Source organism: Chryseobacterium sp. HNCC26DJ241, assembly GCF_057180505.1.
This window is the reverse complement of sequence record NZ_JBXUGL010000022.1, coordinates 1-55969: the sequence shown is the minus strand read 5'-3', so window position 1 is coordinate 55969 and position 55969 is coordinate 1. Positions and strand designations below refer to the sequence as shown.

Genomic DNA, 55969 nt, shown 5'->3' with positions numbered 1-55969 from the left:
ATTATTAATAATTTTTTAAACTTTGAAAATTATTTTTATTGATTTTTTTAATAAAATATGCTTTGAGTGGCAATGTGTGAAATTCACCTGTTAATGTTTTTATTCAATTAATATCAATTAGTATGCATTTAAGACTTTTAAAAATCTTAAGAAATTGTATATTTATGCCTTTAAAATTTACAACATTGAAAAATTATTTTCTATTATTTCTAATTTTATTTCCCATAGCTGCGTTTTCGCAGATCAATCTGAAAATTCTTGATGAAAATGGAAAGCCCGTTGCCAATGCCAATGTTTCCTATGATAATCAAACTTTTACTACCAATAATGATGGTGTTGTTAAAGTGCCTATTGCCGGTACACAGCAGACACTTTCTGTAGAAAAGGAAAATTATAAAGGATTTTCTAAAACTATAAAAACAACTCCTAAAGTTCAGAATGTATTCGTTCAAATGTTCAGTATTGAACGTGAGACTGAAATTCAGGAAGTCGTTTTCCAGAAAAAAGGGAGACCAAAAAATAACGATCTTACATCTATTGAACTTTCTCCAAAAGAAGCACAGCAAGTTGCCTCTCTTGCTGGTGGAATTGAAACTTTGATAAAATCTCTTCCTTCTGTAAATTCCAATGCAGAACTTTCTTCACAATACATGGTTCGTGGTGGAAATTATGATGAGAATTTAATTTACATCAATGATATTGAAATTTACCGTCCGTTTTTGGTACGGAATTCTTTACAGGAAGGGATGAGTATCATCAATCCGGATATGGTTTCTGCCGTTAATTTTTCGGCAGGTGGTTTTGAAGCACGATATGGAGATAAAATGTCTTCTGCACTGAATGTATACTACAAGCAGCCTACAAAATTTGAAATTTCCGGAGAAGCAAGTTTAATAGGAGGTAGACTTTCTACAGGCTTTGCTTCTAAGAATAAAAAACTTTCTGCAATGTTTTCAGGACGTTATAGAAATACAAATCTTGTTCTCAATACTTTAAATGAAGATACGGATTTTAATCCGCAGTATATGGATTTTCAATCGTACATCAACTATAATATCAATGATAAATGGAGTGTTTCCTTTATCGGTTTTTTGAGCAAGAATGATTACGAAATGATCCCAAGACAAAAAGATGTAGATTTCGGAACTGTACAACAACCTATAAAGCTGACAGTTTTCTATGATGGAAAAGAAGATGATCAATACAAAAATATAATGGGTACTGCTTCTGTGAATTTCAAACCGAATAAAAAATGGACATTCACTTTAGATAATTTTGCTTATCAGAATCGTGAAAAGGAATATTACTCTATAGCATCGGCTTATATATTGCAGGCATTTGATCCGATTACAGGTGATCCGATTACTTCTTATGATGTAGGTGGACAGATAGATCATGCGAGAAATGATCTATTGGTAAAAACGTATGGTTCGCAATTCAGAACACGTTTTTCTCCTGATGCCAATACGGATTATGAAATCGGTGTAAAATTTGAAAAAGAAGATTTAAAAGATCTGACGAATGAATGGCAATTGGTAGATTCTTTAGGATATAGTACTCCGAGAGATTTTGTACTTCCCGGAAATTTGGATGCTTCTGATCTTTCTTTAAAATATTTGATTTCTGGAAATAATCATATTCAGCCAACCCGTTTTTCAGGATATGCTCAATATTCTAAGAAATTCTTTTGGGGAACGAATAGAGTTTTTGTAAATGCCGGAGTTCGTGCTGCACATTGGTCTTTTAATGATGAAACTATTGTTTCTCCAAGAGTTCAATTTGCCATAAAACCGGATTGGGATGCGGATATGCTCTTCAAACTTTCGGGAGGTGTGTATTATCAGGCTCCTTTTTATAAGGAAATTAAAGATTTGGACGGAAACTTTAATCCGAATATTAAATCACAACGTTCTATTCAGGTTATTTTGGCGAATGATTATGAATTCAAATGGTCTGATCGTCCTTTCAAACTAACGACAGAAGCGTATTACAAAAAAATGGATAATTTAATTCCGTATTATCTGGATAATGTAAGAATTCGCTATACAGGAAAAAATAATTCCAAAGGATATGCTTATGGTGTTGATGCACGATTGTTCGGAGAGTTTGTTCCGGGTGTAGATTCGTGGATTTCCGCAAGTTATGCCCGTGTTTTTGAAGATATTGATGGAAAAGGAAAAATTGAAAGACCAACAGATCAGCGTTTCCGTTTTTCATTATTCTATCAGGATTACATGCCAAAATTCCCAAGCATGAGAGTAAATCTTACTTTAACGTATGCAAACGGACTTCCAAATGGAGCGCCATTGTTTTCAGATCCTTATCTTTTCAGAAGAACTTTACCTTCGTATAAAAGAGTGGATATCGGGCTTTCCAAAATTTTCATTGACCAGAAAGACAATAAAGTGAATGGCGGTTTCTGGAGTAATTTCAAAGAACTTACTTTGGGAGTTCAGGTTTTCAATGCTTTTAATATCAACAATACTGTTGCAAACCAGTGGATCACAGATGTTTCTTCGAGCTATTTATATCCGGTTCCGGTACGATTGACAGGAAGATTCTTTAATGTAAAATTAGAATTTAAATTATAAAATATAATAAGGATTAAACTTACAAACATAATTTAAGAATTCGCTAAATAAGCAAAAGGCTATTTTACACATTGTAAAATAGCCTTTTTTATGGTACAAAAATTTAATAAAATTCTATAAAAGGTGTTTTCACTTGAAAAAACGGGCGTTTTTCGTTTAAAAATTGAATTTATATAAATGTAAATTTATTCAGTAAAAATTAATGATCACAATTTGAGAAAATTATTTTCAAAATTTTTGTGTCTAATTAATGATATTCTATATGTCTTTAGAATATCTACTAAATCAGAACTTGATCGGAAAAAAAATTAGAATTAAATATTGTATGCAATTGAAGATTAAGCATCATTTAAAATTAAATCTATGTTTTTTAATAAAAAATCTAAATATATGAATTCTGCCCGATCACCTTAACTTTCAATCAAATTTTATTAGCAACAAAGGCGAAAACCGAAAAGCCTAAAAAAGAGTAGGTAAAAATAAAAACTAATTAATCATGAAACAATGTAAAATATTTACAGGATTATTATTACTATCAATGCTTCCTGGTTTTGCTCAAGACAAGAAAACTAGTTTTGAAGAAGTGTTTATTCAAAATATTTCAGATATAGCCATGTCAAAGTCTTTAGCACCAACTACTATTTTTAATCAAAAACTAAATTTAAATAATGATTATAGCTATATTCTTATAGATAAAAGCGAATTAAAGGATGAATTGGGTTTTTTGCATTACAAAACTCAGCAATACTATAAAGGAATAAAAGTAGAGCATGCTGTTTTAAATCTGCATAGTAAAAATGGTACTATTACTTCTATTAATGGAGCTTTAGCTAATTTTTCAAATATAGAAATTAAACCAAGATTATCAGAAAAAGAAGCATTGGATAATGCTCTGAGCGATATAAAGGCAAAAAAATATATTTGGCAGGATGCAGCACAATTAGAACTTTTGAATAAAACTCAAAATACTCAAAATTCTTTACCAAAAGGAGAGTTGGTGATTTGTAAAAACTATTTGAATACTAAAGAAGAAGAATTCAAGCTAGCGTATAAATTTGATGTTTATGCTTTAGAACCATTAAGCAGAGATTATGTCTACGTTGATGCCAATACTGGAGAAGTTATTTATAAAGATGCTATTATAAAAGAAGCTCATTTACAAAAAAATAATCCTATCAAAATAAATGTACCTAGTTTAGTAGCAGGTACTGCACAAACTCGATATTCCGGAACCCGCACTATAGAAACTACAGCAGGAGGTGGAGGTTATCAACTAAGAGATTACATTAGAGGTTTGGGCGTTGAAACCTATAATTTAAATCATGGTACTACTTATGTAAATACAAATTTTACGGATAATAATAATAACTGGACTGCAGCAGAATGGCATAATGCTAATAAAGATGATGCAGCATTGGATGCACATTTTGGTGCAGAAAAAACCTACGATTATTTTTTGCAAAAGCATGGTAGAAATAGTTTTAACAATGCAGGTGCTAAAATTTTGAACTACGTGCATTATTCTACAAATTATCTTAATGCGTTTTGGGATGGTATCAGAATGACTTATGGAGATGGAAATGCAAGCAATAGCTATAATCCACTAACTTCTTTAGACATTGCAGGACATGAGATTGGACATGGAGTATGTTCTTATTCTGCTAACCTTGTGTATAATAAAGAACCTGGAGCTTTGAATGAGAGTTTTTCCGATATTTGGGGTGCTTCTGTAGAATATTTTACAGATCCTACCAAACAGACTTGGGCTTTGGGCGAAGATATTGGACTTGTTATACGATCCATGTCTAATCCTAACGCATATTCCCAACCGGATACTTACTTAGGAACATATTGGTACAATGTAGTAGGTTGTACACCAAGTGGTTTCAATGACAATTGCGGAGTTCACACCAATAGTGGAGTTCAAAATTTTTGGTTTTATTTATTGTCCAAAGGAGGAAGCGGCACAAATGATTTTGGTACGTCATATTATGTAGCACCTATTGGTATAGATAAGGCAGCAAAAATAGCATATAGAACAGAGACTGTTTATTTGACATCTGGTTCCAATTATGCAAATGCAAGAACGTATAGCATACAATCTGCCATAGATTTATACGGTGCAAATTCTGCCGAAGCTGTAAATACTGAAAGAGCTTGGTGTGCAGTAGGTGTTGGTACTTGTACTGCTCCTGCACCAATCAATTTATATGTAGGAGACAGAACTTATGATAATGGTACTGAGCCAAATCCTGATACTGGACCAATGTGGATAAGTGAAAATATTTGGGTTTCTTATCCGACAGCAAACGGACCTTCTGTAAATCCTGAATACACTACAATCAATCCAAATTATGTAAATGTAAGAGTAACTAATAAAGGTACTACTACAAGTTCTTTTGCTACACTTGCTGTATATTATGCAAAAGCATCTACTGGTCTTACTTGGCCAACACATTTTAATAATTATTATCAAATGGTTGGTTCCAATAATGTTTTGCATGGAGATTTTATAGGTAGTGTAGCAATACCTGCAATACCTGCAAACAGTAGTACGATTGTATCTGTACCTTGGTTTCCACCAAATCCGGCAAACTACACCAGTGATGTTCATCATTTTTGTTTAGTAGCAAGAATCCTTGCTCCAAATGATCCAATGTACAATGAACAAAACAATGTAAATGTTGGAGTAAATGCTAAAAATAATAACAATGTAGCATGGAAAAATGTTCAGGTTTATGATACAAATCCTGCTAATTTCGCTCCACCAACCAATGTATTTGTACGTGGTATAAACGAAAAATATCCTTATACAAATATTCGTTTTATAGATACCGGATTCAAAGATGATGTTAGAAGAAAATTCTTCGAGTTAGGAGGTCAAATAAAATTAGAATTGCAGCCTGAATTATTTGAATTAGCCATTAAGAATAACTCATTTGGAGAAGGAATCAAAGTATTGGATAAAAATCAGATTTTAGTGTATTCACCAGTTGCTCAGATTAGAAATTTACCTCTTCAATTTGGAAAGACATATTCTATTAAATATTCATTTACTACAAATGTTCAATTTGAAACGGGAGAACAAATTTTATTAGATGTTGTACAAGAGAATGTGGTGACTAAAGAATTGGAAGGAGGTGAAAGATTTACGCTTACATATAATAAGAAACAAGGTAAGCAGCCTTTCGTTACCAATAATGATTTGGCAGATGAAAGTAAAATCAATATAACACCTAATCCAAACAATGGTATTTTTAAAATTTCAGCAAAAGATTTGATGACTGCAAATGTTCAGGTTGTTGATGTAAATGGAAGTGTTATTGCTGAGAAAATTTTTAGAAATCAAAAAGAAACAGACATTAATATTTCTAATGCTCTTCCAGGTGTATATTATGTACGCATTATAAACGGAGGTAAAACAATTACCAAAACGATAATTAAAAAATAATTTATTAATTGACTTATGGAAAACCAGCTTCAGAAGCTGGTTTTCTTTTTATTTAGATGTAATATGGGCAATTTTTTTGGAACTCAATCTCAAGAAACGAATCACCAATAAAATAGCCGAAACACTCAGTCCTAATCCAAGCGCAATCCACATTCCGAAAGCGCCCATTTTCATTTTATAGCAAAGAAAATATCCAAGTGGAATGGTAATAACCCAATACGCAACAAATGTCAGAATACTTGGGATTTTCACATCCTGAATTCCGCGAAGACAGCCTAAAGCCACTACCTGAACTCCATCCGAAAGCTGGAACAATGCTGCAATTATTAAAAGTTTGGAAGCGAGTTCTATTACCTCAACATCTTCTTTTTTAGTAAAAAAAGTAGGGAAAATATTTCTTCCGATAATGAATGTAATTCCGCAGAAAAACATGAAAAGGAATACGATTTTTAAATTATTGATTCCCTGTTTTTTTAATTCTATAAAATTCTTTTCTCCAAGTCGATTTCCGATCATTACGGTAGAAGCTACACTAAATCCAATACACAGATTGAAAGTGAAAGAAGCCATGCTCAAAGCAATTTGGTGCGAAGCAATATCATGCGCAGAAACCAACCCGCAAATAAAAGCGGCTGCTGCAAAAGCTGTAACTTCAAAAAACATTTGCAAAGCAGTGGGAATTCCCAGTTTGATCATTTTTGTAAATAATTCTTTGGAAAAAAGGTTCAGTTTCAGACTAAAATCATGGATGTATCTTTTGGTCTTTTTTTCGTATTTCAAAACAAAATAAAGAAAAAGCATCATAAAAACTCTTGAAATCAAAGTGGCCAAAGCCGAACCTTTCACTCCCATTGGCGGAATTCCGAATAGACCTTTGATGAAAATATAATTCAGAGCAACATTCAGAATATTGGCAATGATAGTAGCTTTTGTCACTCCGATAGTATAGGAAAGTCCTTCGGAAGTTTCCCTCAAAGTTTGGAAAATCATAAACGGAATCATGCTATACGCCATAATTTCTAAAAAAGCCATGGTATTCGGAATGATTTTCGGAGGCTGATCCATGTGATAAAGTAGGGGAGTTCCTAATAAGACCAGAAGCATCAATACAATTCCTACAGAAATATTAATAATGAATCCGTGTCGAAAAACCCGATTGATTTCTTCATGGTTTTCCTGTGCATGAGCCTCTGAAACCAAAGGTGGAATTGCGAAAGACATGCCTAAAGCAAAAACAAAAACACTAAAAAAAATAGCATTTCCCAATGAAACGGAAGCTAAAGCATCGGAGCCCAAAAGATTTCCTACAATAATGGTATCAAAAAGATTTACAGATACTTGTCCAAGCTGCGTAAGCATCACAGGAATAGCAAGTTCCAGAGTTTTTTTGGTGTATTGCGGATTCAGGAGTTTCATTAAAAAAAGTTTGCGACAAAATTACCGCAAACTTTTATAGAAATCCGTTTTTATTTAAAAAATTATTTTCTTACAAAACTCATAACATCATCATCCGTTACAGGATTTCCCCCTAAAATTACAAGTCTTTCTACTACATTTCTTAGCTCTCGGATATTACCAGTCCAAGAAAATTTCTGTAGAGCTTCAATAGCACTTTTATCAAATTCTTTTGGAGAGTTTCCGTATTCATCAGCAATTAATTTTGTGAAATAATCCACTAAAAGTGGAATATCTTCTTTTCTTTCGTCTAAAGAAGGAACATAAATTTCGATAACGGAAAGTCTGTGATACAAATCTTCTCGGAATCTTCCTGCTTCTATTTCCTTCTGCATATTTTTATTAGTAGCGGCAATAACTCTTACATCTACTTTTATTTCTTTGTCGCTTCCCACCGGAGAAACTTTACTTTCTTGCAAAGCTCGCAAAACTTTTGCTTGTGCAATAAGGCTCATATCGCCAATTTCGTCAAGAAAAATTGTTCCGCTATTTGCTTGTTCAAATTTTCCTTGCTTATCTTTTATAGCTCCTGTAAATGAACCTTTTACATGTCCGAAAAGTTCAGATTCAATAAGTTCGGAAGGAATAGCAGCACAGTTTACTTCCACCATTGGACCTTTGGAGCGTTCACTTTGTGCATGAATTGCATGTGCTACCAATTCTTTTCCGGCTCCGTTTGGTCCGGTTATTAAAACTCTTGCATCGGACAATGCAACCTTGTCAATCATTTCTTGGATTTTCTTCAAGGCAGCACTTTCGCCAATCATTTGATACTTTTTATTGACCTTCTTTTTAAGGGTTTTATTCTCATTCTGAAGGCTCTTGTTTTCTTTTTTCAGATTGCCTTTGTCTAAAGCGTTTTTTACACTGGTAATCAATCGGTTAATATCAATTGGTTTAGAAATAAAATCATAAGCACCATCTTTTAAAGTAGAAACGGCAGTATCTATATCTGCATGTCCGGAAATCATTACAAATGTTATTTCAGGTTTTAGCAAGAGGCTTTGTTTTAAGAGTTCGGTTCCGGAAAGTTTTGGCATTTTGATGTCCGAAAGTACCAACGCAAAGTCTTCTTTTTCAATGTACTTATAGCCTTCAAGTCCGTCATTTGCAACTACAAATTCATAGTCGGGCAATTCTTCCGTTAAAATATTTTCCAACACTCCGGAAATCGCTTTTTCGTCTTCTACGATTAAAATTTTCTGCATATTATTTCTATTAATTAGCGTTTGTCATAGTTTGACTTATGTAAACTTTTGTTCAAATTTTTGTTACAATAATTATACCTAAAAGATTTAAATAATATAATTCCTGTTGCCAAAAATAGCTGAACCTACACGTATAGAATTAGCTCCACATTCAATGGCAATGGGGAAATCATCGCTCATTCCCATAGAAAGGGTTTCAAGTCTTTTCTGTACGGAAAGTTCATCGAATAAATTTTTTAGGTTTTGAAATTCTTTTCTAATTTGGTTTTTGTCTTCCGTGTACGTTGCCATTCCCATAAGTCCTGTAATTTCAATATTAGGGAAATCTCCATTCAGATATTTTTGAAATAGATTTTTGGCTTCTTCTATTTCCAAACCGGATTTTGTATCTTCTTCTGCAATTTTTACTTGCAGAAAAATTTTAATTTTTCTTGCATATTTTTCGGCTTGCTTATTAATTTCCGCTAGAATTTTTTCAGAATCCACACTTTGAATGGTATCAATGAATTCTGCAATGTATTTTACTTTATTGGTCTGAAGATGACCAATTAAATGCCATTGAATATCTTTTGGAAGTTTTGGGTATTTTTCTACCAATTCCTGAACCTTATTTTCTCCAAAAACTCTCTGCCCCAAATCATAGACTTCTTTAATTTTTTCTATAGGATGAGTTTTGGATACTGCAACTAATTGTACATGTTGAGGAATGTGTTCTTTTACCTTTGAATAATTAGATTTGATATATTGATTTTCCATAAGTATTTTCTGCTTAAAAAAAGGTGTTTTTCCCATATTACAATTCCAAATATATAGTATTTTTGATGAAACCTAAAAAATAGATTTTATGAAAACAAAAATTTTACAAAAAAACAACCTGCTTATTTTGTTTGCTATGACAACTTTAGCAGCATGTACGAAGGGAAATGCCCAATCTTCAGACAGTTATAAGGAACATCTTATTTCAAGAGAGCAAACAAAGATTCTTTATAATGAGTATGAGAATAACAATTACAAATTAATTAATTCTCAACGTGAAGCTGATAAACCGGATGCAAGAGAAGTATATTACGATCTTGAAGTTTTGCAAGGTTATATCGATTATGTGAAAAAAGAAGCTGCAGCAAAAGGAGTGACAAACCCTGGAATTAAAATTGTTTTTGGGCAGTATCCGAAAGATCAGGTAATTGATCCCAAACAAGATCCAAAATATTTAGGATATCAAACAGTTTATCTGATACCTGTTGAAAATCAGAGGGTTAAAAAAGCACAGGCAAGTAAAGATGGAGATGCTCTACAAGGAGTTTCAGGTATGGATTTTGGACATATGACTCCACCATATGGAACAGGAACAGGAGGTAATTAATTGACCTTTCAATATAATTTTAATTTTTTAACGTCATATCTAAAGAAAAAATAATAAGATTTTTAATTTTTTATCATTCTAACTTACAATGCAATTTGTTTTATAATTAATCTAGTATATAGTTATTATAAATGATAGTTTCATTTGTTTTTAAATAGATTTTGACCAACAATTATATTTGTAGCAAAATATATGGATAGTGATTATATAATTTACATTGTTAATTTAATGCAACTTTTATTGTTATTATTATTAATATTTAAACAAAAAAAGTTAGGAAAAAATATTATTTTTTTTACAGGTTCAGTTTTTTTGATACTTGCATGTGAAATCATTGGTAAATGTTTTAAATATTATTATGAGATTAATAATATTCAGAGGGGCAGTGTAATTGTTTATATAGTTGGAACTCTTTTTTTAGTTTTTTTGTCTTTTTTTATTTATTATTATAAATTATTTGAGAATAAAAAAGTAAGAAAAATCCAACTATGTATTATCATAATTTTTTTGATTAATTATTTATTATCAATGTTTTTGATAAAAGATTTTTTTTCAATATTTCCTGATTATACATATTTTGTAAACTGTGTTTTATTATTAATAACATTTATGTTGTTTGTTTATGAAACATTTAATTCAGATAGAATATTGAAAATTTTTAATTATTATCCATTTTGGATCACTGCAGGATTATTTATTATCTTTATTTGTTTAATTCCTTTGTTACTGATTAGTTCAGTTGCAGATAAAATGATGAATATCAGTATTTATAAAGCAATATTAAATTTTATAAATATTATAGGTTATGGAACTTTATTAGCCGGAGTTTTTTTTGCGAAGAAGTTAGATTGAAATGAATTTATCAAACACTGATTTTTTTATCATTTATTCCACAATTATTCTACTTTTGGTAGTGCTAATGGTAATTTTGGTATATGTATTTTTCATCAAAAAAAAGGGGGAATTACTTCTAAAACAACAGCAAGATGCTTTAGAGTTTCAAAAGCAGCTTTCATTATCGGAAATAGAAATAAAAGAGCAGATTCTTAATTATATAGGGCAGGAATTGCATGATGACCTCGGACAGAAACTTTCTGTTGCCAGAATGATTTCCAATAAAAAAATGTCGAGTGAAGAAGATCAGAAACTTATTATTGAAATTAACCAGCTTTTGGGAGAATGCATCCAAGATATCAGAAACCTTTCCAAAACTTTTATTACAGATAGTATTTTGCATTTCGGACTTATTGATTCTTTGGAAAAAGAGATAAATAGAATTAAGAGACTGAATCTGATTAATGTTGATTTTATGACGAACAAGCATGATATTGATATTAATTCAAATCACGGATTAATCTTATTTAGAATAATACAGGAATCTATAAATAATGTTCTGAAACATTCTAATGCAAAAAATATGAATGTCAGAATACATGATAGTGAAAATTATTTGAAAATAAATGTGGATGATGATGGTAAAGGTTTTTCTGAAAATCAAAGTAAGAGTGGAAGTGGATTAAAGAATATATCCAACAGAGCACGACTTATAGATGCAGAATATTTGATAAATTCAAAACCTGACTTTGGAACTAAAATAACAATCAACTATAAAAAATAACAAATAATGAAAAATGTAAAGATTGCAATTGTAGATGATCATCAAATGGTTTCCAAAGCATTGGAAAATATGATTTCTTCAAATAAAAATTTTAAAGTTGTATTGAATTCTAATAATGGAGAAAACTTTCTGCATGAACTTGAAAATGCAGCTGAGGTTCCGGATGTGGTACTTATGGATATTAATATGCCGGTTAAAAACGGAATAGAAACTACTCATGTTTTGACCAAGTTATATCCCAATATAAGAGTAATTGCTCTTACAATGGAAGATAACGAGCATACAATTATCCAAATGTTAAAAGCCGGAGCTAAAGGTTATTTGCTAAAGGATATGTCTCCGGAAATTTTGTTCAATGCAATTGATATTGTGAGTAAAGATGGAACATTTTATACAGATATTGTTACCCAAAGTTTGCTTAAAGTAAAATCTGAAGAAGCTGAACTCCAAAAAATAATGAAAGAATTGAAGGATACAGAAATTGAATTTATGAAACTGGCCTGTTCAGAACTTACCTATAAAGAAATTGCAGATAAAATGAATCTTAGCCCACGAACAATTGATGGATATCGAGATTCTGTATTTGTAAAACTGAATGTGAAGAGCAGAGTAGGAATCGTTCTTTTTGTTCTGAAAAACAATCTTATGTAAAAAGGGTGAAAACACCCTTTTGCAATTTTGATTATTTTCTCACATTTGCCATAGAAAAACACAAGTAATAAGAAGAATACGGACGATGGGAAAATAATAGTTTTCGTGAACTGATAACCGCATCTTCATATTTTTTTCAAATGTAAAAAAACCATCCTTTAACGGATGGTTTTTGTATTAATGTTCTACTCGGAATGATACCTTACAAATACAGCCGTAGGAATTGATATTCCCATCTTTTACATGTACTTTCATGTCTTTTACAAAGACGCTGTCTATATTTTTAATCGTTTTGGAAACTTCGCTTACTGCATTTTTTACAGCATCATCAAAACTTTTTTCAGAAGTGGCAATCACTTCAATTACTTTTACAATATGCATGATCGTGTTTTTTAAGGTTGCATATCAAATATAGTAACTATTTGGTTATCAATGATAAATTTAACAAACCTTGTGACGGTGTTAATTTAATATATCATTAATTCCCGGATATTCTGATATTTTCCTAAACTCAAATTTTTCCGATTTTTCAAGACTTTTAATAAAGAGATTCAGTTCTTTTACAGAATTTTCATCATTAAGATATTGGTCATGAGTAAGAAATACCAAATGTCTTGATGTTTTTTCCAAATTGTTAAAAAATATACTGTCTACTTTTTTCAGCATTTCTTTATGTGTTCCTTTCAGTTTCATGGTGTCATCAGGTTTCCATTCCAGATCCCAGCCAATAAGTTTAAAACCGGATTTTTCGAGTTCGTCTGCTGCTTTTGCAGAGCTTTTTATGTCGGTTGAATGTATCTTTGTTGTTCTCCAGATATTTCTTCCGGGAGTTCTTGCATAATTATTTCTAAGTTTCATGCTGTCTTTTGCACGGTTAAAATCTGCTATTACAATTTCTGGATTTTCATAAAATCTGGAATATTGACTTCCGGCATGGCTAAAACTATGATTGGCTAATTCTACCAGTGTATCGTTTCGCAGGATTTCAAATTCTTTTTCTTGCGTTTTGGTTCCGTATATGTGTTTTGCCACCGTAAAAGCAGTTATCGGAACGTTTCTTTCATGAATTATTTTTAATAAATTTTTTGTTCCTCTATTAGGACCATCATCAAAGGTTAGATATATAACTCTTTTGTTACTTTGCGTTTTATCTTTATTCTCTTTTGCCACTTGGTTTTCAGGAAGTTTGGGTCGAATTTTTTCAGGAGATTCTGATGTTTTCTTTTCTTCCTTTTTGTTGCAGGAATTCAATAAAAAAGCTGTTGTACTCACCAAAACAACAGCACCAAGAAAAATCAAACTTTTTGATTTTTCGGCAAAAGTTTTTTTCATAAAAAATTAGATGTTTTTAAAAGTTAAAAAATGTTAATTATTGTTAAATTTTGTATCAATATTGATGCCAAATTTGATAAAAAATGCTTTTATTTAAATAATTTTATTTCATTGATTATAAATACTTTAAATGATTTTAATAGCTTTCTTGAGATTGAAAAATTATTATGTTAAATTAATTGTTAAAATTTTGAATGAATAGTAGCATTTATATGTTTCTTTACCTGAACTTTCAAGTTTAAATAAAGCCGAAGTATATTGTAAAACCACAAGTTTATACTAATTTTAAAAATATTTTCAAAAACTTTAAAGTAAAATCCAAAAGTCGATCGTCATAGCAATATGGAGATTGCAGAAAAACTTCCGATGTCCGAAAGGGAAAAACAAAATATCATTAATACAGCCGTGAAAAGTTACGGAGGAAAACTGATGTCTTACATTCGCCCAAAAGTGAATAATACGGAAGATGCGGAAGATATTCTTCAGGAAGTTTGGTATCAGTTCAGTAATCTGTCTAATATCTCAGAAATTGTGAATGTAGGAAGCTGGCTGTATCGTGTTACAGCAAATAAAATTACGGACAGCTATCGGAAAAAGAAAACAGACAATCTGGAAGATTATGTCTATGAAGATGAAGATGGAAGTTTTTCCATAAAAGATATTTTGCTGATGGATACTTCAGAAAGTCCGGAATTGAAACTTTTTCAGGATGAAATCTGGAATCAATTTCAGGCAGCGATTGAAGAATTGCCGGAAAAACAGAGAGTTGTTTTTGTAGACAATGAGATTAATGATAAAACATTGCAGGAAATAGCCGATGAACAAGGCGAAAATCTTAAAACCATTATCAGCAGAAAACAATATGCGGTAAAATATTTGAGAAAGAAACTCAATACTTTGTACAAAGATTTATTAGACTAAATTTTTATTAAGAATTATGAACAGACACAGAAATAAAAAAGGAAAAGGATTTTTAATTTTTATTGCAATAATAGCAATGTTTTTCCTTGTCACTGCTATTGTAATGTGGCTTTGGAATATGCTTCTTCCAGAAATTGTAGGCGTAAAAGCTATTACTTATTGGCAAGCTATGGGAATTTTAGTTTTGAGCAAGATTCTTTTTGGTGGATTTCATGGTGGAAAAGGAAAATTTAGCCAGTGGAAAGAAAAGCAATGGAAGGATAGGATGGAAAACATGACCTCCGAAGAAAGAGAAAAATTCAAGGAAAAGCTAAAAGAAAGATTTGGGAATCATCCTTTTTGTAAAAAATAAAAATTTTACATCATTTCCATTAGTACGCGATGTGGCATTGTCTTTGTCATTTTGTAGAAATCTAAAAAGTATTTGAATATCCGCAATTAGAAAATTTCGATTTTTTTTGTTAAATGAAATCGAAGATTCAATGACGTGAAATCCCTTTGCGAATGGTAGAAGTATGTAATAGCTTGAAAAGAGTTTGCACTTCTTAACAAATAGTGAGCAATCAAAAAAAAAAATAAAAAATAGTAAAGTAAAAATAAAAGATAAACGTCTTAAAAATTGTAGAACACGCTTCTGAATATTCAAACTTAAAAATTGTAGAAGCAATGGTGTTTTCAAAAAAAGTAGTAAAATTTAAAATTTAAGAAAAAATGAAAAATTCAAGTTTAAAAGGTGCATTAGGAGCACTTGCTGTAGTGGGCGGAGTTTTAGTGGCTAAAAAAATAGCAGAAAGAAGAAAATTTATGAAAGGGATTTTTGACGAATACGATATCAAAGAAAGAACACCTTTCGGATTAGCAGACAAAATCAGACAAATGAGTGATGAACAGTATGAAGAACTAAAAGGAAAAATGAAAGCTAAATTTGCAAACAAATGCTGTAGATCTCATAAAAATGCGGAAGCATAACATTTCCCAATTATCAATTATTAACTCGGGCGGAACTTCGGTTCCGCTTTTTTATTTTTCATTATTTTTGCGCAACAATTTCTTTTCAGTTGAAAGACTATTATTATTTTTTGGGCTTAAAACACAATGCTTCTTCGGAAGACATCAAAAAAGCCTATCGTAAACTTTCTTTAAAATATCATCCTGATAAAAATGAAAACGATACTTTTTTTGAAGATCGGTTTCGTGAAATTCAGGAAGCATACGATACATTGATGGATACGGAAAAAAGAAGGATTTATGATCAGAATTTTGGTCATCAGCAAAGAAGTTCCAGATCCAATCTTCCGCCTCATATCAAAACGTTTTCTGCCAATAAAATTCGTGTAAAAAAAGGTGAAGAAATCATTCTGAACTGGCAAACTAATAACGCAGATGTTGTAAAAATCCTGCCTTTTGGTTTAGAAAAAATGTATGGAGAAAGAACGTTTAAAATTACGGAATTCAAAGATGGTAAATTTCATGTTGTGCTTCAGGCAATGAATACGCTCATTAATAAAACTGTAGTTCAGGGAATTACATTCACGGAAATTTCGGAAAACGAATCAGAAAGAATTCGTAAAAACATGGAGGAAATTTTAAAACCTCAACCAAATCAAGACAAAAATTCTCAACAGAGTTCAAAAATTTTTAAAATCGTAATTGCCATTATTTTTATTGTAATAGCAATATATTTCCTAATGAAAGGATTTTAGAGACTCTTCGCCAAAAAGTATGGAAATTAAATTATTATCCATTGGATGTATCTCGACATAGGAAACGGAGGCGTTAAAAAATTTTGAAGAATTTCCGTTAAAAAATCTCCACTGTTTGAGTGGCGTCACTATTCTTTTTATGAAAGACAAACCTTGCTTCCGCCCGAGTTTTGGAGATTTTAGGAAATTCTTCAAAATTTTAGCCGAGTTTTCAAGTCTTGAACTTTTGGTTCTTTTGTTTCAAGACAAAAGAACAGAGCATTGAAGATTATGAAAAACATTTGAAACTCAATTCCACAGTTTTTGACGAAGAACCATTTTAGAAATGGAATTGGTAAAAAATTAGGCCATTTTTAATCTTCCCGGACATTTTTTGCAACGTTTCCCTTTTTTGAATTTTTTGCAACATTTCTTTTTGCCACAATACATTTCTTCTGAATATGAAGAAGCCGGCATTAAAGGAGTAATTTTGAAAGGAATTACAGATGATGCATTCATGCTGCAAATATAAAATTAATTTAGAATAATTCCAAACAGAAAGTTATTCCATGACAAAAATTGGATTGTAGAATTTTCTAAAAAATTGTACTTTTACGAATCCCATTTTTTCATACAAAAATCTAATAAAATTTATGAATACTACACAGTTTGTGAACCGCCACATTTCTCTTAATGAAGATGATAAGAAGGAGATGTTGGCAAAAATTGGTGTTTCAGATATTGAAGAGCTTATTTCCCAAACTATTCCAAATACCATTCGCTTGGAGCGTGATTTGGAAATTTCGGAACCACTTTCGGAATATGAAATGCTACAACATTCCAAAGAACTTTCTTCTAAAAATGTACTGTATGACAATTATATAGGTTTCGGATATTTTGGAACCATTGTTCCTTCTCCTATCCAGAGAAATATTTTGGAAAATCCAAGTTGGTACACCGCTTATACTCCGTATCAGGCAGAAATTGCACAAGGAAGATTGGAAGCACTTTTGAATTTCCAAACGGTAGTTTCGGATTTATCGGGTTTTCCTTTAGCAAATGCATCACTTTTAGACGAAGGAACTGCAGCTGCGGAAGCCATGCACATGTTTTTTGAAAGCAGAACCAAAGATCAGAAAAAAGCAAATGCACAAAAATTTTTCGTTTCAGATCTTGTTCTTCCGCAAACTATTGCTGTACTAAAAACCAAAGCAGAAGGTTTGGGAATTGATATTATTGTTGGAAATCACAGAACACATCAGTTTAATGATTCATATTTTGGAATTCTTCTTCAATATCCCGGAAAAAATGGAATTGTTCTCGATTATTCTGAAAATATTAGTTATTATAAAGAATTTTCGCTACAAGTTGCCGTTGCTTGTGATATTTTGGCTTTAGTAAAATTGAAATCTCCTGCAGAAATGGGCGCTGATTGTGCAGTTGGAACTTCCCAAAGATTCGGAATTCCGATGGGTTATGGTGGTCCTCATGCTGCGTTTTTCGCTTGTAAAGAAAGCTACAAAAGAGATATACCTGGAAGAATTATCGGTGTTTCTCAGGATATGTACGGAAAGCGTGCTTTGAGAATGGCACTTCAGACAAGAGAGCAACACATTAAAAGAGAAAAAGCAACTTCCAATATTTGTACAGCTCAGGTTCTTTTGGCTGTAATGGCGGGAATGTATGCGGTTTATCACGGGCCAAAAGGTCTGAATTTTATAGCAGATCAGATTCATTATAAAACGAATGCTTTGCATGATGCTTTAAAAATTTTAGGATTTGATGTAGTGGAAGAACCGGTTTTTGATACGGTGAAAATCAGAATTCATGAAAATGATAAACCATCACTAATGCGTTTGATGAGAGATCATAAAATCAACCTGAATTATTTCTCGGACGGAATTGTAAGTATTTCGATTGATGAAACCACAACTCTTGAAAAAATCCAACAATTACTGGATACTTTTGCCCATTTCTTGAACAAACAAAGTTTTAGGCTTTCTATAAAAGAAGAATATTCTATACCACAATCATTATTGAGAAAAGATGAAATTCTGAAGGAAGAAGTTTTCAACAAATATCATACGGAAACAGAACTGATGCGATACATCAAGCGTTTGGAAAGAAAAGATCTATCGCTTACACATTCCATGATTTCATTGGGTTCTTGTACAATGAAACTGAATGCTGCAACTCAAATGCTGCCTTTGTCTTGGGCAGAATGGGGAAATGTTCATCCTTTTGTTCCGACGGAGCAAGCAGGAGGTTATCAGGAAATGATAAAAGAACTGGAAAAAGATTTGGCAGAAATTACAGGTTTTGCAGGAACTTCGCTTCAGCCAAATTCCGGAGCTCAAGGCGAATATGCTGGATTGATGGTGATTCGCGAATATCATAAATCAAGAGGAGATAAGCATAGAAATATTGTGCTAATTCCTCAATCTGCTCATGGAACTAATCCTGCTTCCGCAGTTTTAGCAGGAATGAAAGTGGTAGTAGTGAAAAATCTTGAAAACGGAGAAATTGATTTTGAAGATTTAAAAGCAAAAGCTGAGGAACATAAAAATGATCTTGCTGCGGTAATGATTACCTATCCATCCACTTACGGATTTTTTGATGCCAACATCAAAGAAATTACAAAACTGATTCACGAAAATGGCGGTCAGGTTTATATGGATGGAGCAAATATGAATGCACAAGTTGGATTTACAAGTCCGGGAAATATTGGTGCGGATGTTTGTCACCTGAATCTTCATAAAACTTTTGCCATTCCGCATGGAGGTGGCGGTCCCGGAGTTGGGCCGATTTGTGTAGCAGAACATTTAGTTCCGTTTTTACCAACCAATCCGAATATAAAAATTGGAGGAAAAGAATCTATTGATGCCATTTCTTCTGCACCTTATGGTTCATCGCTTGTTCTGAATATTTCGTATGCTTACATCAAAATGTTGGGAACATCTGGCCTTAAAAAATCTACGGAATATGCTATTTTAAATGCCAATTATTTAAAAGAAATTTTAGCAGAACATTTCCCAATTTTGTATGCCAATGAAAACGGAAGGGTAGCGCATGAATGTATTGTAGATTTTAGACAATTCAAAACGTTGGGAATTGAAGTGGCTGATGTTGCAAAAAGATTGATGGATTATGGTTTTCATGCTCCTACAGTTTCTTTTCCTGTTGCCGGAACTTTAATGATCGAACCAACAGAATCCGAAAGTAAAGAAGAAATCGACCGTTTTGCAGAAGCATTGATTGCCATTAAAAAAGAAATTGAAGAAATTGCAAGTGGTGATGCGGATAAAGATAACAATGTTCTGAAAAACGCCCCTCATACAGAACAAGTGGTAATTTCTGATTCTTGGGATAAACCATACAGCCGCGAAAAAGCAGCCTATCCTTTGAATTGGGTTAGAACTCACAAATTTTTTGCTTCCGTTTCCAGAGTGGATGAAGCATATGGAGATAGGAATCTGGTTTGTACGTGTGAACCGATTGAAAGTTATATGAATTAATTTGTAGGAACGCGCCATAAAGGCGCGTTCAACTTTTGATTTGTAAGATAAACCCAATATCGCGTTTAATTTTTGAAGATCATGTTCATCAATACAATTTTGTTTAGTTTTTTATATTTTCCAATAAATTTTGCAGTTTTTCTTTCATTAATACTATAAAATAATCTTTTATCAAGTTTGTTTTTCAGTAAAAACTTCAAATATTATTCTGCTAAAAATAAAATAAGACTTATTTTTGAAGCTATTATGGATTTGAATTCAATTTTCACTAATCAACGTACAGGAAATCACCAGCAAAATGTTGTTTCGCGAACAGATTTTCAGAGGGATTTTGACAGGATTATTTTTTCTTCGGCATTCAGAAGATTACAGAATAAAACTCAGGTTTTTCCGCTTCCGGGAAGTGTTTTTGTCCATAATCGTTTGACGCATTCTTTGGAGGTAGCTTCTGTTGGTCGTAGTTTAGGAAGTCTTGCCGGAGAATTTATTTTCAAAAATTATGAAAATGATCTCAATGAAATTTCTAAAAATTTTTATCAGCATCAGTTGAATAATGTAATTGCAGCAGCGTGTCTTTGTCATGATGTTGGAAATCCTGCTTTCGGACATTCCGGTGAAGATGCGGTTGCCAGTTATTTTGAAAGAAATGAATCGTCCCTAAAATCGGAATTTAATGAAAAAGAATGGGCAGATCTTGTAAATTTTGAAGGAAATGCCAATGCAATCAGAGTTTTGACGCATCAACAGCAAGGTAAGGACGAAGGTGGTTTGCAATTGACCTACACTACTTTAGCAAGTATTGCAAAATATCCTTGCGAATCTGTGGCAAAGAAGAAAGGAATAATTAATCGGAAAAAATTCGGATTTTTTCAAAATGAAAAAGCTACTTTTCTGCAATTGGCGGGAGAAACCCAAATGCAATTGGAATGGGAAGAACCTATAATTTTTAAAAGACATCCTTTTGTGTGGCTAGTAGAAGCTGCCGATGATATTTGCTACAATATTATTGATATGGAAGATGCTCACAGATTAGGAATCGTGAATTCTGATGATTGCGAAAACCTCTTTATTGATCTTATAAAATCTGTAAATCCGGACGATCTGAAAAGAGTAGGAGATAAGCTGACTTTGGTCACCAATAAAAATGAAAGAATTTCATATCTGAGAGCAAAAGTTATTAATTCGTTGATTAATAAAACTATAGAAATTTATCTGAAAAATTTTGATAAAATCTTGAACGGAACTTTAGATAAGGCTTTACTGGATATTTTTAAAACTGAAAGTTCTTCTTTAGCAGAAATTGAAAGGTTTTCCATTGAAAAAATTTATAATCACAAAGCTGTTATAGAGATTGAAAATGCGGGTTATAATGTAATGTACGAATTGCTCAATCATTTTGTACCGCCTATTTTAAAAGACAAGGACGAAAGAAAATCGTACGATAAAATGGCTTTGAAATTAATTCCCCAACAATTCATTTACGAAAATGCGAGTGTCTATGGAAAAGTGTTAGGTGTTCTGGATTTTGTTTCAGGAATGACGGATAATTTTGCAACGGATCTTTACCGAAAAATAAAAGGAATTGATATTGGAATGACGATGTGATTCCGTATCTTTATTCTATTAATTAAAAAAATTAAACGATGTCATTTGTATTAGCACCACTTATTTTCTTTGGACTTATTATTTTGTTTGCTTCATTTTTTGTCGTGAAACAGGAAACGGCAGCTATTATTGAGCGTTTTGGAAAATTCCAATCTGTAAAACATTCCGGGCTTCATCTTAAGTTGCCGATTATTGATCAGATTGCAAAAAGACTCAACCTCAGAATTCAGCAATTGGATGTGTTGATTGATACCAAAACATTGGACAATGTTTTTATTAAAATGAAGGTTTCAGTACAGTATCAGGTAATCCGAACTCAAGTTGGAGATGCATATTATCGTTTGGAAAATCCTGAAAATCAAATTACTTCGTATGTTTTTGATGTTGTTCGTGCAGAAGTTCCGAAGTTGAAACTTGATGATGTTTTTGTACGAAAAGATGATATTGCAATTGCGGTAAAAGGCGAACTTCAGGAAGCGATGCAAAGTTACGGATATGATATTGTGAAAGCATTGGTTACGGATATTGATCCTGATGAACAGGTGAAACATGCCATGAACAGAATCAACGCAGCTGAGCGTGAAAAAACGGCCGCAGAATATGAATCGGAAGCACAAAGAATCCGAATTGTAGCTGTTGCAAAAGCAGAAGCCGAATCCAAAAAATTACAAGGACAAGGTATTGCCGACCAAAGGCGCGAAATAGCGAAAGGTCTGGAAGAATCCGTAAGAATGTTGAACAATGTAAATATTGGTTCTCAGGAAGCATCAGCTTTGATTGTCGTTACTCAGCATTACGATACACTTCATTCCATTGGAGCAAATAATAGAAGCAATTTGGTTCTTCTACCAAATTCTCCTACTGCTGCAAGCAATATGCTGAATGATATGCTTACGGCCATGACAGCCGCTTCAAAAATTGAAGAAGCAGACAGTGGAAAATATCCACAACCTCCAAAAGATCATTCTCATTCATGAGAAAAATGTGAAGGTGTTTTCCCAAAAAATTTGACAAAGTAAACCTATTTTCAAATAAAAGAGTTCGGAATTGTGCCGAACTCTTTTATTTTGTTTTTGAGTACAAGAACTACAATTTCTTTCGACAAAATAGGATAACATCTTTTTAAGTGGATTAGCAAATTGAGATTTTGCCTTTCAAATCCAAATAGCAGGACGAAATTATAATGTCTGTTTTATTTCGTTAAAGATCAATTTTTTGTAATATTTTCTCAATTTTCGTTTTAATTTACTCTAAAGCAAATCATAAATTATTACACTAAAAACATTAAAGATAGAGCTGTTTTACAGTTTTTCCAAATTAGTTAAAAATTAGCATCCAAAAAATTTAAGAATCCGTAAATTCGCAATACATAAAAAGTAAATAAATGTTCAAGAAAATCACTATTGCAGCTTTCGCTTGTTTATCTGTAATTTCTGTTAATGCTCAAAAAAATAAAAACTCCCAACCAGAAAGACCAAAATTAGTAGTTGGTTTGGTAGTAGACCAGATGCGTTGGGATTATTTGTACCGATATTATGGAAAATATGGTAAAGATGGCTTTAAAAGGCTTCTGAATAATGGCTATTCACTTAATAATGTTCATATTAATTATGTTCCTACTATTACAGCTTTGGGACATACTTGTATTTATACAGGTTCGGTTCCTGCCATTCATGGAATTGCTGGAAATGACTGGATGGATAAAGAAACAGGGAAAAATGTTTATTGTACAGATGATGCCAATGTACAATCCATTGGTACTGTCAATGAAAAGGTAGGAAAACACTCGCCACGAAATCTTTGGTCTACAACAGTTACCGATGAACTGCGATTGGCTACAAATTTTCAAGGAAAAGTGATAGGAATTTCTCTTAAAGACAGAGCTTCCATTCTACCAGCTGGACATACTCCGACAGGTGCTTTTTGGTTTGATGACAGTTCAGGAGATTTCATCACAAGTACTTATTATATGAATGATCTTCCACAATGGCTGAAAGATTTTAATTCACAAAATTTACCGGATCAATTGGTCGCAAACGGATGGAATACACTATTGCCAATAGATCAATATACAGAGAGTTCTCCAGATAATTCTTCTTGGGAAGGACTTTTGGGAAGCGCAAAGGCACCCACATTTCCGTACAATAATTTGGCAGCAGATTATCAAGCTAAAAAGGATAATATCCGTTTTACACCTTTCGGGAATACTTTAACCTTAAAATTGGCAGAGGCTTCCATGAACGGTGAAAATTTAGGAGGAGATGCTGTTACCGATTTTTTAGCTATTAATTTGGCATCAACAGATTATGCAGGACATAAATTTGGCCCAAATTCTATAGAGGTAGAAGATGTTTATCTTAGATTGGATAAAGATCTGGCTGAATTTTTCAAATATTTGGATTCCAAAGTAGGAAAGGGGGAGTATACTGTTTTTCTTACGGCAGATCATGGTGGTGCTCACTCCGAAGGTTTTCTGGAAGCTCATAAAATTCCGACAGGTTTCTTCGGAGAAAATTTCATGAAAAATTTAAATGAAAAACTGAAAGAAAAATTTGGAGCTGACAAACTGATTAACGCTTCTGAAAATTATCAGATTTATTTTGACAGAAAGGTTTTAGCAGAAAATAAACTTTTGCTAGATGATGTTCGTAATTTTACTTTAGAAGAATTGAAAAAAGACCCTACTGTTTTATATGCCGTTTCTTCGGATAAAGTACAAGAGGCCACTATTCCGGAGCCTATCAAAACGAGAATAATAAATGGACTAAACCGACAGAGAAGTGGTGATATTCAGTTGATATCTCATGATTCTATGTTGGATTCTTATGCTAAAAAGGGGACGACTCACAGTGTTTGGAATTCTTATGATTCTCATATTCCACTTATTTTTATGGGTTGGGGAATTAAAAAAGGAGAGAGTAGTAAGAGTTATAATATGACCGATATTGCGCCTACGGTTTCTGCATTGCTCAGAATACAATTTCCAAGCGGAAATATTGGAGATCCGATTACAGAGGTTTTAGGAAAATAAAAATAAAAAAACTGCTTTTCGAAAAGCAGTTTTTTTATTATAAAGTCAAAAGTAATTATCTTCCTTTTTGTGGTGGATAATTGGCCATAATTTCGGCAACTATTTCAGGAATTTGTCTTTTTTTCGTTCTTGGTGCATCTACAGCAATTCCGTTTCCAACTCCTTGCCACACCAATTTTTGAGTTTTTGCATCTACAAGATCTATGATGAGACCTCCTTCATTATAGTTGTTAGTCCAGGTTCTGTTCATTCCAAAACCCCAACCAAAACCACCACCCCAACCCCACATTCCATAAGGTCTGGAAGTTTGGATATCCGTCACTTTTTTGTGATTGGCTTTCACATTTACAATAAGATCCGGATTTTCTCCAGAATTTAAACCTTTCATCTGGAGTTGTTTGGAAAGTTCATTCAAAACCCTGTCTTTGTCAATATCATTGAGTTTCAGATCATCAATTCTCAGTTTATAGGTTTTATAATTAGAAAAATTGGCAGTCTCAGCATAATCAGAACGTACCTGAAATGGACTACATGACGAAAATGTAAGCATAACAGAAGCTAACGCTAAGAAAAGATATTTTTTACTCATGGCTTTTATATTTATTTTTTCAAAAATTTTTGATTTCATTTTATTTTTGGTTTTTAATATTTTTTTTTAAAGTATTGGTTTTTTTATCATAGCCATAAGGGCAATGTTTGCAACCGCTTTTGCAGCAGTATCCACGTTTTAAATGAAATTTTTCTGTGAAAACTTTATATCCTAATTCTGAATAATAAAAGTCTTCATTTTCTTTGATATCATAGTTAAGCATAAGTTAAATTCTCAATCAAAAGTTTTTATATTTTTGTTGAATGATAATAGTGTGCCAAAAGCTGCTCAAAAATACAAAAATAAATGGCATTGCACTTTTTCCTTTTATATTGCTAAAAAAAAGCGAATATAAAGATGATGAAGTGATGATAAATCATGAAAAAATACATCTTCGGCAACAATTAGAATTGCTGATCATTTTCTTTTATATTTGGTATGTAATAGAGTATTATTACTGGTTTTTTAAACTAAAAAATAAACATTTGGCATATCGTTGCATTTCCTTTGAAAAAGAAGCCTATGAAAACGAAGATAATCTTGGCTACTTAAAATCAAAAAAAGTGTGGAGTTTTTGTAATTATCTTGGAAATTAATACTGCAAATGAAACTTCCCGAAAAAAATATTCCCATTACTGAAATTCCCTTTAAAGAGAATATAAAATTATTCATAAAAAGAGAAGATCTCATCCATCCCGAAATTTCAGGGAATAAATACTGGAAGTTGTTTTATAATGTTCAGAACTATCTTGAGAAAAATCCTGAAAATCCTTTTATTATTACTTTTGGAGGTGCTTTTTCCAATCATATTGCTGCGGTTTCTGCGTTAGGAAAAGAGTTCGGGATCAAAACTTTGGGAATTATCCGAGGAGAAGAACTTACCAATAATTTCAGTAAAAACCCGACTTTAAGACTTGCATCAGAAAATGGAATGAGTTTTCATTTTGTTACCAGAAATGAATATAAAGACAAAGAAATTTTGAAAGATAAATTTCTGAAAAAATACCCACAATCACTACTAATTGAAGAGGGTGGAACTAATATTCTTGCCGTAAAAGGTATCCAAAATATGCTTGGAAGTGGTACAAAAGATTTTCATTATCTTTGCACGGCAGTTGGAACTGGAGGAACAATAGCTGGAATTTCAAAATATTGTGAAGATAATCAGAAAGTTATTGGAATTAAAGTTGTAAAAGATGACTCTTTAGAGGAAACAATTTTTCAGTTTTCTGGCAAGAAAAATTTTACTTTGATTGAACCTCAAGAGAAGTATGGTAAAATATCAGACGAAAATATCCGTTTTATAAACTGGTTTTATGAAAAATACGGAATTCCGTTAGAACCAATTTATACAGGAAAAATGATGATGAAGGTTTTTGAAATGATAGATAATGGTTTTTTTCCTGATCATAGTAAGATTTTAGTTTTTCATACCGGTGGTTTACAGGGAATTGAAGGAGCAAACCAAATGCTGGAAAAACAAAACAGAATGCTTATCAATTTTAAAAATTAAAAAAGATTTAAAATGAAAAGACTTTTCGCTTTTGCAAGCCTTTTATTTTTAATTAAAATTTCTGCGCAGACTTGGACTACAGAAGATCAGTATATCCAAAAATTTGCGATGTATGCTGTGGAAGAAATGGAAAAATATAAAATTCCGGCTTCTATTACCCTTGCACAAGGACTTTTAGAAACTGCAGGCGGACAAAGCAGACTGGCAAAAGAAGGCAACAATCATTTCGGAATCAAATGTAAAGAAGATTGGACAGGAAAAACCATGAAGCATACCGATGATGCTCCTAATGAATGTTTCCGAGTTTATGATGATCCAAGACAATCTTATGAAGATCATTCTAAATTTTTGGCTAACCGAAAATATTATGTAAATCTTTTTAAGCTGGATGCCAATGATTATCAAGGTTGGGCTCATGGTTTGAAAAAAGCCGGATATGCAACAAATCCGCGTTATGCTTATATATTGATTGATAAAATTAATAAATATAAGTTATACGAATTCGACAAAGCCAATTCCAAGGAAGTTCTTTACACAGTTCTGAAACTTTATCCTGAATTGCAGAGTGATAATGTTTTTATGGCTCAAATGGATCAGAATAAGAACAAAACAAAATCCGTAACATTCACAGCTCCTCAAGAACAGCCTACTTACAAAAAGCAAAAGGAAAATTCTGAAACAACCAAAACAGATAAAGAATTATTGAATTCTATTCTGGTAAAAAATCATCCAAACGGAGGTAAAAAATTTTTTGTAGTTCCGGCTGACACCAATATTGCATTCCTTTCTCAAAAATTTGGAGTCAGTGAAAGAAAAATGATAAAGTGGAATGAATTGAATAATGGAAATATCAGAAAGAATGATATCTTATTTCTGGAATCTAAATCTTCCAAAGGAAATGTAGCGACTTATAAAACCCAAGCTGGTGAAACCATGCACGATATTTCTCAAAAATTTGGAATAAAACTTTCAAAATTGTATTCCAAAAACAGAATGGATGAAGGAGAACAACCTAAAACCGGACAGTTGATCTATCTTCAGCAAAAGAAGCCAAGATCATAACAAAATACTTGTAGGAATGCGCCAAAAAGGCGCATTCAAAATTTAAAACCATGAACAATTCCGAATTCTTTGAAGAAGCCAAAAAATATATCTCAGGAGGTATAAATTCTCCTGCACACTCATTCGGGACAGTTGGAAAAAATCCTGTTTTTATAAAATCTGCAAAAGGAGCATATCTTATGGATGTAGAGAATAAAAAGTATATAGATATTAGTACTTCCTCGGCTGTTTTAGGACATAATCATCCCATAATTTTAGAAGCCTTTCAGAAACAATTGGAAAATGGATTTTCTACCGGAACTCCGTCCGAACTGGAAACGGAACTGGCAAAACAAATTGTAGAAAATATTTCCAACATCCATCAGGTAAAATTTTTGACTTCAGAATCAGAAGCGTGTTTGAATGCTGTAAAATTGGCAAGAGCATTTACAAAAAGAACAAAAATTCTGAAATTTTCCGGTTGCTATCATGGAGATTCAGAATCGCTATTGAAAGATTCCGGTGCAGGAAATTCTTTGAATTTGAATCTCAATTCTTTAGGAATTCCAACAGAGTTTTCAGACGAAACCTTGATCTCAAAATTCAACGATAGTGAACAACTCGAAGATATTTTTAGAATTCATTCCGGGGAAATAGCAGCCGTTATTGTAGAGCCAGTTGCCGCAAATATGGGATGCATTGTTGCCGAAACATTTTTTCTTCAAAAAATTCGTCAGTTGTGTGATGAGCACAAAACCTTATTGATATTCGATGAAACCAAAACAGGTTTTCGTCTGGCTTTAGGTGGAGCTCAGGAAGTTTTTGCTATAAAAGCGGATATAGTAATTTTCGGAAGCATAATTGGTGGAGGTTTTTCGATGGGTGCTATTGGTGGAAATGAAGAATTGATGAGCTATTTTGCTCCATTTGGTGATGTTTTTGCGGAAGGAATTCCGAATGGAAATTCACTGGCATTTGCAGCTGGAATTGCTACTTTGAATTTGCTGAAAAACACGCCCAATTTTTACAATAATTTGAATAAAAAAGCAGAAATTTTAGATTTTGAAATTGGTAAAATTTTGAATTCAAAAAATATTTCTCACAGAATTAATCGGAAAGGTTCTATTTTATCATTGTTTTTCCATACGAACCAGATTTCAAATTTTGAAGATACGATGAATTCTAATGTTTCCCTATTCAATACATTTTTTCATTTTCTATTGCAGAATGGGATTTTCCTTCCGCCTCATGCTTTAAAATCTTGGTTTGTTTCCGATGCTATTGGTAATGAAGAAATTGAAATTATATTGGAAGCTGTAAGAAAGTTTCAATATTCTTAAAAAAATACTTCGACTGCATTCTTTTTATTTAAACTGAAAAAAATCATCAAATGTTTTTTTAGCCTTTTTGTCTGAATGTAGCCGAAGATTAAAAAAATTAGTTTTTTGTTGTTTTTTTGGTTGGTGTTTTAGTCGTTTTTTTAGGAACTTTAAGACCTTTTTCTCTTGCCTCGGAAATTCCGATTGCTATTGCCTGATCTCTGTTAGTTACTTTTTTTCCGGAAGAAGATTTTAATTTTCCTTCTTTGAATTCGTGCATCACTTTTCCCACTTTATCTTGGGCTTTGTCTGAATACTTCTTTGTAGCCATAATATTTGTTTATTTAAGATTTCTTCAATAAGCCGACCAAAAGAAAAAATATAGGTTTTAAAATTTTTAGAAATAATTACACTTTTCAAATAAGATAAAATTTGAAATCCTCTTTCATATCTGTTTCTTTTTTGCCTAAAGTTTTTATCTTTGGAAATCTCAATACTTTCTACATGAAAAAAACAGTTTTTACGATCGGAATTGCAGTACTATTCACTCAAAGTATTTTTGCACAGGAAATCACATTGGACAAGATCTATTCCGGATATTACAAGGGAAAAGGAATTGCCGGTATTTCTTCATTAAAAAATGGTGAAAATTATGCTGTGATAGAGAAAGATGGAATCGCTAAATATTCTTATAAAACATCACAAAAAGAAGGAAATTTGATAGACGGAACTTTTGAAAGCTACGAACTTTCTGAGGATGAATCAAAAATCCTTTTACTGAAAGAAAGCGAACCAATTTATCGTCATTCTTTTTTCGGAAAATTTGATGTAAAAGATTTGAAATCCGGAAATGTGATGAGTCTCAATAATGGGAATTTTATTCAGGAACCAAGATTTTCTCCTGATGCTACAAAAGTAGCTTTTATTTCAGAAAATAACTTATTTTATCAGGATTTAAGTTCAGGAAAAATGACTCAGATTACTACTGATGGAAAGAAAAATTCTATTCTGAATGGTTTGGCAGATTGGGTGTATGAAGAAGAATTCGGACACGCAAGACAATACGAATGGACAAAAAATTCCGATGCTATTGTTTTTGTAAAATCGGATGAATCTGAAGTTCCTGAAATTTACATTCCGATCTATGGAAAAAATCTTTATCCGCAGGAAATGCGCTACAAATATCCGAAAGCCGGAGAAAAAAACTCTATAGTTTCTGCACATTTGTATCGTTTGGATAACGGAAAAACCACTGCTCTCAATCTTTCTTCTTTCAAAAATTATTACATTCCAAATGTCATTCAGACAGCAAAACCGGATGAAATAGTTTTAATCACTTCACAAAGAACACAAAATGCATCAGATGTTCTGAAAGTGAATACCAAAATTGGTGAAGTAAAAAAACTTTTTACGGAAACGGATGAAAAATGGGTCGAAACGGATAATATAACGATAGAATTTTTGGAAGACGATAGTTTTCTTTGGGCATCAGAGCGTGATGGATTTCGCCATTTATATTGGTATGATAAAGACGGAAATTTGAAAAAACAAGTAACAAAAGGAAATTGGGAAGTGACGGATTATTATGGTTTTAATCCGAAATCTAAGGAAGTTTACATCCAGACTACACAAAACGGAAGTATTAACAAAGTGGTTTCCAAACTGAATATAGAAAATGGAAAAACTGCTGTTATTTCTGAATCAGAAGGGAATAATTCTGCCAATTTTAGTAAGAATTATCAGTACTTTATTGAAACATCTTCCAGTGCAAAGAAACCATTTACTTATACATTAAAAGATGGAAGTGGAAAATCTTTGAAAGAATTGCAAAACAATAATGAGCAACTGCAAAAGCTGCAAAATGATAATTTTGTGGTGAAAGAATACTTTACCATTACAAACGAAACGGGCGATCAGATGAATGCATGGATTTTGAAACCTAAAAATTTCGATCCAAATAAAAAATATCCGTTATTCATGTATCAATATTCGGGTCCGGGTTCTCAGCAAGTTTCCAATACTTGGGATCAGGGAAATGGAATTTGGTTCAATATGCTGGTTCAGAAAGGATATATTGTGGCTTGTGTAGATGGAAGAGGAACAGGTTTTAAAGGTGCAAAATTTAAAAAAGTAACTTACAAAAATTTAGGAAAATACGAAATTGAAGACCAAATTGCTGCTGCAAAATGGTTCGGAAATCAATCGTATATTGACAAGTCCAGAATTGGAATTTTCGGGTGGAGTTATGGTGGATATATGTCAAGTTTGGCCATGACAAAAGGAGCGGATGTTTTCAAAATGGGAATTGCGGTAGCTCCGGTTACCAATTGGAGATATTACGATTCGGTTTATACGGAAAGATTTTTATTGACACCTCAGGAAAATCCGTCCGGATATGATGATAATTCTCCAACTACTTATGCAAAACTATTGAAAGGAAAATTTTTAATGATGCACGGAACAGCTGATGATAATGTACATTTCCAAAATTCAATGGAATTTTCCGAAGCCTTGATTCAAAATAAAAAGCAATTTGATTTCATGGCTTATCCGGATAAAAATCACGGAATCTATGGAGGGCAAACTCGAGCCCAACTTTACCAGAAAATGACAGATTTTATTTTGGAAAATTTGTAAAAGTATAACTACTAATATTTTGAAAAGCGTTGACAGAACTTAAAGTTTTATCAACGCTTTTTCTTTCCGGAGTTTTTAAGAGATTTTTCCCCATTTATTTTTTCCTTTATACTGTTTCAGATAATAATTTTTCATGATCTGATTATCAGGATGGGAGAGAAGTGGATCTTTTTCAAGGATGTATTCTACCGTTTCTTTGGATGCTTTTATGATTTTTCCATCCGTTACCAAATCCAGTTTTTTGAAATCGACAACGCCACTTTGTTGCGTTCCCAAAATATCTCCTGGGCCACGAAGTTGCATATCGACTTCAGAAATTTTAAAACCATCATTGGTTTCGGTCATGGTTTTAATTCTTTTTCGGCTTTCATTGCTGAGTTTATCGGAAGTTAGGAGAATGCAATAGCTTTGTTCCGCACCACGTCCAACTCTTCCTCGCAATTGGTGAAGTTGCGAAAGCCCGAAACGTTCTGCACTTTCGATGATCATTACACTTGCATTCGGGACGTTTACACCAACTTCTATTACGGTAGTGGCAACCATAATATTTGCTTTTCCCGAAGCAAAATACTGCATATTGGTATCTTTTTCATCCGGTCGCATTCTTCCATGAAGCATAGTTGTAGTATAATCTTTGAAAAATTCTAAAATATGATCAAAACCTTCCATTAGATTTTTATAATCCAAAGTTTCACTTTCTTCAATCAATGGATAAACAAAATAGATCTGTCTTCCTTTTTCAATTTCATCTTTTGCAAAACGATAAACTGAAAGTCGGTCTTTTTCTCGGCGATGTGCAGTAATAATTGGTTTTCTTCCGACCGGCATTTCATCAATCACGGAAACATCAAGATCGGAATAAAAGCTCATGGCTAGAGTTCTCGGGATTGGTGTTGCAGTCATTACCAGAATATGTGGCGGAATTTTATTTTTTGCCCAAAGTTTTGCACGTTGAGCCACTCCGAAACGATGCTGCTCATCAATAATAGCTAATCCTAAATTTTTGAACTGAACAATATCTTCCAGCAAAGCATGAGTACCTACCAAAATAGAAAGTTCACCTGATAAAAGCTGGGCGTGAATGATTTTTCTTTCAGAAATTTTTGTAGAACCGGTTAATAATTTTACAGAAATTCCCGTTTTTTCCAAAAGTTCGGAAATTCCGTTGAAATGTTGCTGCGCTAAAATTTCTGTGGGAGCCATGATACAACTTTGAAAACTATTATCTAAAGCCAGCAACATCGAAAGCAAGGCAACCATTGTTTTTCCGGAACCAACATCGCCCTGCAAAAGCCTGTTCATTTGGATCGGACGTTTCATATCGGTTCGGATTTCTTTCAAAACTCTTTTTTGAGCATTCGTAAGTTCAAAAGGAAGAAGATGTTCATAAAAATGGTTGAAATAATCTCCGACAATCGGAAATGGATTTCCAATAGAATGACTTTTATGATGCAGTTTTTTCAGACCATAACCCAATTGGAAAAAGAAGGCTTCTTCAAATTTTAAACGTCTTTCAGAATGATTAAAATGATGAATATCTTTTGGAAAATGAATATTCAAAAATGCTTCTTGCCGAGACATCAATTTTAAATTTTTCATCAAATAACTCGGAAGATTTTCCTGAATCAGATTCGGAATTTCGATACAGATATTTTTTAAAATATTTTGAAAAAATTTTTGGTTCAGTCCCCGTTTTGTCAGTTTTTCCGAACTTGGATAAATGGGACGCAGTCGGGTTTCTTGTGTTTTATTTTCAATAGGTTCTATTTCCGGATGAGCCATAGAAAAAACCCGATTGAAAACATTGATTTTTCCGAAAATATACAATTCCTTGTTTTGCGGAATTTGGTCTTTCATCCATTGAGAATACTGAAACCAAACCAAATCTATTGTTCCCGTTTCATCATGAAATTTTGCGGAAAGTCGTTTTGCTCTTCCACCGCCAACTTCTGTAAGATCGGTTATTTTCCCTTTCAATTGAACTTCCAGACTTTCTTCGCCTTTTAATTCTTTTATTGTGTAGGTTTTGCTTTTATCTAAATATCGGACAGGAAAGAAGTTCAGAAAATCTTCCACAGTGGAAATTCCCAATACGTTTTTGATGAGTTTGGCTTTTTCCGGACCGATTCCTTTTAGATATTCTATGGAGGTTTCTAATGTCAAAAAATAAACAATGAATTTGAGAACCGAAATTTCGGGAAAAATTCTTGAATTTAAAATTGAATTTTTATAACAATATGTAGGAACATACCAAAAAGGTTACATGTAGAAATACGTTATAAAGGCGTGCAAAATAAATAGATTGTGCAAAAAAAGCGTGCAAATTTAGAAACATACTACAAATTAGATAGAAGTACACTAAAAGGTTATATGTAGGAACAGGCCATAAAGGCGTGTTCAGCTTGAAAATATTAAAAATCAATACAACAAAAGAGCAAACAAATTCCTATTTTTACAGAATGATTTCTAAACAAACCATAGACAAAATTTTTTCTGTCATTCGTGTGGAAGAAATTATTGGGGAATATGTTCAGCTGAAAAGGGCAGGAGCAAATCTGAAAGGTTTGAGCCCGTTTCGTGAAGAGAAAACTCCGAGTTTTGTGGTATCTCCAAGTAAACAAATTTGGAAAGATTTTTCCACTGGAAAAGGCGGAACTGCCATTACTTTTCTCATGGAAATTGAAGGATTTACCTATCCGGAAGCACTTCGTCATGCTGCTAAAAAATACGGAATAGAAATAGAAGAAGATCAGCGTGAGTTTTCCGAAGAAGAAAAACAATCGCAAACAGAACGGGATTTGCTTTTCAAAATCCATGAAGTGGCGAATACTTTTTTTCAGGAAAATCTTTGGGAATCGGAAGAAGGTAAAACCATCGGACTTTCTTATTTTAAAGAACGTGAACTGAAAGAAGAAATCATCCGAAAATTCCAATTGGGATATTCCCCGGAACAGAAAAATGCTTTCACAAAATATGCTCTGGAAAAAGGCTATGCAAAGGAAATTCTTGAAAAATCCGGACTTTCTATTTTTCCGGAAAATGCTCCTGATGGAATTGATCGTTTTCGTGAAAGAGTGATTTTCCCGATTCATGGATTTTCTGGGAGGGTTTTGGGTTTTGGAGCGAGAATATTGAAAAGCAACGTAAAAACTGCAAAATATCTCAATTCTCCGGAAACGGAAATTTATCATAAATCCAATGTTCTTTACGGATTGAGCCAAAGCAAACAGGCGATTTCCAGAGTTCAGCTTTGTCTTTTGGTGGAAGGTTATATGGATGTGATTTCCCTTCACCAAAGCGGAATTGAAAATGTTGTTGCCAGTTCAGGAACTGCTTTGACGGTTGAACAAATTAAATTAATAAAACGTCTCACCGAAAATGTAACCATTCTTTTTGACGGAGATACAGCCGGAATTAAAGCCAGTTTCCGAAGCATCGATTTATTGCTTTCCGAAGGAATGAATATCCGCGTTTTGTTATTTCCTGATGGTGATGATCCGGATAGTTTTGCAAGAAAACATCCACAAGAATTTGTAGAAAATTTTATACAGAAAGAAGCAAAAGATTTTATTGATTTTAAAGCAGAAATTCTTTTAAAAGAAGCTCAAAATGATCCAATCCGGAAAGCAGAAGCGATTCGTGATATCGTAAAATCGGTTGCTTTTGTACAAAATGCGCTGAAGCAAGAAATTTACCTGAAAGAAGTTTCAAACAAATTCGGATTAAGCGAGCAAAGTCTTTTCAATGAGCTGAATGTTCAAAAGCAAGTTCAGCAAAATCATACAAGACCGGAAAAAGCAAAAACGGAAGTTCAGCAAAAATTGGAAATAGTAAAAGAAGCTGCTTTATCCGTGAATCCGCTTCTTGTTTTGGAAGAAAAGTTAGTGGAGTTGATGCTGAAATTCGGCGATCAGGTAATGGATAGAAAAACCCATGAAAACGAGCCATACAAAATTACCGTTATCGAAGAAATAATCGGACATTTGGAAGAAGACGAGTATGAAATACAGTCTCCAATCAGCAAAAAAATTATTGAAGAAATAAAATCCGGAATGTCTGAACAAGAACTGAGAACCGGTACTTTTTTCATGACTTTGATGGATGAAGAGATTTCTGGAAAAATAGCTGATGCTTTTGTAGAACCTTACGAAACCAGCAATTGGGAAAAGCATAATATTTATTTCAGGAAAGAATCTGAGCTTGTTCCGAAAATTGTAAGCGATGTTATTATCCGACACAAAAGAGAATTTATAGTAAAATTGATTCAGGAACTGAGAGACAATATGAACAAGGAAGAAGACAATCTGGAAAACTATCAGAAAATCATTCGTTTAAACCAACTCAGAAAAGAAATTGATGAAGAGTTGCACAGAATTGTGTGACATTTTGACTTTATTTTTTTGAGGAATACATTTTGTGAGAGTATTGACATTGAATTTAAAATTCAGAATCTAAAATTTATAAATTATAATTAAAAAAATATGGACATTAAAAAAGATTTCAGAGATTTCTCTGTAAAACATTTGGGAAACAGTGGTCTTGCTACCGATCAATATATGGGAATTTTTAATCCTACCAATCTTACTCCGTACATTATGGAAGAACGTAGATTGAATGTTGCTCAAATGGACGTTTTTTCCCGTTTGATGATGGATAGAATTATTTTCTTGGGAACAGGAATTGACGATCAAGTGGCAAATATTGTTACGGCTCAGTTGCTTTTCTTAGAAAGTGCCGATCCTTCCAAAGATATTCAGATTTATATAAATTCTCCTGGTGGAAGTGTGTATGCAGGTTTGGGAATTTATGATACGATGCAGATCATTAAACCGGATGTTGCTACAATTTGTACGGGAATGGCCGCTTCAATGGGAGCTGTTTTACTTGTTGCCGGAGAAAAAGGAAAACGTTCTGCATTGAAACACTCCAGAGTGATGATTCACCAACCAAGTGGTGGAGCTCAAGGTGTGGCTTCTGATATGGAAATCAACTTAAGAGAAATGTTGAAACTTAAGAAAGAACTTTATGACATTATTGCTCATCATTCAGGTCAAACGTATGATTGGGTAGAAAAAGCATCCGACAGAGATTATTGGATGACTTCGGAAGAAGCTAAAGGTTTTGGAATGGTAGATGAAGTTTTGGAAAAGAAAAGCTAAATTGTTTTTTGTTAAAATGAATCGGCGCGGCAACAAAGTTGCCGCGCCGATTTTTATTCTTATTTTTGAAGGTATTAAGAATTGAACCCTTCAATAATTTTAGAAAAATCTTCCAATTTTAAGGAAGCTCCTCCAATCAAACCTCCGTCAATATCCGGTTGGGAAAAAATTTCCTTAGCGTTGTCAGGTTTTACAGAACCACCGTATAAAATAGAAACTTCTTCAGCCACTTCTCTTCCGTATTTTTCGGCAATCAAATTTCTGATGAAAGCATGAATTTCCTGAGCTTGTTCCGGAGTTGCAGTTTCTCCTGTTCCAATTGCCCAAACCGGTTCATAAGCAATTACTACTTTTTTAATTTCCTCTGCGGAAAGAGTGAATAAAGCTACTTGCGTTTGGTTTTTCACCACTTCAAAATGTTGTCCGGATTTTCTTTGTTCCAGAGTTTCTCCGTTACAATAAATTGGTGTCATTCCGGCATCCAAAAGTGCTTTCACTTTACGGTTGGCATGGCTGTCACTTTCTCCGTGATATTGTCTTCTTTCGGAATGGGCAATAATACTTCCGTCGATTCCGATGGATTTATACATTTCTACCGAAAGTTCGCCGGTATAAGCTCCACTTGCATGTTCACTCATATCCTGTGCAAAAACACCTATTTCATTATTTTTGAAAATATTTTTTGCAGCAGTTAGATATAAACTTGGTGGTGCGATGTAAACTTCACAATTGGTAGCATTATTTTTTTTGTATTCCAAAAGTTGCAGCATTAGAGCCTCTGCTTCGGGAAAGGTTTTATTCATTTTCCAGTTTCCGGCAACGATATTTTTTCTCATAGTTTTCAATTAATTCTTATAAATTCCAAAGGTTTTTCAAAAGTTTGTAAAAGCGGTGTTCATCTTCACTTACCTGATTATCCGCTTTTATTAATGATTTTGCAAATTGCACAAAGCTAATTCTTTCTTCTTCAATAGAGTCATCTAAAAAACAACGTGCATGAAATTCAAAATGGTCTTTCCAATCTTCCGGTTGTAGATTGGCAATAATTTCAAGTTCATTATCAAGATTCATTCTAAAAGGAAATTCTTCCGAGAGATATTCCTGAATTTTCATTCCTTCTTCCGGAGCAAATTCTCCGTCTACAGAAGACAAAATCATCAAAAGATGATATCCGGCAATGGATTTATTGGATTTTTGCATATATAGTTTTTTGAGTTTTAATTATTTAGTATTAATGAAATCAATGGCAGGTTCTTTATCTACAATTTTTCCGTTTTCTAAAACCAAAATTAATGGATTGCTTCTCCCAATTGTTTTGATAGCTGTAGCATCCATAAATAATTTTGGAAGGTTGGTCAGCCTTTCTGTAGAAGCTGAAACTTCATAGGCTACAATTTTAATTTTGCCAACTTTCTTTTCAAAATTTTCTCGAAATTGTTTTGAATGAGAATCTTTTAAAATAGTTTCAGGCTTATATGAAAACAAAAGAATTACTTTTGGCTGATGAAGAATTTGTTCAGTAATATCATTTCCGGTTTCATCTTCGAGTTTAAATTTTGAAACCTCAGAAGCATATCCTTCTTTTACCATTTTGGAAATGTTTTTACCGTCCTGAATTTCCCAAGGCGAACCTTCTTCCCAATATTTTTTATCATTTACATAATCGTCCTGATTTACTTCTTTTTCTTCACCTGTTTTTTTATTTTTTAATAGATAAAAGGTTTTATAAACGGAAGGATTTTTTGCAATTTCTTGTTTTTCAGCATTCAGATCTGTTCCGATTTTATAATCTCTGAAATCAATCAATGGTTCATTCAAAATTCCGAAACCTATTACAAAAGCTGTTGCAACAAGCGAAACCACCAATATAGATTTTCTTAAAGAACTTTTATTTTCGTTTTCTTCAAATTCTTTTTTGTATAAAAACCAGAGAACAACAAGCCCGATCAAAAGAATAATATCTTTGATAAAACTTTGCCAAGGCGTAAATTTAATAGCATCACCAAAGCAACCACAATCCGTAACTTTATTGAAATAAGCCGAATAAAAAGTGAGAAATGCAAAGAAAATACAAAGCGCTATTAAAGCCATTAAGACCTTTTTCACATGTAGTTTCAGCAAAAGCATAATTCCAAGAATCAACTCCAGTGCAACTACAAAAACAGCAATTGGAAGGGCAAATTCTTCAAAAAAAGGCATATTGAAAACCGTTGGAGAAAAATATTCTTCCAACTTAAAGGAAAAGCCTACAACATCCACCGCTTTTACAAATCCGGAGGCGATGAAAATAAGAGCAACTATGTATCGTAATATTCTTTTCATTTTTTCAAGTTTGTGATTTTAAGATTATTAAATAAATTTAGGATTGGATTTTTCTTTTTGTTCAGAGAATTTTATCAGACAAAAAACAGCATAATTCAGCATATCAAAATAATTAGCGTCCAAACCTTCGGAAACCAACGTTTTTCCGCTATTGTCTTCTATTTGTTTTACTCTCAGTACCTTCTGATAAATTAGATCAGTAATGGACGATATTCGCATTTCTCTCCACGCTTCTCCGTAATCATGGTTTTTGCGTTCCATCAATTTTTGAGCTTCGGAAGCGTATTTGTCATACAATTTCAGAATTTCTTCATGATTGTCATCCAAATTTTCAGACATTCCTTTTTCTAACTGAATGAGCCCAATAATGGAATAATTTACAATGGCCACAAATTCATCTTCTTCGCTTTCGTCCACCATTTTTTTTTCCGTCATCTGCAAAGTTCGGATTCTGTTGATTTTTATATAAATCTGATCGGTAATAGAACTTGGTCTCAAAACACGCCATGCAGTTCCGTAATCATGCATTTTTTTTGAAAACAAATCACGACATTCTGTTATTACTTTTACAAATTGAAGGGAAGTTGTGAGCATAAGTTTCTTTAGAGCTTCAAATATACAAAATAGCTTTAATTTTGCAGAATGAAGAATCATTTTTCAGTATCAGATTTTTATACATTGAATTGTAATGGAAGACTTGTGGACATTTCCCAACCGAAAGTAATGGGGATTTTGAACGTAACTCCCGATTCTTTTTCAGACGGAGGAAAATTCAATAATGAAGAAAATGCTCTTCAACAGGCTGAAAAAATAATTTTGGAAGGTGCTGATTTTATTGATATTGGAGCACAATCTACACGTCCGAATGCTGAAAAAATTTCTGCGAAAAAAGAGATAAAAAGAATCGGAAATTTAATTTCAAAAATAAAAAAAGAATTTCCAGACATTTTAATTTCTTTGGATACTTTTTATGCCGATGTTGTGAAATTTGGTTTTGATGAAGGAATTGATCTTGTGAATGACATTTCCGGAGGACAGTATGACAAAAAAATGCTAGAAACAGTCGCTGAAACCGGGCTTCCTTATGTTTTGATGCACATCAATAAAAGTTATGAAATGATGCACGAAAAGGAAATAAAGGAAGATATTATTATTTCATTAAATAACTATTTTTCTGAAAAAATCCTACAACTGAAATACTTTGGAATTAAAGATATTATCCTTGATCCCGGTTTTGGATTTGGAAAAACTATTGAGCAGCAATATCAGATGATTAACGAACTTGAATTCATAGGTTTTCAGAAATTTCCTTTGTTGGTTGGGATTTCGCGCAAATCGTTTATTTATAAATCTTTGGGAAAATCTCCATTGGAAATAAATGAAGAAACACAAAAACTTCATCGCAAGATTTTGGAAAAAGGAGCGAAAATTTTAAGAGTTCATGATGTAGCCGAAACCAAAAAAACAATCTCGGAATTTTTGGAATCATAATATAAATTCTACACACATGTTGCTCCTACGAAGCAAACTAACTTTTCGGTATTTTCAAAGATTATTTGGCATTCATAAATTGAATATCTAAACTTAATTCAGATTTTTCAGTTTTGCAGCAAATTCTTCTGTGAATTTTTTTCGATCTTCTTCCAGCTTTTCTGAGTTTTCCGGCAAAATATAATTGAAGAGAATATTTTCTTCGTCATCCAAAAAGATGATTTCCTTCTCTTCACCATCAATCATTTGGGAAAAAATTTCCCACATGGAAGTATCTTTTAGTTTTAGTAACTCAAAAAATTGAGTGGCTTTTATCTGTATTTTTTTCATTTCTGATTTTGATTTATCAGAACGTGCCTTTTGGCACGTTCCTACATTAGAATCCTAATAATTTCATTTTGAATTGTACGGCAAAATTATCTTTAAATTTGGAAGTATTGTAATACCCAACTCTATAGAAAAATCCGAGATTAAATTGTGAGGAAAAGAAATTGTTCCATTCCAAGCCGACTTCATTATAGAGATGATTGAGTTTTGAAAAATTGAATTGGTGATATTCCGGGTTTTTCATGTTTCCGATAGTTCCTTTATAAATGACATCAAAACTGGAAACATTTTTACCAATGCTTTTAAAGTACCAAGGAATTCTGTGAGTGAAATAAGTTCCCAAAAATTTATCATTAAAATATTTTCCTCCTTCCATTGTAGCAAAACCAAGATAAGAAGTAAAATTGAAATTAAAATCTTCTTTTCCATTTGCAAGCCCGTTCATTGTAAAATTGTACCAGATTGGCGCTTTTCCTGTGAGCAAACCTCCATAAATACGGAAACCTGTTACTCCTAAATCTGTTTTAAAATTATGAACAAACATTGCATCGTATCTGCTGAATTTCAAGTCTCCGCCTAAAGCAGTCATGCCTTGTTCATAATTAAGGTACAATTCCGGAAATTTTTGATCGTAGGTGTATTTTCCTCCCGGAGTCATAATATTTTTAGAATTTGGAGAAAATTTCATTGTAATCATGGTCGAAAATATATCAAAGTTATTTCCCGAATTCAGAAAATTATAATCAAATTTAGCCTCTTCCTGTGTTTTCTTTGCTGAAACATTTAAGGTAATTCCATTGGTGATGTCATTTTCATAAGCCAAACGGAAACCATCATAATGGAAGTATTGAGAATTATTAATGGCCACTCCGGAATTCATAATTCTCATTTTAAAGCTCCAAAGATTTTCATTGAAACGTCCAGCCGTCATTACATCATTAAAATATTCTGCACGGAAAAAGGAATTTTTTTTAAGTGTTGTTCTGATGTCGATTCCGGCTCCGTATTTCCAGGTGTGATCGCCGAAACCGTAGGCAAAATAAGCATCCGGAGAAATATAACGATTAAATTTTTCATTTAATTTTGCTGCAACTCCGAGTCTTACTTGTTCATATTTATTATAAGAAATTATTTTAGTAGCATCAAAATCTATTTTGCCGGTACGAATTTTTCCCCTCATTAATCCGGTAAACATGTTTACCTTCTGATCCAATTTATACTTACTTCCGACACTGTCTATTTTTGTATAGGTCATTTTTTCTCTTGTAGTGAGGCTGTCGGTTCTCAATTTGTCAAGAAGGCTTCCGTCAGAATTTTTCACATCCATAGTGTATCCCTTGAAATCTTTGGAATTTTCTTCAATTGGAGTTTTAAAATCAAAATAATCAGCCTTCATGTAAACATAATTACCAAAGCGTTTTCGGTCTTTTTTTTCCTTTTTTTCACCTGTTTTTTTATCTTCTTCATACTTTTCATCAAAATAGGTCATACCCATTCTTATTTTTAGATTTTCCTTTACTAAAAACCATTTGTTGTCAATAGGCTTCCAGATACTTGTAATGCTTCCTTCGCTTTTCTTTTTGCTATTGCTTTCAATTTTTTTTAGTCCGTATGTTTCAACATCTACATAGATATATCCATTGAATTTTCTTTTATTTACAGGTTGTTTATAATCTACCTGTCGAAAACGGATAACGTAATTTTTTCGTCCATCAATTTCAATAGAATCTGTAAGAAAGTAACGATAAAGGCTTCTGTTTTCTTCACGAATTTCCCTCGGAATCTGATTTCTGTTGGAACGCAAAGCCATCATTTCGTAAATAGGTTCTTTAAATCCGGAAATACGATTGTCAAGAATATTGACTTTATCACCATATTTCTGAGAATACAAAAATTCTGATGCACGTTCCCAAAGAAAAAGTTTGCTTTGAGACATGAGTTTCATCATATTTATGGATTCTATGGAATCTTTCTTTACCTTTTCTTTCATAGGTTTTTGTGGAAGTTTTTGTAAAGAATCCAAACGTTTTTCAACGAGCAAATTGTAATTTTTAATACTGTCTTCATCAAAATCCAGAGAGATTTTTTCGTAGGATTTGAATGAATAAGAATTCAAACTTTTAGGAGAATTATTTTTATAATTATCATTTACTTTTTTCAAAATAGCCAAAGCACGCGGATCGCTTTTATCTTCCAAAACTACCGTTTCTATATTCTGAACTTTTGGATCGGTTTTGGTAAGAGATACTTCCATTACTTCATCTACTACTGCATCATCTTCATAATATCCTGTAGCGGAAATTTTAATTTTTTTACATTTGGTACGAAAATTCAGAATACCATTTGCATCTGTTTTTCCTATTATTTTATCATTGCAAGTAATAGTTGCATTGGAAATAGGAGATTGGTCTTCTGATTTTTTTACTGTAATTTTGGATTGGGAAAATACAGTTACAAAAAATGTTGAAAAAAGAATGGCACAAAATTTTCTCATAATGGAAATTAATATCAAAAGTAATAGTATTGTAGTTAATTTTTATTAATTAGCTCCAAAGAAAATGAATTTTTTATAGATTTGAAAACAAATAAATACCAAAAAATGAAAAAATTGCTTACAACTTTGTTATGTTTAGGATTTGTATTAGCTTCTCAAGTATTTTATGCTCAGGATTTAGAAGTAATGAAACAGCAACGTGAAGTTCTGAAATTGCACACGGATCTGATGGATAAAAAAATAGATCTTGAAAAAGAAAAACTAAACAATGAAAAAGTAAAAGGAAACGTAGAAAGTCTCAATAATAGATCTGATAGATCTACAGATAATTACAGTTCTTCTGATCCAAATTCTACAGCAGAAGATGCTAAAAAGACTGCAAAAATTTTGAAAAAAACAGAATCTGCCAATAAAGCTCTGGATAAAAGCAACAATAAGATCATCAATATAGAAGCTGATATCAAAAAGATTGAAACCAAACTTGAAAGGCTAAAGTATACTGTAGAAGTAAAAGAAAAATAGCAAAAAAATCTCCTGATAAAAACAGGAGATTTTTATTTGAAATCTTTTTCGCTCATTTCTACTTCTTGCAGCAGTTTTCCTTTCTTATCGCGATATTGATACTTTACCGAAATAATATCAAAACTTTTTAGCTCTATCACCATTTTTTTGAAAGCAGCATCTTTAGCCATATTTTTTTTGATGATGGTTTTGTTCTCTTCTGTTTTTATCATTTCTTTCATTTTATCGGGAACTTCAGCCGAATAAATAACATCATTATTAGAACCAATAAAAATTTTCACCAGTTTTACTCCGGAAACATCTGTAGAAGGAAGGCTGCTGTTGGAGACTTCGAGAAGCCTGTTTAGTTGTTCATGCTTTATATTTTCTGTGTAGTCCGGCTTTTGGGCAGTCATATTGGATTTATTCACAATTTCTGTAGCCAGTTTTTCTCCATTTTTTCCGGTAAGTTGAATTTTGAAATTCACACCTTTATTCAGCAGTTGAATATTTTTGGAGTTTTTCCGGATAATCTGGATCATCAGGTCAGAAATGGCAGATTTTACAAGTTGTGGCTGTATTTTTTCTGCGGATAATCCGGAAGAAAAATGAAGAGTAATTTCATTAGGACCGGATTGCCGAGAATCTACAAACGAAACTGTAGAATTCTGAATTTTTGTCTTTTGCGAATTATAATTTTCAACAAAATCTTTCATCATTTCTTCCTTTGTTTTTTCTCTTTTTTTGCATGAATTTATAGAGAACAGAAATGAAAATAAAATGATAAATTTTAAGAAAAAAACTTTTTTCATTTTTCTAAAAGTTTGTTACTAAAGCAAAAAGAAGCCAAAAAAGCTCCTTTTATTACTATATTTTTTAATTTTTTCTAAATAGTTAATGCTTTCTGATACGCATTTTCCAAGCCATCAAGATTTTTTCCTCCCGCAGTTGCAAAGCCCGGATTTCCACCACCGCCACCTTGTATTTCTTTTGCTAAATCTTTTACAATAGTTCCGGCTTGATAATTTGATGCCAAATCATCCGAAACACCAACGGTAATCATCGGTTTTCCATCTGCATCAGAAAGAATAATGGTAACAGAAGTCGGGATCTCTCTCTTCAATTGGAATACGATGTCTTTCACAGAACCTGCATCAAGAGAGGTTTTCTTTACCAAAAGTTGCTTGTCACCTTTTTGTTCGTAAGCATTTTTCCAGTCACCAATTTCACTTTTTGCTTTTTCTTTTTTCAGAGCATCAATTTCAGATTTCAATGATGTGTTTTCTTCAATTAGTTTTTCGATGGATTTTACAACATCTTTCGATTTTAATAATTGAGAAAGTTCAGTGATTTGTTTTTCTAAATTTTTGAAATATTCCTCCGATTTATCTCCGGAAATAGCTTCAATTCTTCTGATTCCTGCTGCTGCAGAACTTTCGGAATTGATTTTAAAATGACCGATTTCGCTTGTATTTTTAACATGAGTTCCACCGCAAAGTTCTTTTGAACTTCCAAATTGGATCATTCTCACATTGTCTCCATATTTTTCACCGAACAAAGCCATCGCTCCTCTATCCAAAGCCTCCTGAATCGGGATATTTCTGAATTCCTGCAATGCAATGCTTTCTTTGATTTTTGCATTTACTTTTTCTTCAACCAAAGCCAATTCTTCTTCCGTCATTTTGTTGAAATGCGAGAAGTCGAAACGAAGATAATCAGGACCTACAAATGAACCTTTTTGCTCAACATGAGTTCCTAAAACGTCTCTCAATGCTTCGTGCAAAAGGTGAGTTACGGAATGGTTTGCCTGAGAATTTTTTCTTTCGACAGCATTTACTTTAGCATAAAAAACGGCACCTGCATCTTTCGGAAGTCCGTTGATTAAAGAAATAATCAGTCCGTTTTCCTTTTTTGTTTCCAATACTTCAAAACTTTCAGCCGCATTTTCAAGAACACCTTTATCGCCGATTTGTCCACCTCCTTCCGGATAGAAAGGCGATTCGCTCAATACTACCTGATAAAATTCTCCGTCTTTATTTTCTACTTTTCTGTATCTTGTAATATAAGTCTCAGACTCAAGTTTATCGTAGCCTACGAAGTTTTCATCCCTTTCTTCCAATGTTACCCAATCGTAAACTTTTTGGGCTGAATCTGCTTTTGAACGTTGTTTTTGTTTTTCTAATTCGGCTTTAAATCCTTTCTCATCAATGGTTAAACCTTTTTCTTCTGCAATAATCCTCGTTAAATCATCAGGAAAACCATAAGTATCATATAATTCAAAAACTTCTTCGGTTGGTAAAACTTTAGAGTTATTTGCAATCGTCTGTTGAATTAATTTTTCAACTCTGATTAATCCTGTTTCAATAGTTCTCAGGAAAGATTCTTCCTCACTTTTAATTACTTCTGAAACTAATTTTCCCTGCTTTTCTAATTCTGGGAAGAATTTGCCCATTTGTTCTTCCAAAACAGCTACTAATTGGTAAAGGAAAGGTTCTTTCATTCCTAAAAAACGGTAAGAATAAGAAATTGCTCTTCTTAAAATTCTTCGGATAACGTAACCAGCACCTCCGCTTGAAGGAAGTTGTCCGTCTGCAATCGCAAAAGAAACCGCTCTGATATGGTCTACCACAACACGAATGGCAATGTCTTTTTCGTCTTCTAAAATTCCTGTGTATTTTTTGCCGGAAAGTTCTTCAACTTTAGCAATTAAAGGTGTGAAAACATCAGTATCATAATTGGAAGATTTGCCTTGTAAAGCCATGCAAAGACGCTCGAAACCCATTCCCGTATCAATATGTTTTGCCGGAAGATTTTCTAAAGAACCGTCTGCTTTACGGTTGTATTGCATAAAAACCAGATTCCAAATTTCTACCACTTGAGGATGGTCGTTATTTACCAATTCCAATCCCGAAACTTTTGCTTTTTCTTCTTCACTTCTCAAATCCACATGAATTTCCGAACATGGTCCACAAGGTCCGCTTTCTCCCATTTCCCAGAAATTATCTTTTTTGTTTCCGTTGATAATTCGGTCTTCAGAAATATGGGATTTCCAGAAATTATAAGCCTCTTGATCTCTTTCCAGATTTTCTTTTTCGTCGCCTTCGAAGATGGTAACGTAAAGATTTTCTTTCGGAATTTTATAAACGTCTGTCAATAATTCCCAAGCCCAATCAATCGCTTCTTTTTTGAAATAATCACCAAAAGACCAGTTTCCCAACATTTCAAACATGGTGTGATGATAGGTGTCTCTACCTACATCATCCAAATCGTTATGCTTTCCGGAAACTCTCAGACATTTTTGCGTATCGGCAATTCTCGGAGCAGTAGGTGTTTTGTAGCCTAAGAAAAAATCTTTGAACTGCGTCATCCCTGAGTTGGAAAACATCAAAGTTGGATCGTCTTTCAACACGATAGGCGCTGAAGGAACAATAAGATGGTCTTTACTTTTAAAAAAATCTAAAAATTTTTGGCGTATTTCTTGTGAAGTCATATTTGCATCAGGCTTTAAGCAATAGGCTAAAAGCTTTGGTTGGCAAATTTAATATTTTTTACGAATTTAATTATAGATAAAAGCATTTTATCAAAACTATGAAAGTTGATTTTTTTTGATTTTTTTGTAAGGAATTGGTAGGTGGTGCGACTATATTTATGAAAACAGAAAATTATTTAAAAAATTAAAAAATAAATAAAAAGTTTAATATGAAAAATGTGTTAATATTGCTTAGTGTTATTTTGGGTATTGTAGTTTTTGCAACAAGTTGCGGAGATTCTTTAAAACCAAAATCGGTAGAAACTAAAAAAGAAAATCAAGAAACGATGGACAATAAAAACGTAAAAGAAATTTATTTTGCAGGTGGCTGCTTTTGGGGAACAGAGCATTTTTTTCAACAAGTTCGTGGTGTAGTGGAAACTGAAGTAGGCTATGCCAACGGAAATACCGAAAACCCTACCTATGAACAAGTGGTAAGTCATACAACAGGTTTTGCAGAAACGGTGAAAGTAAAGTATGATCCGGATCAGGTTGATTTAAAATTATTAATTGATTTGTATTTCAAAACGATAGATCCTACAAGTATTGATAAACAAGGAAATGACAGAGGAAACCAATACAGAACGGGAATTTATTCTACTGATAAAGAATCTGAGGCTATTGTGAAAGAAGAAGTAGCAAAACTGGCTAAAAATTACAGCAAAAAAGTTGTGGTAGAAACCGTTCCATTGAAAAATTTCTATAAAGCAGAAAATTACCATCAGGATTACCTGAATAAAAATCCGGGAGGTTATTGCCACATAGAGCCGGGTCTTTTTGAAATGGCAAGAAACGCAAATCCGCTTCCGAAAGCAAAATACCAAAAACAAGACAAGAAAATTTTAAAAGAAAAACTTACGGAAGAGCAATATAATGTAACTCAGGAAAATGCAACCGAAAGACCTTTCCAGAATGAATATTGGGATGAAACCAGAGAGGGAATTTATGTAGATATTACAACAGGAGAGCCATTGTTTGTTTCCACTGATAAATTTGAATCCGGTTGTGGATGGCCGAGTTTTTCTAAACCCATTACAAAAAAACTAATAGAAGAAAAATTAGACAAATCTCACGGAATGACAAGGGTAGAAGTAAGAAGTAAAACGGGTGATGCGCATTTAGGACATGTCTTTACAGACGGACCTGCTGATAAAGGTGGACTTCGCTACTGCATCAACTCTGCTTCTCTGAAATTTATTCCGAAGGAAGAAATGGAGAAAAAAGGATACGGAGAATATCTTCCGCTTTTGGAAAAGAAATAATTTGAAAGGTTGCTGAAAAAGCAACCTTTTTGTTTTATAGCTGAAACCTTTCTTTAATGCTTAACATGGAAATATTCAGAAACAATAGAAAAGCAAATAAGATGTAATATGTCTTTTTGGGAAGTTTAATTAAAGTTTCAATTTTAAAAATATTAAAGCTGTATTCTTCCGGAATATAATAATAGCCAATTGTATCGTTACAAAGTAAACATTCCTCTTCCAATTTCTTAGCTTTAGGCTCTATATAATTAACGATTGCAAACACATGCCCTGTTTTTTCTATATCAAAAGCATAAGTTTCCTGTTTTGCAATATCCATATCATTTAGTAAAGAAACAAAGTCACCGTAAGTATTATTTTTATCCAGAATGAACTCAATTCCTGTTTCTTTTTGATTTCTTTTCTGAAGAGCTATAATTTCCGAAACATACAATTTAGAATTTTCTTTACCAGTATTAGGATTAACTTTTATTTTTTTATAGTCCCAGTGTCTTAAAGGCTCAAAGCTATATAGATAATTATTCCCTGTCAGCTTCGCTGGAAGTCCTATATCCATAACATGAACATTAGCTTCTTCAATTTTCTGATTTCCGTAAAACCAAAACAAAACAGGAATCAGCAAAGCACTAATCAATCCCGGAACATAGTATATTTTCTTTAAATTTTTCATAAATTTTAGTTATAAATCCACATCAGAACAGGTTTTTCAGATTTTTGCAATAAAGGATCAATTTTTCTTAAAGCGTCATTAGAAACAGTAGGACAACCCCATCCTTCCGGTGAACCTTTAGGATAAATTTCCTCATCACTCATTTTGTCCCAAGAATGGAAAACAATAGTTCTTTTAAGGGCATTACTATTGGTTTTTTCTAATCCGTGCATTAGATATTTTATATTAATTCCCCATTCGCTAGTTCCTCTTTCGCCAATTTTATATTTTCCGAGCGAAGAAAGATGGCTTCCATCTTCATTACTGAAATCCGGTGAATCTTTTGACTGATCCCAACTCCAAATATTATCTCCACAACCATGCCCGACTAAATATTTGTCCGTAATTTTCTTTTGTTCAAAATCATAAATAAAAAATCGGTTCACTCCGGAATGAAGACTCATATCAATAAGAATACAAAAATTGGTATTGAAATTTTTTTGTTTGCAGAAAGTGAGCGCTTCTTCAGCTTTTTTATTGGTTTTTTCAGGACTGTATGATGGCTTTTTTTCGTCCGAGGAAATAAAATTTTTAAAAATATTTTCTTTTTTATCTGAACAGGAAAACGCTGAAAAACATACTAATGCAAAGAATGTTCTTAGAGCTTTTGAAGTTGCGGACATAGTTGTTTTTCGTTTTAATTAGAAAGGTAAGTATAAAGCAAAAAGTGATTCAAAAAATGAACCACTTTTATAACTATTCTTTAATTTTTTATTTTTTAGTTTGAAACTTACCAATCTCTTTTCTTTAAAATCCAAAAAGAACCGAAAATGAATAATACAGACCAAACAATACAAGCAATTAAACTTTCGGTAGGGTAGTGAAACTCATATTTCAGTCCTATCATTTTTGCCATTTCAAGCCTCATTATAGGATTTGGTATAAGGCTCGACATACTTTCTAAAGGTAAAAGTTTAGAAAAGAAAAAAGAGTTTTGTACTTTTTCTGCAACTTGCTCATCATGCAACCCTTTTACTTTTAGAAAACTTTCTACACCTCCAAGTATGCTTTCAAAAACGAAAAAAACAAAAAACGCAAGAAATACAAAGATTGATTTTCTCAGTAGTATCGAAAGAAACATAAGGAAACAAAAAAAGGCAAATAGTTTAACAAAATAGTTACCAATGAAGAATATTTCCTTGTAAATAGCTTCCGAGTCTGTAACCTTAGAGTATTTTTCGCCTAAAAATATGGTGATGGCAAATACAATAAGGGTAGAAATAATTGTAAAAATGGATATTGTTAATACTTTTGAGCCAATGAATTCTTTCCGGCTGAGTCCGTCTATTGTATTTTGTTTGAACATCCTGTTGCTAAATTCCTGACAAATGGAAAACACAATAATGAGTCCCAAAAAAATCTTTAAAAGGGCAACAATCCATGTAGTGAAATTCCAAATTTCTGGAAAATTATAAATGCCTTGTTGTTTTAAATTGATAGTAGTACCAAACATTTCAAAATCTACCAATCCTATAAAAAGTAAAGCGATGAGAATAGTAAAATATAGTATAGTGAAAACCTTAAAAGGTCTATAGCTCAGATTTTTGTAATATTCTAATTTTAATAATTTAAGCATGATTGTTTGTGTTTTTTACAAGTTCAAGGAATTGATTTTCAAGAGATTGTTTCTTTCTATTGAGCTGGGAAAGATAAATCCCTTTTTGTACCAGTTGTTTATTAAGTTCGGCACCGGAAATTTCTTCGTTCAGATAAGCAAGAATACTTCCGTTTTGTTTTTTTACAGACTTGAACACATTCATTTCTTCAAGAATATTTATCAATCCGTCATTATCTTCAGCTTTCAGTTCAAAATAGCCCTTGTTATTAGACATTCCGTCCACAGTTCCGCAATAGATAGAATTTCCTTCTTTTAATACGATTACGTGGCTGCATATTTTTTCAATTTCATCTAAAAGATGGCTTGCAATAATAATGGTTATGCCCTGTTTTGCGATATTATTTATAATTTCTCTTATCTGGATGATACCTTCCGGATCCAGTCCGTTTGTTGGTTCATCAAGAATTAAAACTTCAGGATTGTTGAGCATAGCCGAAGCAATAGCAAGACGCTGTTTCATTCCTAAAGAATAGGTCTTGAAGGTATCTTTTTTCCTCTCAAAAAGATTAACGGTTTTTAAAACTTCATCTATTCTTTCGTGAGGAGTTCCTTTTATTTCGGCTACAATTTTCAGATTTTTTTCGGCACTTAGATAAGGGTAGAAGTTGGGTTGTTCTATAATTGCACCAATTTTTTTCAAAGTTTCAGAATCTGTTCCTTTTTTACCAAACCAATACCAATCTCCACTTGTAGGATTGATGGTGGAGAGCAGCATACCAAAAGTGGTAGATTTTCCGCTTCCGTTAGGACCGAGAAGTCCATAAACATTTCCTCTTTCTACATCAAAAGAAATGTTGTTTACAACCACTCTTTTAAATTTTTTGGTGAGGTTTTTTACAGATAATATTTTTTCCATAAAAGTTGTCTTTATTTAAAAGTCTTTCTTTCTAGCATTTTGTTACAAGCGGAATATCAAACAAAGAACAGATTAATCATAAAAACAGTACATTTGATAGATTAATCAGTTTGCTATGAAACTTGTAGAACTTGCAAAAGAATTAAATATTTCAGCAGAAGCCGTTAAACGATTTATACAGGATTTTGATTTAGATCTTGGAGAATGCATGAGCACCAATTTTGAAGTAAAAGAAGATTTTGAAAAATTTGCCCGCGAAAATGCAGATTTTTTAAGACAATACGAAAAAGATCTTGATGAAAATAAAACTCTGGATCAAATTGCCGAAACCATTCACCAGCCAAAAGAAGAAATAGAAAAAGTGATAAAAAATACTAATCCTAATATCTTTGATAATGGTATTTTCCGGTCATCTGTTTCCAGCTACGGAATTGATAATAAATTGGGTGGGAATTACCAGTTTGTATATGATTATTTCGGGCATAAGATTAGTCTTCAACAAAGAGATTTTATAGGCTACAGAGATTTGTTTTTCTATATTTCCGGTATTTTAGAACCTTTTTTAAACAAACAGCAGATCAAAGATTGGGGAATCAATAAACCGGCTGGGATTATTTTATATGGACCTCCCGGAAGTGGTAAAATTTTTTGGGCAAATAAAATTGCGGAAATTATCGGCTACAGATTTAAAGAAGTAAAAAAACATTACTTGGGAACTTCTTTTGTAGACGGTAACAGAACCAATTTCAATGATTTTCTGGTAACCATGATGAAAGAAGATAAAGTTCTCCTATTTTTAGAAGATTTTGACGATATTATGGTACAGAGAACAGCTGAAAAAGATGTGTCGTCCTTCAATGAAGAAACTAAAGAAATTATTCTTCATTATATCAGCAAATTTGAGCAAGAAGATCTTCTTATGGTGGGTTCTGCCAATTCTATTTCTGAAATAGATGAGGAAGTTCTTGCTCCTGGAAGGTTTGATGTTGTGGTTCCGGTTTTTCCTCCAAATGCTAAAGAACGGTCAGAGATTATTTTATATTCTATGACCAAAGATATTGATACTGATGCCATGCTTTATAAAATTTTGAAAAAAAATAAAGCAGACCTTATTCCTTTCTGGCATGGAATTTCTTCCAAAATGAAGGCTTTTAGTAATACCATGGTTATAGACTTTACCCAAAGCCTGAAAAAACGTATCAAAAATCTTTATCAAAGAACCCGAAACGAAAATTTGAAAATAGATCAAAATCTTTTGAACAGTGCTTTAAGAGATGCAACAGCAAAACTTACTGAAGAATACCTCAATCAGGTAGCGCAGTTTTTACAGGATGCTATAATGAATAATTATGATGATTTTCAAAATAGAATAGAGGCATTAAAAGATGAATTGGAAGTTTACAAATCTGCAGAAACACCAAGAAGGGCAATAGGTTTTCATCATAACGGAGACAAAGAAAATTAAATTCACTATTTATTATTCGTCATAAAAATTATTATTTATGAACAGCATTTGGGAAATTGAAACGTTTTATAGAAAACGTGATGTTGTTATTATCGGAAGTGGTTTTACAGGTCTTTGGACGGCAATTTCCATTAAAGAAAAATTTCCTGAAAAATCTGTTTTGATAATCGAAAGAAACTCGATTCCATTGGGAGCTTCAACCAGAAATGCCGGCTTTGCATGTTTCGGAAGTTTGACAGAAATAATTTCCGATTCGGAAAAAATGGGTTGGGAAAAAACTTTGAATCTGGTAAAAATGCGATATGAAGGTTTACAAAAAATTCAAAAATATTTTAAAAACGAAGAAATTGATTTTGATTTGTGTGGAGGTTATGAAATTTTAAATGATGATGAACCTTTACAAAAAATAGATGAGGTAAATGAAAAGTTGAAATCAATAACTGGAATCGAAAAAACGTATTTCATTAATCAGGAAAAATTGAAAGATTTCGGATTGGGAAAATCTGAATTTTTAATTGAAAATCCGTGTGAAGGAAGTCTTCATTCCGGAAAATTATTACAAAAATTATTAGAAAAATGCTATGAATTAAAAGTTGAATTTCTTTTTGGAACTGAGGTAAAAAATATATCTGAAAATTTTAACGAAATAAGTATACAACTTTCTGAAAATTTTTCAATTAATTCTGATAAAGTTATTCACTGTACCAATGCTTTTGCTTCAAAATTTTTAAAAAATGAAGAAATTATTCCTGCTCGTGGACAAGTTCTTTTAACCGAACCTATTGAAAATTTAAAAATAAAAGGAACTTTTCATTATGATGAAGGATTTTATTATTTCAGAAATTTAGGAAACCGGATCTTGTTGGGAGGAGCCAGAAATCAGGACGTAAAAACTGAAGAAACCACTTCTTTTGAGACCACAGAATTTTTGCAAAACCATCTTGAAAATTTTTTGAAAGAAATCATTTTGCCCAATCAAGATGTTAAAATTTCGCATCGTTGGTCTGGAATTATGGCAATGGGTTCGGAAAAAACACCGATTGTAAAACAACTTTCCGAGAGACAATTTTGCGCGGTAAGACTTTCAGGAATGGGAGTGGCTCTTGCTCCGAAAATTGGGGAAATTGTAACTGAGATGGTTTAATTATTTTTCCCACCAATCAAATATACTATCAGTTAATTGCTCAGAATCAAATTCATAAAGATAAAAACCATAACTTACAATTAATTCATATTCTAATATACTTTTCATCTTTTCATAATCAACACCTTTTTCTAATTGTGTAAGTACTTTTTCAGAAAGCCAATTATACCCATTTTGATTGGCTCCTTTAAATAAATCAATAGTATGAAATAATTTATTTAATTGTGATAAAGAAGAATTTCGTTGATTGATAATATTATTGATTTCGTTTTTAGCCATTCAAATATATTTTTGTAAAGTAAATATACTTGAAAAATATTACTCATTATACATTATTTTTTACTCATGATTTTATCCGTATTTTTGCAAAAAATAAAAATTCGTGATTACCAACGACCAGATAAAAGAAATTCAATCCAGAATAGAAGATTTATATAAATATCTTCAGATAGAAAAAAAGAAGATTGAAATTACCAATGATGATGAAAAAACTGCAGCTCCTGAATTTTGGGATAATCCAAAAGAAGCAGAAAGTTTTTTGAAACAACTCCGTTCCAAGAAAAAATGGGTAGAAGATTATGAAGAAATCAATACCCAGTTTGAAGATTTGCAGGTTTTGGCAGAATTCGCCAAAGAAGATCCCGATTCTGAAAAAGAATTGGACGAAACGTTTCCGCAATTAGTAGAAAAAATTGAAAATCTGGAATTCAAAAATATGCTTTCTAACGAAGGTGATGAGCTTTCCGCCGTTCTTCAGATTACAGCAGGAGCAGGAGGAACGGAAAGTTGCGATTGGGCTTCTATGTTGATGAGAATGTATACAATGTGGGCGGAAAAGCAGGGCTATAAAATCAGAGAACTAAATTTTCAGGAAGGCGATGTTGCAGGTGTAAAAACAGTTACTCTGGAAATTGATGGAGAATATGCCTTCGGATATTTGAAAGGCGAGAATGGAGTACATAGATTAGTAAGAATTTCACCTTTTGACAGTAATGCAAAACGACATACAAGTTTTGTTTCGGTATATGTTTATCCTTTGGTAGATGATACTATTGAGATCAATATCAACCCTGCCGATATTTCGTTTGAAACTATGCGAAGTTCCGGAGCAGGTGGACAAAACGTAAATAAAGTAGAAACAGCAGTTCGTCTTCGTCACGCTCCGACAGGAATTATTATTGAAAATTCTGAATCGCGTTCGCAGCTTCAAAATAAGGAAAAGGCGATGCAATTGCTCCGTTCAAGATTATATGAAATGGAATTGGAAGAACGTATGAAAGCCAGAAACGAAATTGAAGCCAATAAAATGAAAATAGAGTGGGGAAGCCAAATAAGAAATTATGTGATGCACCCTTATAAATTGGTGAAAGATGTACGTTCCGGTCACGAAACATCCGATGTAGATTCTGTAATGAATGGTAATATTACACCATTTTTAAAAGCTTTTCTTATGGCAGATGGAACAGCCGTTTCAGATGATATGGAATTGTAATTTTTATAAAAATAAAGACAATATAAGCTGTTAAATTTTGCTCAAATGCTAACTACATTTGAGCAAAATTGTTTTTAT

The 55969-nt window shown here is 32.6% G+C and carries 50 protein-coding genes; 27 read left to right on the top strand and 23 right to left on the bottom strand.

What is annotated here, in order from left to right; genetic code table 11:
- Positions 1–452: 452 nt before the first annotated feature.
- A complete protein-coding gene (locus tag AC2A1C_RS11145) occupies positions 453–2591 on the top strand; it encodes a TonB-dependent receptor plug domain-containing protein (protein ID WP_484025790.1) in 2139 nt (712 codons plus the stop codon).
- A gap of 496 nt (positions 2592–3087) precedes the next feature.
- A complete protein-coding gene (locus tag AC2A1C_RS11140; protein WP_484025789.1) occupies positions 3088–6042 on the top strand; it encodes a M4 family metallopeptidase in 2955 nt (984 codons plus the stop codon).
- 48 nt (positions 6043–6090) lie between these two features.
- Here AC2A1C_RS11140 and AC2A1C_RS11135 read toward each other — a convergent pair whose 3' ends face one another.
- The 3 genes from AC2A1C_RS11135 to AC2A1C_RS11125 form a co-directional block, all read right to left on the bottom strand.
- Positions 6091–7458 carry an MATE family efflux transporter gene (locus tag AC2A1C_RS11135; RefSeq protein ID WP_484025788.1) on the bottom strand — a complete coding sequence of 456 codons (1368 nt, stop codon included), beginning with the start codon at positions 7456–7458 and terminating at the stop codon, positions 6091–6093.
- A gap of 62 nt (positions 7459–7520) precedes the next feature.
- Complete coding sequence (locus AC2A1C_RS11130) at positions 7521–8705, bottom strand: sigma-54-dependent transcriptional regulator (RefSeq protein WP_484025787.1); 1185 nt, start codon at positions 8703–8705, stop codon at positions 7521–7523.
- An 87-nt stretch (positions 8706–8792) separates the two neighbouring features.
- On the bottom strand, positions 8793–9461 hold the full coding sequence (locus tag AC2A1C_RS11125; protein ID WP_484025786.1) for a YggS family pyridoxal phosphate-dependent enzyme: 669 nt from the start codon (positions 9459–9461) through the stop codon (positions 8793–8795).
- 88 nt (positions 9462–9549) lie between these two features.
- On the opposite strand from AC2A1C_RS11125, the gene AC2A1C_RS11120 reads away from it, so the two are divergent.
- The 4 genes from AC2A1C_RS11120 to AC2A1C_RS11105 all read left to right on the top strand — a co-directional run bounded on the left by AC2A1C_RS11120 (position 9550) and on the right by AC2A1C_RS11105 (position 12337).
- Complete coding sequence (locus AC2A1C_RS11120) at positions 9550–10068, top strand: hypothetical protein (RefSeq protein ID WP_484025785.1); 519 nt, start codon at positions 9550–9552, stop codon at positions 10066–10068.
- 192 nt (positions 10069–10260) lie between these two features.
- On the top strand, positions 10261–10920 hold the full coding sequence (locus AC2A1C_RS11115; protein WP_484025784.1) for a hypothetical protein: 660 nt from the start codon (positions 10261–10263) through the stop codon (positions 10918–10920).
- 1 nt (position 10921) lies between these two features.
- Positions 10922–11686, top strand: a complete 765-nt coding sequence (locus tag AC2A1C_RS11110; protein ID WP_484025783.1) for a sensor histidine kinase — start codon at positions 10922–10924, stop codon at positions 11684–11686.
- A 6-nt stretch (positions 11687–11692) separates the two neighbouring features.
- Entirely contained in the window at positions 11693–12337 is a 645-nt protein-coding gene (locus tag AC2A1C_RS11105) for a response regulator (protein ID WP_484025782.1), read from the top strand.
- A 177-nt stretch (positions 12338–12514) separates the two neighbouring features.
- Here AC2A1C_RS11105 and AC2A1C_RS11100 read toward each other — a convergent pair whose 3' ends face one another.
- Positions 12515–12718, bottom strand: coding sequence for a dodecin family protein (locus AC2A1C_RS11100; RefSeq protein ID WP_484025781.1), 204 nt, complete (start codon positions 12716–12718; stop codon positions 12515–12517).
- 81 nt (positions 12719–12799) lie between these two features.
- Positions 12800–13669, bottom strand: a complete 870-nt coding sequence (locus tag AC2A1C_RS11095) for a polysaccharide deacetylase family protein (RefSeq protein ID WP_484025780.1) — start codon at positions 13667–13669, stop codon at positions 12800–12802.
- Positions 13670–14011: 342 nt separating this feature from the next.
- On the opposite strand from AC2A1C_RS11095, the gene AC2A1C_RS11090 reads away from it, so the two are divergent.
- The 4 genes from AC2A1C_RS11090 (at position 14012) to AC2A1C_RS11075 (ending at position 16293) form a co-directional block, all read left to right on the top strand.
- Positions 14012–14590: an RNA polymerase sigma factor gene (locus AC2A1C_RS11090; RefSeq protein WP_484025779.1), complete on the top strand. Its 579-nt coding sequence runs from the start codon at positions 14012–14014 to the stop codon at positions 14588–14590.
- Positions 14591–14606: 16 nt separating this feature from the next.
- On the top strand, positions 14607–14942 hold the full coding sequence (locus tag AC2A1C_RS11085) for a hypothetical protein (protein WP_484025778.1): 336 nt from the start codon (positions 14607–14609) through the stop codon (positions 14940–14942).
- 359 nt (positions 14943–15301) lie between these two features.
- Positions 15302–15559 carry a hypothetical protein gene (locus tag AC2A1C_RS11080; RefSeq protein ID WP_484025777.1) on the top strand — a complete coding sequence of 86 codons (258 nt, stop codon included), beginning with the start codon at positions 15302–15304 and terminating at the stop codon, positions 15557–15559.
- Between the two features lie 89 nt (positions 15560–15648).
- A complete protein-coding gene (locus AC2A1C_RS11075; protein ID WP_484025776.1) occupies positions 15649–16293 on the top strand; it encodes a J domain-containing protein in 645 nt (214 codons plus the stop codon).
- Between the two features lie 342 nt (positions 16294–16635).
- On the opposite strand, the gene AC2A1C_RS11070 is transcribed toward AC2A1C_RS11075, so the two are convergent.
- Positions 16636–16791 carry a hypothetical protein gene (locus tag AC2A1C_RS11070; protein WP_484025775.1) on the bottom strand — a complete coding sequence of 52 codons (156 nt, stop codon included), beginning with the start codon at positions 16789–16791 and terminating at the stop codon, positions 16636–16638.
- A gap of 134 nt (positions 16792–16925) precedes the next feature.
- Between AC2A1C_RS11070 and gcvP the strand changes: the two genes are divergently transcribed.
- From gcvP to pafA, 4 genes are all read left to right on the top strand, one after another.
- A complete protein-coding gene (gene gcvP, locus AC2A1C_RS11065) occupies positions 16926–19787 on the top strand; it encodes an aminomethyl-transferring glycine dehydrogenase (RefSeq protein ID WP_484025774.1) in 2862 nt (953 codons plus the stop codon).
- A 246-nt stretch (positions 19788–20033) separates the two neighbouring features.
- Positions 20034–21392, top strand: coding sequence for a dGTP triphosphohydrolase (gene dgt, locus AC2A1C_RS11060; protein WP_484025773.1), 1359 nt, complete (start codon positions 20034–20036; stop codon positions 21390–21392).
- Between the two features lie 38 nt (positions 21393–21430).
- A complete protein-coding gene (locus tag AC2A1C_RS11055) occupies positions 21431–22369 on the top strand; it encodes an SPFH domain-containing protein (RefSeq protein ID WP_484025772.1) in 939 nt (312 codons plus the stop codon).
- 407 nt (positions 22370–22776) lie between these two features.
- Positions 22777–24423, top strand: a complete 1647-nt coding sequence (gene pafA, locus AC2A1C_RS11050; RefSeq protein WP_484025771.1) for an alkaline phosphatase PafA — start codon at positions 22777–22779, stop codon at positions 24421–24423.
- A gap of 55 nt (positions 24424–24478) precedes the next feature.
- Here the strand turns inward: pafA and AC2A1C_RS11045 are convergent, their stop codons facing one another.
- Both AC2A1C_RS11045 and AC2A1C_RS11040 read right to left on the bottom strand, forming a co-directional pair.
- Positions 24479–25051 (bottom strand): DUF4136 domain-containing protein, encoded by a 573-nt coding sequence (locus AC2A1C_RS11045; RefSeq protein WP_484025770.1) that lies wholly within the window; start codon positions 25049–25051, stop codon positions 24479–24481.
- A 1-nt stretch (position 25052) separates the two neighbouring features.
- Positions 25053–25235, bottom strand: coding sequence for a C1orf53 family protein (locus tag AC2A1C_RS11040; RefSeq protein ID WP_484025769.1), 183 nt, complete (start codon positions 25233–25235; stop codon positions 25053–25055).
- Positions 25236–25275: 40 nt separating this feature from the next.
- Between AC2A1C_RS11040 and AC2A1C_RS11035 the strand changes: the two genes are divergently transcribed.
- The 4 genes from AC2A1C_RS11035 to AC2A1C_RS11020 are packed head-to-tail and all read left to right on the top strand — an operon-like array spanning position 25276 to position 28906.
- Positions 25276–25608 (top strand): hypothetical protein, encoded by a 333-nt coding sequence (locus AC2A1C_RS11035; RefSeq protein WP_484025768.1) that lies wholly within the window; start codon positions 25276–25278, stop codon positions 25606–25608.
- Positions 25609–25616: 8 nt separating this feature from the next.
- Positions 25617–26525, top strand: coding sequence for a 1-aminocyclopropane-1-carboxylate deaminase/D-cysteine desulfhydrase (locus tag AC2A1C_RS11030; protein ID WP_484025767.1), 909 nt, complete (start codon positions 25617–25619; stop codon positions 26523–26525).
- A 12-nt stretch (positions 26526–26537) separates the two neighbouring features.
- On the top strand, positions 26538–27587 hold the full coding sequence (locus AC2A1C_RS11025; RefSeq protein WP_484025766.1) for a glucosaminidase domain-containing protein: 1050 nt from the start codon (positions 26538–26540) through the stop codon (positions 27585–27587).
- A gap of 50 nt (positions 27588–27637) precedes the next feature.
- Positions 27638–28906 (top strand): aspartate aminotransferase family protein, encoded by a 1269-nt coding sequence (locus tag AC2A1C_RS11020; RefSeq protein ID WP_484025765.1) that lies wholly within the window; start codon positions 27638–27640, stop codon positions 28904–28906.
- Positions 28907–29003: 97 nt separating this feature from the next.
- Here AC2A1C_RS11020 and AC2A1C_RS11015 read toward each other — a convergent pair whose 3' ends face one another.
- Positions 29004–29216 (bottom strand): DUF6496 domain-containing protein, encoded by a 213-nt coding sequence (locus AC2A1C_RS11015; RefSeq protein WP_484025764.1) that lies wholly within the window; start codon positions 29214–29216, stop codon positions 29004–29006.
- Between the two features lie 173 nt (positions 29217–29389).
- Between AC2A1C_RS11015 and AC2A1C_RS11010 the strand changes: the two genes are divergently transcribed.
- Complete coding sequence (locus tag AC2A1C_RS11010; protein ID WP_484025763.1) at positions 29390–31522, top strand: S9 family peptidase; 2133 nt, start codon at positions 29390–29392, stop codon at positions 31520–31522.
- A gap of 75 nt (positions 31523–31597) precedes the next feature.
- Here the strand turns inward: AC2A1C_RS11010 and recG are convergent, their stop codons facing one another.
- A complete protein-coding gene (recG, locus tag AC2A1C_RS11005; protein ID WP_484025762.1) occupies positions 31598–33685 on the bottom strand; it encodes an ATP-dependent DNA helicase RecG in 2088 nt (695 codons plus the stop codon).
- Between the two features lie 296 nt (positions 33686–33981).
- Between recG and dnaG the strand changes: the two genes are divergently transcribed.
- Together dnaG and clpP are read left to right on the top strand one after the other, a co-directional pair.
- Complete coding sequence (gene dnaG, locus AC2A1C_RS11000; RefSeq protein WP_484025761.1) at positions 33982–35904, top strand: DNA primase; 1923 nt, start codon at positions 33982–33984, stop codon at positions 35902–35904.
- A gap of 99 nt (positions 35905–36003) precedes the next feature.
- Positions 36004–36681, top strand: a complete 678-nt coding sequence (clpP, locus tag AC2A1C_RS10995) for an ATP-dependent Clp endopeptidase proteolytic subunit ClpP (RefSeq protein WP_484025760.1) — start codon at positions 36004–36006, stop codon at positions 36679–36681.
- A 74-nt stretch (positions 36682–36755) separates the two neighbouring features.
- On the opposite strand, the gene tpiA is transcribed toward clpP, so the two are convergent.
- The 4 genes from tpiA to AC2A1C_RS10975 are packed head-to-tail and all read right to left on the bottom strand — an operon-like array spanning position 36756 to position 39597.
- Entirely contained in the window at positions 36756–37517 is a 762-nt protein-coding gene (gene tpiA / locus AC2A1C_RS10990; RefSeq protein WP_484025759.1) for a triose-phosphate isomerase, read from the bottom strand.
- A gap of 16 nt (positions 37518–37533) precedes the next feature.
- The gene (locus AC2A1C_RS10985) at positions 37534–37881 is read right to left on the bottom strand and encodes a tellurite resistance TerB family protein (RefSeq protein ID WP_484025758.1); all 348 of its coding nucleotides are present in this window, start codon (positions 37879–37881) and stop codon (positions 37534–37536) included.
- 21 nt (positions 37882–37902) lie between these two features.
- The gene (locus tag AC2A1C_RS10980; RefSeq protein WP_484025757.1) at positions 37903–39003 is read right to left on the bottom strand and encodes a BT_3928 family protein; all 1101 of its coding nucleotides are present in this window, start codon (positions 39001–39003) and stop codon (positions 37903–37905) included.
- A gap of 27 nt (positions 39004–39030) precedes the next feature.
- Positions 39031–39597: a DUF1599 domain-containing protein gene (locus AC2A1C_RS10975; protein ID WP_484025756.1), complete on the bottom strand. Its 567-nt coding sequence runs from the start codon at positions 39595–39597 to the stop codon at positions 39031–39033.
- 48 nt (positions 39598–39645) lie between these two features.
- Here AC2A1C_RS10975 and folP point away from each other — a divergent pair, with 48 nt between their 5' ends.
- Positions 39646–40494, top strand: a complete 849-nt coding sequence (gene folP, locus AC2A1C_RS10970) for a dihydropteroate synthase (RefSeq protein ID WP_484025755.1) — start codon at positions 39646–39648, stop codon at positions 40492–40494.
- A 93-nt stretch (positions 40495–40587) separates the two neighbouring features.
- On the opposite strand, the gene AC2A1C_RS10965 is transcribed toward folP, so the two are convergent.
- Both AC2A1C_RS10965 and AC2A1C_RS10960 read right to left on the bottom strand, forming a co-directional pair.
- The gene (locus tag AC2A1C_RS10965; RefSeq protein WP_484025754.1) at positions 40588–40824 is read right to left on the bottom strand and encodes a hypothetical protein; all 237 of its coding nucleotides are present in this window, start codon (positions 40822–40824) and stop codon (positions 40588–40590) included.
- 46 nt (positions 40825–40870) lie between these two features.
- Positions 40871–43315 (bottom strand): DUF5686 family protein, encoded by a 2445-nt coding sequence (locus AC2A1C_RS10960; protein WP_484025753.1) that lies wholly within the window; start codon positions 43313–43315, stop codon positions 40871–40873.
- Positions 43316–43420: 105 nt separating this feature from the next.
- Here AC2A1C_RS10960 and AC2A1C_RS10955 point away from each other — a divergent pair, with 105 nt between their 5' ends.
- Positions 43421–43837 carry a hypothetical protein gene (locus AC2A1C_RS10955; protein ID WP_484025752.1) on the top strand — a complete coding sequence of 139 codons (417 nt, stop codon included), beginning with the start codon at positions 43421–43423 and terminating at the stop codon, positions 43835–43837.
- Between the two features lie 32 nt (positions 43838–43869).
- Here the strand turns inward: AC2A1C_RS10955 and AC2A1C_RS10950 are convergent, their stop codons facing one another.
- Positions 43870–44535, bottom strand: a complete 666-nt coding sequence (locus AC2A1C_RS10950; RefSeq protein ID WP_484025751.1) for a hypothetical protein — start codon at positions 44533–44535, stop codon at positions 43870–43872.
- Positions 44536–44702: 167 nt separating this feature from the next.
- The gene (alaS, locus tag AC2A1C_RS10945; RefSeq protein ID WP_484025750.1) at positions 44703–47306 is read right to left on the bottom strand and encodes an alanine--tRNA ligase; all 2604 of its coding nucleotides are present in this window, start codon (positions 47304–47306) and stop codon (positions 44703–44705) included.
- 209 nt (positions 47307–47515) lie between these two features.
- Between alaS and msrB the strand changes: the two genes are divergently transcribed.
- Positions 47516–48607 (top strand): peptide-methionine (R)-S-oxide reductase MsrB, encoded by a 1092-nt coding sequence (msrB, locus tag AC2A1C_RS10940; RefSeq protein ID WP_484025749.1) that lies wholly within the window; start codon positions 47516–47518, stop codon positions 48605–48607.
- Between the two features lie 34 nt (positions 48608–48641).
- On the opposite strand, the gene AC2A1C_RS10935 is transcribed toward msrB, so the two are convergent.
- From AC2A1C_RS10935 to AC2A1C_RS10920, 4 genes are all read right to left on the bottom strand, one after another.
- The gene (locus AC2A1C_RS10935; RefSeq protein ID WP_484025748.1) at positions 48642–49277 is read right to left on the bottom strand and encodes a hypothetical protein; all 636 of its coding nucleotides are present in this window, start codon (positions 49275–49277) and stop codon (positions 48642–48644) included.
- 5 nt (positions 49278–49282) lie between these two features.
- Positions 49283–49939: a murein L,D-transpeptidase catalytic domain-containing protein gene (locus AC2A1C_RS10930; RefSeq protein ID WP_484025747.1), complete on the bottom strand. Its 657-nt coding sequence runs from the start codon at positions 49937–49939 to the stop codon at positions 49283–49285.
- A gap of 107 nt (positions 49940–50046) precedes the next feature.
- Entirely contained in the window at positions 50047–50892 is an 846-nt protein-coding gene (locus tag AC2A1C_RS10925; protein ID WP_484025746.1) for an ABC transporter permease, read from the bottom strand.
- Positions 50885–51790 carry an ABC transporter ATP-binding protein gene (locus AC2A1C_RS10920; protein WP_484025745.1) on the bottom strand — a complete coding sequence of 302 codons (906 nt, stop codon included), beginning with the start codon at positions 51788–51790 and terminating at the stop codon, positions 50885–50887. Before AC2A1C_RS10920 ends, AC2A1C_RS10925 begins: the two co-directional genes overlap by 8 nt.
- 115 nt (positions 51791–51905) lie before the next feature.
- Here AC2A1C_RS10920 and AC2A1C_RS10915 point away from each other — a divergent pair, with 115 nt between their 5' ends.
- Both AC2A1C_RS10915 and AC2A1C_RS10910 read left to right on the top strand, forming a co-directional pair.
- Positions 51906–53255 (top strand): AAA family ATPase, encoded by a 1350-nt coding sequence (locus AC2A1C_RS10915; protein WP_484025744.1) that lies wholly within the window; start codon positions 51906–51908, stop codon positions 53253–53255.
- 37 nt (positions 53256–53292) lie between these two features.
- On the top strand, positions 53293–54399 hold the full coding sequence (locus AC2A1C_RS10910; RefSeq protein WP_484025743.1) for an NAD(P)/FAD-dependent oxidoreductase: 1107 nt from the start codon (positions 53293–53295) through the stop codon (positions 54397–54399).
- Here the strand turns inward: AC2A1C_RS10910 and AC2A1C_RS10905 are convergent, their stop codons facing one another.
- Positions 54400–54678: a hypothetical protein gene (locus AC2A1C_RS10905; RefSeq protein ID WP_484025742.1), complete on the bottom strand. Its 279-nt coding sequence runs from the start codon at positions 54676–54678 to the stop codon at positions 54400–54402.
- Between the two features lie 103 nt (positions 54679–54781).
- Here AC2A1C_RS10905 and prfB point away from each other — a divergent pair, with 103 nt between their 5' ends.
- Positions 54782–55891: a peptide chain release factor 2 gene (prfB, locus tag AC2A1C_RS10900; RefSeq protein ID WP_484025741.1), complete on the top strand. Its 1110-nt coding sequence runs from the start codon at positions 54782–54784 to the stop codon at positions 55889–55891.
- Positions 55892–55969 lie beyond the last annotated feature (78 nt).

Coding starts and splice junctions, on each gene's coding strand:
- AC2A1C_RS10965 (WP_484025754.1), bottom strand. CDS start 40,824: ATGAAAAAAATACAGATAAAAGCCACTCAATTTTTTGAGTTACTAAAA.
- AC2A1C_RS11130 (WP_484025787.1), bottom strand. CDS start 8,705: ATGCAGAAAATTTTAATCGTAGAAGACGAAAAAGCGATTTCCGGAGTG.
- AC2A1C_RS11045 (WP_484025770.1), bottom strand. CDS start 25,051: ATGAAATCAAAAATTTTTGAAAAAATAAATATAAAAGCCATGAGTAAA.
- AC2A1C_RS11020 (WP_484025765.1), top strand. CDS start 27,638: ATGAACAATTCCGAATTCTTTGAAGAAGCCAAAAAATATATCTCAGGA.
- AC2A1C_RS11145 (WP_484025790.1), top strand. CDS start 453: ATGTTCAGTATTGAACGTGAGACTGAAATTCAGGAAGTCGTTTTCCAG.
- msrB (WP_484025749.1), top strand. CDS start 47,516: ATGAAAAATGTGTTAATATTGCTTAGTGTTATTTTGGGTATTGTAGTT.
- AC2A1C_RS11090 (WP_484025779.1), top strand. CDS start 14,012: ATGGAGATTGCAGAAAAACTTCCGATGTCCGAAAGGGAAAAACAAAAT.
- AC2A1C_RS10915 (WP_484025744.1), top strand. CDS start 51,906: ATGAAACTTGTAGAACTTGCAAAAGAATTAAATATTTCAGCAGAAGCC.
- AC2A1C_RS11040 (WP_484025769.1), bottom strand. CDS start 25,235: ATGCTTAACTATGATATCAAAGAAAATGAAGACTTTTATTATTCAGAA.
- AC2A1C_RS11070 (WP_484025775.1), bottom strand. CDS start 16,791: ATGAATGCATCATCTGTAATTCCTTTCAAAATTACTCCTTTAATGCCG.
- AC2A1C_RS11115 (WP_484025784.1), top strand. CDS start 10,261: ATGGATAGTGATTATATAATTTACATTGTTAATTTAATGCAACTTTTA.
- AC2A1C_RS11030 (WP_484025767.1), top strand. CDS start 25,617: ATGAAACTTCCCGAAAAAAATATTCCCATTACTGAAATTCCCTTTAAA.
- tpiA (WP_484025759.1), bottom strand. CDS start 37,517: ATGAGAAAAAATATCGTTGCCGGAAACTGGAAAATGAATAAAACCTTT.
- AC2A1C_RS11035 (WP_484025768.1), top strand. CDS start 25,276: ATGATAATAGTGTGCCAAAAGCTGCTCAAAAATACAAAAATAAATGGC.
- AC2A1C_RS11015 (WP_484025764.1), bottom strand. CDS start 29,216: ATGGCTACAAAGAAGTATTCAGACAAAGCCCAAGATAAAGTGGGAAAA.
- AC2A1C_RS10950 (WP_484025751.1), bottom strand. CDS start 44,535: ATGATGAAAGATTTTGTTGAAAATTATAATTCGCAAAAGACAAAAATT.
- AC2A1C_RS10925 (WP_484025746.1), bottom strand. CDS start 50,892: ATGCTTAAATTATTAAAATTAGAATATTACAAAAATCTGAGCTATAGA.
- AC2A1C_RS10920 (WP_484025745.1), bottom strand. CDS start 51,790: ATGGAAAAAATATTATCTGTAAAAAACCTCACCAAAAAATTTAAAAGA.
- AC2A1C_RS11010 (WP_484025763.1), top strand. CDS start 29,390: ATGAAAAAAACAGTTTTTACGATCGGAATTGCAGTACTATTCACTCAA.
- AC2A1C_RS11100 (WP_484025781.1), bottom strand. CDS start 12,718: ATGCATATTGTAAAAGTAATTGAAGTGATTGCCACTTCTGAAAAAAGT.
- dgt (WP_484025773.1), top strand. CDS start 20,034: ATGGATTTGAATTCAATTTTCACTAATCAACGTACAGGAAATCACCAG.
- AC2A1C_RS10905 (WP_484025742.1), bottom strand. CDS start 54,678: ATGGCTAAAAACGAAATCAATAATATTATCAATCAACGAAATTCTTCT.
- gcvP (WP_484025774.1), top strand. CDS start 16,926: ATGAATACTACACAGTTTGTGAACCGCCACATTTCTCTTAATGAAGAT.
- AC2A1C_RS10960 (WP_484025753.1), bottom strand. CDS start 43,315: ATGAGAAAATTTTGTGCCATTCTTTTTTCAACATTTTTTGTAACTGTA.
- AC2A1C_RS10985 (WP_484025758.1), bottom strand. CDS start 37,881: ATGCAAAAATCCAATAAATCCATTGCCGGATATCATCTTTTGATGATT.
- AC2A1C_RS11135 (WP_484025788.1), bottom strand. CDS start 7,458: ATGAAACTCCTGAATCCGCAATACACCAAAAAAACTCTGGAACTTGCT.
- AC2A1C_RS10930 (WP_484025747.1), bottom strand. CDS start 49,939: ATGTCCGCAACTTCAAAAGCTCTAAGAACATTCTTTGCATTAGTATGT.
- AC2A1C_RS11025 (WP_484025766.1), top strand. CDS start 26,538: ATGAAAAGACTTTTCGCTTTTGCAAGCCTTTTATTTTTAATTAAAATT.
- alaS (WP_484025750.1), bottom strand. CDS start 47,306: ATGACTTCACAAGAAATACGCCAAAAATTTTTAGATTTTTTTAAAAGT.
- AC2A1C_RS11080 (WP_484025777.1), top strand. CDS start 15,302: ATGAAAAATTCAAGTTTAAAAGGTGCATTAGGAGCACTTGCTGTAGTG.
- dnaG (WP_484025761.1), top strand. CDS start 33,982: ATGATTTCTAAACAAACCATAGACAAAATTTTTTCTGTCATTCGTGTG.
- pafA (WP_484025771.1), top strand. CDS start 22,777: ATGTTCAAGAAAATCACTATTGCAGCTTTCGCTTGTTTATCTGTAATT.
- AC2A1C_RS11055 (WP_484025772.1), top strand. CDS start 21,431: ATGTCATTTGTATTAGCACCACTTATTTTCTTTGGACTTATTATTTTG.
- AC2A1C_RS10975 (WP_484025756.1), bottom strand. CDS start 39,597: ATGCTCACAACTTCCCTTCAATTTGTAAAAGTAATAACAGAATGTCGT.
- AC2A1C_RS11105 (WP_484025782.1), top strand. CDS start 11,693: ATGAAAAATGTAAAGATTGCAATTGTAGATGATCATCAAATGGTTTCC.
- AC2A1C_RS11140 (WP_484025789.1), top strand. CDS start 3,088: ATGAAACAATGTAAAATATTTACAGGATTATTATTACTATCAATGCTT.
- AC2A1C_RS10955 (WP_484025752.1), top strand. CDS start 43,421: ATGAAAAAATTGCTTACAACTTTGTTATGTTTAGGATTTGTATTAGCT.
- AC2A1C_RS11085 (WP_484025778.1), top strand. CDS start 14,607: ATGAACAGACACAGAAATAAAAAAGGAAAAGGATTTTTAATTTTTATT.
- AC2A1C_RS10980 (WP_484025757.1), bottom strand. CDS start 39,003: ATGAAAAGAATATTACGATACATAGTTGCTCTTATTTTCATCGCCTCC.
- AC2A1C_RS11095 (WP_484025780.1), bottom strand. CDS start 13,669: ATGAAAAAAACTTTTGCCGAAAAATCAAAAAGTTTGATTTTTCTTGGT.
- AC2A1C_RS11110 (WP_484025783.1), top strand. CDS start 10,922: ATGAATTTATCAAACACTGATTTTTTTATCATTTATTCCACAATTATT.
- folP (WP_484025755.1), top strand. CDS start 39,646: ATGAAGAATCATTTTTCAGTATCAGATTTTTATACATTGAATTGTAAT.
- AC2A1C_RS10910 (WP_484025743.1), top strand. CDS start 53,293: ATGAACAGCATTTGGGAAATTGAAACGTTTTATAGAAAACGTGATGTT.
- AC2A1C_RS11120 (WP_484025785.1), top strand. CDS start 9,550: ATGAAAACAAAAATTTTACAAAAAAACAACCTGCTTATTTTGTTTGCT.
- clpP (WP_484025760.1), top strand. CDS start 36,004: ATGGACATTAAAAAAGATTTCAGAGATTTCTCTGTAAAACATTTGGGA.
- AC2A1C_RS11125 (WP_484025786.1), bottom strand. CDS start 9,461: ATGGAAAATCAATATATCAAATCTAATTATTCAAAGGTAAAAGAACAC.
- AC2A1C_RS10935 (WP_484025748.1), bottom strand. CDS start 49,277: ATGAAAAATTTAAAGAAAATATACTATGTTCCGGGATTGATTAGTGCT.